This is a genomic window from Bradyrhizobium sp. 4 (assembly GCF_023100905.1).
Lineage (GTDB): Bacteria > Pseudomonadota > Alphaproteobacteria > Rhizobiales > Xanthobacteraceae > Bradyrhizobium.
The window spans coordinates 57,672-113,399 of sequence record NZ_CP064687.1 but is presented as its reverse complement, the minus strand read 5'-3'; the positions used below and the strand labels follow the sequence as shown (position 1 = coordinate 113,399).

At 60.0% G+C, this 55,728-nt stretch carries 55 protein-coding genes and 6 pseudogenes (2 of these 61 running past the window's edge); 31 read left to right on the top strand and 30 right to left on the bottom strand.

Going from position 1 to position 55,728, the window contains the following annotated elements:
• The 8 genes from IVB45_RS37935 to bioB all read right to left on the bottom strand — a co-directional run.
• Positions 1–1,743, bottom strand: the 5' portion of a protein-coding gene (locus IVB45_RS37935; RefSeq protein WP_247358136.1) for an AAA family ATPase. It extends 729 nt beyond the left edge of the window; only the first 1,743 of its 2,472 coding nucleotides appear in the window; the start codon lies at positions 1,741–1,743; its stop codon lies off the left edge, out of view.
• A complete protein-coding gene (locus tag IVB45_RS37930; protein ID WP_247282182.1) occupies positions 1,740–1,985 on the bottom strand; it encodes a hypothetical protein in 246 nt (81 codons plus the stop codon). The genes IVB45_RS37935 and IVB45_RS37930 overlap by 4 nt, the downstream gene beginning before the upstream one ends.
• 255 nt (positions 1,986–2,240) lie before the next feature.
• On the bottom strand, positions 2,241–2,435 hold the full coding sequence (locus IVB45_RS37925; protein WP_247282183.1) for a hypothetical protein: 195 nt from the start codon (positions 2,433–2,435) through the stop codon (positions 2,241–2,243).
• 654 nt (positions 2,436–3,089) lie between these two features.
• Entirely contained in the window at positions 3,090–4,352 is a 1,263-nt protein-coding gene (locus tag IVB45_RS37920; RefSeq protein WP_247282184.1) for an adenosylmethionine--8-amino-7-oxononanoate transaminase, read from the bottom strand.
• A complete protein-coding gene (bioD, locus tag IVB45_RS37915; protein WP_247282185.1) occupies positions 4,352–4,984 on the bottom strand; it encodes a dethiobiotin synthase in 633 nt (210 codons plus the stop codon). The genes IVB45_RS37920 and bioD overlap by 1 nt, the downstream gene beginning before the upstream one ends.
• The gene (locus IVB45_RS37910; RefSeq protein WP_247282186.1) at positions 4,981–6,135 is read right to left on the bottom strand and encodes an 8-amino-7-oxononanoate synthase; all 1,155 of its coding nucleotides are present in this window, start codon (positions 6,133–6,135) and stop codon (positions 4,981–4,983) included. The genes bioD and IVB45_RS37910 overlap by 4 nt, the downstream gene beginning before the upstream one ends.
• Before the next feature lie 70 nt (positions 6,136–6,205).
• Entirely contained in the window at positions 6,206–6,559 is a 354-nt protein-coding gene (gene panD, locus IVB45_RS37905) for an aspartate 1-decarboxylase (RefSeq protein WP_247358135.1), read from the bottom strand.
• 46 nt (positions 6,560–6,605) lie between these two features.
• Complete coding sequence (gene bioB / locus IVB45_RS37900; RefSeq protein WP_247282303.1) at positions 6,606–7,601, bottom strand: biotin synthase BioB; 996 nt, start codon at positions 7,599–7,601, stop codon at positions 6,606–6,608.
• 125 nt (positions 7,602–7,726) lie between these two features.
• Here bioB and IVB45_RS37895 point away from each other — a divergent pair, with 125 nt between their 5' ends.
• The 4 genes from IVB45_RS37895 (at position 7,727) to IVB45_RS37880 (ending at position 10,999) form a co-directional block, all read left to right on the top strand.
• The gene (locus tag IVB45_RS37895) at positions 7,727–8,365 is read left to right on the top strand and encodes a GntR family transcriptional regulator (protein ID WP_247282188.1); all 639 of its coding nucleotides are present in this window, start codon (positions 7,727–7,729) and stop codon (positions 8,363–8,365) included.
• A 162-nt stretch (positions 8,366–8,527) separates the two neighbouring features.
• Positions 8,528–8,887: a Dabb family protein gene (locus IVB45_RS37890; protein WP_247282189.1), complete on the top strand. Its 360-nt coding sequence runs from the start codon at positions 8,528–8,530 to the stop codon at positions 8,885–8,887.
• A gap of 115 nt (positions 8,888–9,002) precedes the next feature.
• On the top strand, positions 9,003–10,397 hold the full coding sequence (gene pabB, locus IVB45_RS37885; RefSeq protein ID WP_247358134.1) for an aminodeoxychorismate synthase component I: 1,395 nt from the start codon (positions 9,003–9,005) through the stop codon (positions 10,395–10,397).
• A complete protein-coding gene (locus tag IVB45_RS37880) occupies positions 10,394–10,999 on the top strand; it encodes an aminodeoxychorismate/anthranilate synthase component II (protein ID WP_247358133.1) in 606 nt (201 codons plus the stop codon). Before pabB ends, IVB45_RS37880 begins: the two co-directional genes overlap by 4 nt.
• A gap of 665 nt (positions 11,000–11,664) precedes the next feature.
• On the opposite strand, the pseudogene IVB45_RS37875 reads toward IVB45_RS37880, so the two are convergent.
• The 5 genes and pseudogenes from IVB45_RS37875 to IVB45_RS37860 form a co-directional block, all read right to left on the bottom strand.
• Positions 11,665–12,037 (bottom strand): annotated as a pseudogene (locus IVB45_RS37875) (pantoate--beta-alanine ligase); the annotation flags it as partial.
• 20 nt (positions 12,038–12,057) lie between these two features.
• Complete coding sequence (locus tag IVB45_RS38965) at positions 12,058–12,189, bottom strand: hypothetical protein (protein ID WP_256466594.1); 132 nt, start codon at positions 12,187–12,189, stop codon at positions 12,058–12,060.
• Between the two features lie 129 nt (positions 12,190–12,318).
• Complete coding sequence (locus IVB45_RS37870; protein ID WP_247282192.1) at positions 12,319–12,699, bottom strand: hypothetical protein; 381 nt, start codon at positions 12,697–12,699, stop codon at positions 12,319–12,321.
• Between the two features lie 60 nt (positions 12,700–12,759).
• Complete coding sequence (locus IVB45_RS37865) at positions 12,760–13,275, bottom strand: hypothetical protein (protein ID WP_247282193.1); 516 nt, start codon at positions 13,273–13,275, stop codon at positions 12,760–12,762.
• A 234-nt stretch (positions 13,276–13,509) separates the two neighbouring features.
• On the bottom strand, positions 13,510–13,752 hold the full coding sequence (locus IVB45_RS37860; protein ID WP_247358132.1) for a hypothetical protein: 243 nt from the start codon (positions 13,750–13,752) through the stop codon (positions 13,510–13,512).
• 376 nt (positions 13,753–14,128) lie between these two features.
• Between IVB45_RS37860 and IVB45_RS37855 the strand changes: the two are divergent.
• Together IVB45_RS37855 and IVB45_RS37850 are read left to right on the top strand one after the other, a co-directional pair.
• Positions 14,129–14,263, top strand: a pseudogene (locus IVB45_RS37855) (helix-turn-helix transcriptional regulator); the annotation flags it as partial.
• 453 nt (positions 14,264–14,716) lie between these two features.
• Positions 14,717–15,916, top strand: coding sequence for a type II toxin-antitoxin system HipA family toxin (locus tag IVB45_RS37850; RefSeq protein ID WP_247358143.1), 1,200 nt, complete (start codon positions 14,717–14,719; stop codon positions 15,914–15,916).
• A gap of 179 nt (positions 15,917–16,095) precedes the next feature.
• On the opposite strand, the gene IVB45_RS37845 is transcribed toward IVB45_RS37850, so the two are convergent.
• From IVB45_RS37845 to IVB45_RS37835, 3 genes and pseudogenes are all read right to left on the bottom strand, one after another.
• Entirely contained in the window at positions 16,096–16,311 is a 216-nt protein-coding gene (locus IVB45_RS37845) for a hypothetical protein (protein WP_018457438.1), read from the bottom strand.
• Positions 16,308–16,580: pseudogene (locus IVB45_RS37840) on the bottom strand (DNA ligase); the annotation flags it as partial. The pseudogene IVB45_RS37840 and the gene IVB45_RS37845, both read right to left, overlap by 4 nt.
• Positions 16,580–16,792 (bottom strand): annotated as a pseudogene (locus IVB45_RS37835) (IS3 family transposase); the annotation flags it as partial. The pseudogenes IVB45_RS37840 and IVB45_RS37835, both read right to left, overlap by 1 nt.
• A gap of 1,147 nt (positions 16,793–17,939) precedes the next feature.
• Between IVB45_RS37835 and IVB45_RS37830 the strand changes: the two are divergent.
• Complete coding sequence (locus IVB45_RS37830; protein WP_039800088.1) at positions 17,940–18,125, top strand: hypothetical protein; 186 nt, start codon at positions 17,940–17,942, stop codon at positions 18,123–18,125.
• 369 nt (positions 18,126–18,494) lie between these two features.
• Positions 18,495–18,953 carry a cupin domain-containing protein gene (locus tag IVB45_RS37825; RefSeq protein ID WP_051113032.1) on the top strand — a complete coding sequence of 153 codons (459 nt, stop codon included), beginning with the start codon at positions 18,495–18,497 and terminating at the stop codon, positions 18,951–18,953.
• Between the two features lie 69 nt (positions 18,954–19,022).
• Here IVB45_RS37825 and IVB45_RS37820 read toward each other — a convergent pair whose 3' ends face one another.
• Entirely contained in the window at positions 19,023–19,289 is a 267-nt protein-coding gene (locus IVB45_RS37820) for a hypothetical protein (protein WP_247282196.1), read from the bottom strand.
• A gap of 418 nt (positions 19,290–19,707) precedes the next feature.
• A complete protein-coding gene (locus IVB45_RS37815; protein ID WP_247358131.1) occupies positions 19,708–19,959 on the bottom strand; it encodes a hypothetical protein in 252 nt (83 codons plus the stop codon).
• A gap of 807 nt (positions 19,960–20,766) precedes the next feature.
• Between IVB45_RS37815 and IVB45_RS37810 the strand changes: the two genes are divergently transcribed.
• The 4 genes from IVB45_RS37810 (at position 20,767) to IVB45_RS37795 (ending at position 23,293) form a co-directional block, all read left to right on the top strand.
• A complete protein-coding gene (locus IVB45_RS37810; RefSeq protein ID WP_247358130.1) occupies positions 20,767–21,477 on the top strand; it encodes a hypothetical protein in 711 nt (236 codons plus the stop codon).
• A gap of 169 nt (positions 21,478–21,646) precedes the next feature.
• Positions 21,647–21,874 (top strand): hypothetical protein, encoded by a 228-nt coding sequence (locus IVB45_RS37805; protein ID WP_247282199.1) that lies wholly within the window; start codon positions 21,647–21,649, stop codon positions 21,872–21,874.
• A gap of 845 nt (positions 21,875–22,719) precedes the next feature.
• Entirely contained in the window at positions 22,720–22,926 is a 207-nt protein-coding gene (locus IVB45_RS37800) for a hypothetical protein (protein ID WP_247358129.1), read from the top strand.
• Entirely contained in the window at positions 22,880–23,293 is a 414-nt protein-coding gene (locus IVB45_RS37795; protein ID WP_345946568.1) for a GcrA family cell cycle regulator, read from the top strand. Before IVB45_RS37800 ends, IVB45_RS37795 begins: the two co-directional genes overlap by 47 nt.
• Positions 23,294–23,614: 321 nt before the next feature.
• On the opposite strand, the gene IVB45_RS37790 is transcribed toward IVB45_RS37795, so the two are convergent.
• From IVB45_RS37790 to IVB45_RS37780, 3 genes are read right to left on the bottom strand one after another with little or no spacing between them, the layout of a single operon-like run.
• The gene (locus IVB45_RS37790) at positions 23,615–25,351 is read right to left on the bottom strand and encodes an IS66 family transposase (protein WP_247360894.1); all 1,737 of its coding nucleotides are present in this window, start codon (positions 25,349–25,351) and stop codon (positions 23,615–23,617) included.
• A gap of 44 nt (positions 25,352–25,395) precedes the next feature.
• The gene (gene tnpB / locus IVB45_RS37785) at positions 25,396–25,743 is read right to left on the bottom strand and encodes an IS66 family insertion sequence element accessory protein TnpB (RefSeq protein WP_082758020.1); all 348 of its coding nucleotides are present in this window, start codon (positions 25,741–25,743) and stop codon (positions 25,396–25,398) included.
• Entirely contained in the window at positions 25,740–26,084 is a 345-nt protein-coding gene (locus IVB45_RS37780; protein WP_188106852.1) for a transposase, read from the bottom strand. Before IVB45_RS37780 ends, tnpB begins: the two co-directional genes overlap by 4 nt.
• 208 nt (positions 26,085–26,292) lie before the next feature.
• Between IVB45_RS37780 and IVB45_RS37775 the strand changes: the two genes are divergently transcribed.
• Entirely contained in the window at positions 26,293–26,604 is a 312-nt protein-coding gene (locus IVB45_RS37775) for a hypothetical protein (RefSeq protein WP_247282201.1), read from the top strand.
• A gap of 546 nt (positions 26,605–27,150) precedes the next feature.
• Here IVB45_RS37775 and IVB45_RS37770 read toward each other — a convergent pair.
• Both IVB45_RS37770 and IVB45_RS37765 read right to left on the bottom strand, forming a co-directional pair.
• Positions 27,151–27,417, bottom strand: coding sequence for a DUF3551 domain-containing protein (locus tag IVB45_RS37770; protein ID WP_083926480.1), 267 nt, complete (start codon positions 27,415–27,417; stop codon positions 27,151–27,153).
• Positions 27,418–27,792: 375 nt separating this feature from the next.
• The gene (locus IVB45_RS37765) at positions 27,793–28,065 is read right to left on the bottom strand and encodes a hypothetical protein (RefSeq protein WP_247282202.1); all 273 of its coding nucleotides are present in this window, start codon (positions 28,063–28,065) and stop codon (positions 27,793–27,795) included.
• A gap of 538 nt (positions 28,066–28,603) precedes the next feature.
• Here IVB45_RS37765 and IVB45_RS37760 point away from each other — a divergent pair.
• Positions 28,604–28,771 (top strand): hypothetical protein, encoded by a 168-nt coding sequence (locus IVB45_RS37760; protein ID WP_018460477.1) that lies wholly within the window; start codon positions 28,604–28,606, stop codon positions 28,769–28,771.
• Between the two features lie 110 nt (positions 28,772–28,881).
• Positions 28,882–29,100 carry a hypothetical protein gene (locus IVB45_RS37755; protein ID WP_247282203.1) on the top strand — a complete coding sequence of 73 codons (219 nt, stop codon included), beginning with the start codon at positions 28,882–28,884 and terminating at the stop codon, positions 29,098–29,100.
• 49 nt (positions 29,101–29,149) lie between these two features.
• Here IVB45_RS37755 and IVB45_RS37750 read toward each other — a convergent pair whose 3' ends face one another.
• Positions 29,150–29,716, bottom strand: coding sequence for a MarR family transcriptional regulator (locus tag IVB45_RS37750; protein WP_018460476.1), 567 nt, complete (start codon positions 29,714–29,716; stop codon positions 29,150–29,152).
• A 725-nt stretch (positions 29,717–30,441) separates the two neighbouring features.
• Between IVB45_RS37750 and nadA the strand changes: the two genes are divergently transcribed.
• The 3 genes from nadA to nadC are packed head-to-tail and all read left to right on the top strand — an operon-like array spanning position 30,442 to position 34,092.
• Positions 30,442–31,548 carry a quinolinate synthase NadA gene (gene nadA / locus IVB45_RS37745; protein WP_247357288.1) on the top strand — a complete coding sequence of 369 codons (1,107 nt, stop codon included), beginning with the start codon at positions 30,442–30,444 and terminating at the stop codon, positions 31,546–31,548.
• A gap of 52 nt (positions 31,549–31,600) precedes the next feature.
• Positions 31,601–33,202, top strand: a complete 1,602-nt coding sequence (locus IVB45_RS37740; RefSeq protein WP_247807640.1) for an L-aspartate oxidase — start codon at positions 31,601–31,603, stop codon at positions 33,200–33,202.
• 11 nt (positions 33,203–33,213) lie between these two features.
• A complete protein-coding gene (gene nadC, locus IVB45_RS37735) occupies positions 33,214–34,092 on the top strand; it encodes a carboxylating nicotinate-nucleotide diphosphorylase (RefSeq protein ID WP_247282206.1) in 879 nt (292 codons plus the stop codon).
• 190 nt (positions 34,093–34,282) lie between these two features.
• On the opposite strand, the pseudogene IVB45_RS37730 reads toward nadC, so the two are convergent.
• The 3 genes and pseudogenes from IVB45_RS37730 to IVB45_RS37720 all read right to left on the bottom strand — a co-directional run.
• Positions 34,283–34,513: pseudogene (locus tag IVB45_RS37730) on the bottom strand (cell wall hydrolase); the annotation flags it as partial.
• 921 nt (positions 34,514–35,434) lie between these two features.
• Entirely contained in the window at positions 35,435–36,613 is a 1,179-nt protein-coding gene (locus IVB45_RS37725) for an RHE_PE00001 family protein (RefSeq protein WP_247357291.1), read from the bottom strand.
• Between the two features lie 364 nt (positions 36,614–36,977).
• Positions 36,978–37,385 (bottom strand): hypothetical protein, encoded by a 408-nt coding sequence (locus IVB45_RS37720; protein WP_247282207.1) that lies wholly within the window; start codon positions 37,383–37,385, stop codon positions 36,978–36,980.
• 1,519 nt (positions 37,386–38,904) lie between these two features.
• Between IVB45_RS37720 and repA the strand changes: the two genes are divergently transcribed.
• From repA to repC, 3 genes are all read left to right on the top strand, one after another.
• Positions 38,905–40,107, top strand: coding sequence for a plasmid partitioning protein RepA (gene repA, locus IVB45_RS37715; RefSeq protein ID WP_247357290.1), 1,203 nt, complete (start codon positions 38,905–38,907; stop codon positions 40,105–40,107).
• The gene (gene repB, locus IVB45_RS37710; RefSeq protein ID WP_247282208.1) at positions 40,107–41,123 is read left to right on the top strand and encodes a plasmid partitioning protein RepB; all 1,017 of its coding nucleotides are present in this window, start codon (positions 40,107–40,109) and stop codon (positions 41,121–41,123) included. The genes repA and repB overlap by 1 nt, the downstream gene beginning before the upstream one ends.
• A 263-nt stretch (positions 41,124–41,386) precedes the next feature.
• Entirely contained in the window at positions 41,387–42,619 is a 1,233-nt protein-coding gene (gene repC / locus IVB45_RS37705; RefSeq protein ID WP_247282209.1) for a plasmid replication protein RepC, read from the top strand.
• Between the two features lie 26 nt (positions 42,620–42,645).
• Here repC and IVB45_RS37700 read toward each other — a convergent pair whose 3' ends face one another.
• Positions 42,646–42,816: a hypothetical protein gene (locus IVB45_RS37700; protein WP_247282210.1), complete on the bottom strand. Its 171-nt coding sequence runs from the start codon at positions 42,814–42,816 to the stop codon at positions 42,646–42,648.
• Between the two features lie 403 nt (positions 42,817–43,219).
• On the opposite strand from IVB45_RS37700, the gene IVB45_RS37695 reads away from it, so the two are divergent.
• The 5 genes and pseudogenes from IVB45_RS37695 (at position 43,220) to IVB45_RS37675 (ending at position 47,554) form a co-directional block, all read left to right on the top strand.
• Entirely contained in the window at positions 43,220–43,447 is a 228-nt protein-coding gene (locus IVB45_RS37695; RefSeq protein WP_247282211.1) for a hypothetical protein, read from the top strand.
• Positions 43,448–43,762: 315 nt separating this feature from the next.
• The gene (locus IVB45_RS37690) at positions 43,763–44,329 is read left to right on the top strand and encodes a hypothetical protein (RefSeq protein WP_247357286.1); all 567 of its coding nucleotides are present in this window, start codon (positions 43,763–43,765) and stop codon (positions 44,327–44,329) included.
• Positions 44,326–45,063, top strand: coding sequence for a hypothetical protein (locus tag IVB45_RS37685; protein ID WP_247357285.1), 738 nt, complete (start codon positions 44,326–44,328; stop codon positions 45,061–45,063). The genes IVB45_RS37690 and IVB45_RS37685 overlap by 4 nt, the downstream gene beginning before the upstream one ends.
• Before the next feature lie 266 nt (positions 45,064–45,329).
• Positions 45,330–45,731 (top strand): annotated as a pseudogene (locus IVB45_RS37680) (DNA-binding protein); the annotation flags it as partial.
• A 266-nt stretch (positions 45,732–45,997) separates the two neighbouring features.
• Positions 45,998–47,554 carry a porin gene (locus IVB45_RS37675; protein ID WP_247357284.1) on the top strand — a complete coding sequence of 519 codons (1,557 nt, stop codon included), beginning with the start codon at positions 45,998–46,000 and terminating at the stop codon, positions 47,552–47,554.
• A 270-nt stretch (positions 47,555–47,824) separates the two neighbouring features.
• Here IVB45_RS37675 and IVB45_RS37670 read toward each other — a convergent pair whose 3' ends face one another.
• Complete coding sequence (locus IVB45_RS37670) at positions 47,825–48,733, bottom strand: LysR family transcriptional regulator (RefSeq protein ID WP_247357283.1); 909 nt, start codon at positions 48,731–48,733, stop codon at positions 47,825–47,827.
• Positions 48,734–49,077: 344 nt separating this feature from the next.
• Positions 49,078–49,950: an isocitrate lyase/phosphoenolpyruvate mutase family protein gene (locus IVB45_RS37665; protein WP_247357282.1), complete on the bottom strand. Its 873-nt coding sequence runs from the start codon at positions 49,948–49,950 to the stop codon at positions 49,078–49,080.
• A 665-nt stretch (positions 49,951–50,615) separates the two neighbouring features.
• Between IVB45_RS37665 and IVB45_RS37660 the strand changes: the two genes are divergently transcribed.
• The 5 genes from IVB45_RS37660 to IVB45_RS37640 form a co-directional block, all read left to right on the top strand.
• Entirely contained in the window at positions 50,616–52,196 is a 1,581-nt protein-coding gene (locus IVB45_RS37660) for an ABC transporter substrate-binding protein (RefSeq protein WP_247357281.1), read from the top strand.
• A gap of 128 nt (positions 52,197–52,324) precedes the next feature.
• Complete coding sequence (locus IVB45_RS37655; protein ID WP_247357280.1) at positions 52,325–53,311, top strand: ABC transporter ATP-binding protein; 987 nt, start codon at positions 52,325–52,327, stop codon at positions 53,309–53,311.
• Positions 53,308–54,306 (top strand): oligopeptide/dipeptide ABC transporter ATP-binding protein, encoded by a 999-nt coding sequence (locus IVB45_RS37650; protein ID WP_247357279.1) that lies wholly within the window; start codon positions 53,308–53,310, stop codon positions 54,304–54,306. Before IVB45_RS37655 ends, IVB45_RS37650 begins: the two co-directional genes overlap by 4 nt.
• On the top strand, positions 54,306–55,241 hold the full coding sequence (locus IVB45_RS37645) for an ABC transporter permease (protein ID WP_247342512.1): 936 nt from the start codon (positions 54,306–54,308) through the stop codon (positions 55,239–55,241). Before IVB45_RS37650 ends, IVB45_RS37645 begins: the two co-directional genes overlap by 1 nt.
• A gap of 24 nt (positions 55,242–55,265) precedes the next feature.
• Positions 55,266–55,728, top strand: the 5' portion of a protein-coding gene (locus tag IVB45_RS37640; RefSeq protein WP_247357289.1) for an ABC transporter permease. Its footprint extends 395 nt past the window's final position; the window shows 463 of its 858 coding nt (coding positions 1–463); it begins with the start codon at positions 55,266–55,268; the stop codon falls past the right edge of the window.

Here is a 55,728-nt window from a genome sequence, read left to right as displayed (position 1 = left end):
GCTGATCGCAAATGCGTTGCGATTGCTCTCAGAGAGAACGGCTTGAGCTGAAATGTCTGGCAGGGTCCAGAATTGTGCGAGGGAGATAGAGAGATCCTCGCTACCGACACGCTTCTTCAGTGCTGGCACGACATCGGTGAACATGATCGCCGCGAAGATGGTCCGCGTGACCGGTTCTATGGCGATGAGCCGACGCGCGCTTGTAGCGGATTCAGAGCTGGCGAACGATGAGCTCGCGGCGTCGAGAAAGGTCTTTACCCGGGCGATACGCGCAAGCTCCGCGCCGACGGCGGAATACACCTTCATGGCGGCGCGCAAGTCCGACAGATTCGTCTGAAGACGACGTGCGGCTTCAGCCTTTTCGACAACGGCCGTGAGTTTGTCGGGCAAGCTCTTCTCCAGAGCCATCTTGCTATCCGTGAGCTCTGCGACCTTCGCGTCGGCACGATCGGTCAGCGTCTTCAGCCATTCAGTAACGGCACGTGCACGCGTGCCGTCGAGGGTTCCCTTGACGCCGATGTCCTTTGCCTCGGCAAGGTGGGCCACCTCTTCAGGTCGGCGACCTAACCGCTCCAGGTCTTCGAGTTGATTCCAGCCCCTTTCGGTCCACTCTTGAACCAGATTAGCCGAAGCCGCCTCAACCGCCTCGAAGTCGGCGAGTTTACGACGAACATGATTGAGAACCGAATTGGTGTCCAATCGGTCGCACGCCGGGCAGACGCACTTATCCGCCCAGGAGTCATCGGCAAGGATGGTTTCGCTGAGGCCGTAGAGCTGATGGAACAGATCCCCTTGGGTGACCTGCAGCGCAGTGTCGCGGGCGTCCGCTAGCTCGATCAGACGCCCAGCATCCTCTTCGCTTGGCGCGGTTTTCGCCGCGTCAATCCAACTCGTTTGATCGCGGAGGATTTTCGCGAGCTGTTCTCTTGCCTCACCACCCTCGGCGGTCTTTGCGGCATCGACGCAAGCCGACGGGTCGATCTCCTCGAACGTGCGACCCTCGCAAATCGGCCTAAGCAGCTCGACGCCATGAAGGGCGGAATGAGCCTTCGCGAGCATCGTCCTTTCGGCTTCCGCCGGATCATACTCGTCTGCGACCAGCGCCGTGTAGGCCTCCTTGATGTTGGCCCGGGCGCGCTGTGCGGTAACGGTCGCGCTGTTTTGAGTGGCCTCCTTGGCGGCCACGCCGAAGTGGTTGTTGAATGCCTTCGTGTTCGCAAGCGACGCAAGACCCTGTCGCAAGGCGGAGTAACGCTTCAGACCGAGCAGTCCGGCAAACGATCGACCGCGCTTCTGCGGTGAAAAGTCGATGAAGTCCTGAAAGGTCTTTCCGTCAAGGAGGACGAACTCGCGATTGATATCAGCGAGAATGGCGTCTCCATCTGCGCCGTTGCTCGCCGAGACAGTCCGGGCGCCTGCGGCATCGCGCTGGACGGTTATGGTGACCTCCGCGCCACCGGCGGCCGGCTCCAAGGTCAGAGCGACGGTCCCGACGCCACCACTATGGAAGCGGTTAAGATAGTAGGATGGTCCCTTTTCGGCTGCCGGTAGATCCTCCAACTTCGGAATTCGACCGGTAATCGCATAAACGATGGCGTCGAAGATTGATGTCTTTCCGACCCCGTTGGGCGCGGAAATCGAGTTGACGCAATCCGGCTTGAGTTTGAGTACGAGCGGTGCGCCCTCGTTGTTGATGCCGCGAAACCCTTCGATGGAGACCCTTTGAAGATACCAACCGCTCATTGTGCGGCGCCATGGCTGGAGAAAGGTTGTTCGGGCTCGACGGGCGCGGTCGCCGCGTACAATGCGTCAAGCAGTTCGCCTTGATCGAATGGGATTTCTAGGCTGATCTTGGAGAGCGACGCAGACAAAACTCTTGCGATAGCATCATCGACTGTCTTGAGTTCGCTCGTGAATGCAGAAATATTTTGATCGACTGTTTGAGTGTCATCGATCTCAAACGCAGTTAGCCTGTCCTTAGCCATTGTAGCCCCCCGGCGTCTATCCACTTTGGATATCTACTCGATTCCGGCATTCAGCCGCGTGATAGGTCGGTTCTGAGGCGCGCTGCCGGCGCAGCGCCGCTATTCCACCCGATTATGATTGCTCGCGGTCAGTCCACCGAGCTCAGAATGCGCAGCATCTCACGGCGAAGGATGAGCGGCTGGCGCAAATTGCTCAATCGACATATCGTGCGTGACCGCCTCCGCCTACCGGATCTGTGCAGTGCAAAGCGCTCGCTATAGTTCGCAGGCGTCAACCTCCTCGTCCGAGAACTTCTCGGACTCCAGCTCCAGCCTGTTCTTCGCCCCTTCCAGCTCCCCGATTATGAGGACGTAGTCTTCGAACGTGCTCGACGGGCCGATGTGCGTCTCGATCAACTGCCGCAGCTCGCCCGCGAACTGATACTTGCTGACGGTCATTCGCTCGACCATGCTGCAATCCCCGCCGCGCTTAAGCCCATCAGAGACGCAACAATAAGCACTAGACTAAGGTAAAGCAGAAGCTGAAAGATCAAGTCACCGTCGCGGTCCAACATCATATCTCCCAGCGGCGTTGCCCCATGTTCTGGCTGTGGCACGCTGACTTTGCCAGATCTTGCGCCTTTGTTCCCCAGACATTGTACGCAACGAACAGTCTCGATCAAATGAGAGTGTTGTCTCGGCTTCACATTTGCGTCGTTTCAGCATTACATTGGAGCACTTCAGACAATCGATCAATCCAATAAGTCCCGTGATCGCGCCCAAATGCTGTTGGATCTCCGGCTTCTTCGGTGGATTTCAACGCCTCTGCTGTTGGAGACCTGCGGTCAGCACTGGTCCTGCTTCGTGATCGTGCCGGAAGCCCCGCGGCGGCAGCAAGATCAAAAATCTGATGCGGACTGACATCAGGAACTGCGAGCCATCAAGCCGGCTTGCGCCACCGACATGGTCCGTCACTCCCAAGCTTCATTGGTCAATTCCCGGGAAGTCACGGACTTCATTAACGCAAGCGTGCTTTGTACCGGAGACCGTCTTTCGGCCTTCTTTCTGAGATGATGAGAATCGCTACGGAGGAGGAGCGCGAGTCCGAACTCGAAAAGCGCGCCTTCAAGCCAGCGCATCGGCTGCATCGCTGATGCCAGCGTAGATTTCGTCGAGATCTGCCGCGGTGACGCAATAGGGCGGCATCACGTAGATGGTATTGCCGAGCGGGCGCAGCAGCAGATTTCGGTCGTTAAAGAAAGCCTGAAGCTTCGGACCGATGTCCGCCAAATAGCCGCCATCGCCCGTTTTCAAATCAAGCGCTGTGATGGTCCCGGAACGGCGAACGTTTTCAAAGCGCGCGTCGGCGCGGAATGGCTCAATTGCCCGTTCTTGCATGGCGGCGAGCGAAGCGGCGCGCTCGCGGGAGTCCCGATGCCACCAAAGATCCAAGTTCGCTTTTGCAGCGGCACAGGCTACCGGATTCGCCGTATATGAACTCGAATGATAGAACGTACGCATACGATCTTTCGAATAATGCGCGTCGAAAATGTGCGCACGGCAGAGCGTAACCGCGAGTGGGAGCGCCCCTCCCGTGAGACCTTTCGAATAGCAAGCGATATCGGGCGTGACATTGGCCTGCTCGCAAGCAAATAGCGATCCGGTGCGGCCCCAGCCGGTCATGACCTCGTCGGCAATGAACAGCACGTCCGACGCCTCACAGATCCGCTTCATCACTGTTAGCACCCAGGCTGGGTACATCAGCATCCCGCCCGCCCCCAATATCAGAGGTTCCACAATAAAGGCGGCTGGCATTTCGTTTCGGCATGCCGACTCGAGCGCAGCGAGTGTCGCCTGCTCACGACCTCTCGCGGGGAACGGGATCGAGGTAACATCGAACAGCAGCGGACCGTACGCCGCGTTGAACACGCCTCTGGCACCAACGGACATCGCCCCAACCGTATCGCCGTGGTAGGAATGTTGCATTACGACAATGCGTCTTCGCTGCTGACCGATATTATGCCAATACCCGAGTGCCATTTTCAAGGCGACTTCGACACTGGTAGAGCCACTGTCGGAGAAGAAGACATAGTCGAGACCACGGGGTGCGAGCTTCAACAGTTGCGCAGCAAGCTCCTCAGCCGCATCGTGGGTATAGCCGGCAAAGATGATCTGATTGAGCTTACCGGCTTGTTCCTGAATGGCGCTTACGATATGTGGATGGCAGTGACCGTGCGTTACCACCCACCAGGATGAGATTGCATCGATAATACGGCGTCCATCTGCTGTGTGCAGATAAGCACCATCAGCACGTACAACCGTTGTCATTTCGCCTTGAAGCGCGTGTTGCGTGAACGGATGCCAGATCGGCGACTTTGTCTTCGGCATCACGGATTGAAATCATCAGCACGGAATGAGGCTTGGAATGCGGCCTGCAGCGTGTCTGCCGTGAGGGGAGAAAGCCATGGCAATCGCCCTAGCCAGCGCACCCGCCCCATCTCGCGAATCGCAACCTGAGTCTCAGCATTTCTTTCGCCAATGAAGGCCATCCCAAGAATGCGGATCTCACGTTTTCGGAGAGCCTCTATCGACAGCAGCGAGTGATTGATGGTCCCCAGCGCTGTGCTTGCGCAAAGCACCACTGGAAGCTTCCATCGCTCGAAGACATCAATGTAGAGTGTGTCTCCGCTCAGCGGCACCATCAGGCCGCCCGCGCCCTCGATCACCAATGGCCGCTCCCCGGTATCGGGCACATCGAGCAAATCCGCCTCGATGCGAACTCCGTCAAGTTCGGCAGAATGATGGGGCGAAGCGGGGGTCTGAAGGCGGTAACGCTCCGGCAGGATGCGATCGGCTGAGAGGCCGCCAAGACAAGCGACGACCTCGGTATCGGTCTCTCCTTCGAGACCAGCCTGAATCGGCTTCCAATAGTCCGCTCCGAGGAGATTGGCGAGCCCCGCGGAAAACACCGTCTTTCCAATTCCGGTACCTGTGCCCGTCACGACGATTTTGACACTCATTGAAGCTCGCCTTTCGTCTCCTCGATCAAGGCATCGAGCATTGCACGCACGCCGTCCTCCCCCACGTTAAGCGTCAGTGAAATTCGCAACCGGGCCGTGCCCGCCGGCACGGTTGGCGGCCGGATTCCGCGGATATCGAACCCGCGCGCCTGCAATGCAGAGGCGAGCCGCATCGTGCGCGCATTGTCGCCTACGATGCATGGTACGATCTGCGAATCCGAAGGACTTTTCCAGCCGCGCTCTCTCATCTCCCGATGCGAGAACGCGACCAGCTTGGTGAGACGCTGCTGTCGCTCGGGTTCCTGCTGCAGGATCAGAATCGCCTCCCTCACGGCGACAGCCATCAGCGGCGATGGCGCGGTCGCGAAGATGAATGGACGGCAACGATTGACCATAAAGTCTCGCAGCACGCCGGACGCAGTGACGAGCGCGCCGGCCGCGCCCAGCGCCTTGCCGCAGGTATGAACGACCAGCAGATTTTCGCGTCCCTCATAGGGCGCGGTGAGTCCTCGTCCCTGCTCGCCGTAAACGCCTGTTGCGTGGGCCTCGTCTACCATCAGGAACGCATCATGCCGGTCGGCGAGCGCGACCATATCCGTGAGAGGCGCAAAGTCGCCGTCCATGCTGTAGAGACTTTCGACCACGATCCAGATCCGGCCCATTCCGCCACCGGCCCGCCAGTCACGAATCGCGCTTTCGACCGACTCCGGATCGTTATGCGAGCTTGTCCGAAAGTCGGCCCGGCCAGCTCGCGCGCCTTCATGAATACTCGCGTGCACCAGAGCATCAAGAACGAGAAAATCGCCTCGCTGCGGCAGCGTTGTCAGGACAGCGAAATTTGCGACATAACCGCCGCCAAAAAAAAGCGCTGTCTCCGCCCCAAAGAAACTTGCAGCGTCTGCTTCGAGACGTTCGTGCTCCTCGCAATTGCCGCGCAAAAGCCGCGACCCGCCGGCACCGATCGGTGTACCGGCCTCGATCGCGTCCAAGACAGCCTTTTTCATGCGCGGCGCGCTCGCCAGCGCGAGATAGTCGTTCGACGCGAAATCGATCCCCGCGCGCGGCTTGAGGCCGCGCAGCCGGTCGTCTTCTTTCAGGGCATGCAAGGCTGCGACATAATCGGCAACTTTGGTCGCATGGATTGGATTCATTCTTCACTCGGACAGTATGATTGGTGTCTCAAGGGTTCTGATGGCAGGGAAGAACTTCGGGCCCGCGGCTTCAGCCTGGCAAGATGCGATTGTCTCGGTCGACCAGCACAACGTGCGGCTTGAACGTTTTTGCGTCGGCTTCGTCAAAGGAGGCATATGCAACGATAATAACTTTGTCTCCGGGCATGGCGAGACGGGCAGCCGCACCATTCAGACCTATGATACCTGACCCTGTAGGCGCTTCGATCACATAGGTGGCAAACCGCGCTCCAGTGTCGATGTTGTAGATTTCAACGCGTTCGTTGATCAAGAATCCCGCAGCATTCAGCAGCGCACGGTCAATCGAAATCGAACCTTCATAGTGCAGGTCGGCTTCGGTGACCGAGGCGCGATGGATTTTGCCTTTCATCAACGTAATCTGCATTTCTCGCCCAAGCTGGATTTGTGCGCGGCGCGCTGCTCTGATTGATTCAGGCCAGGCTGGACGCGATGCCGAGCCGGTCCAGCAAGTTCGTGTCGCGATCGCGCTGCGGGTTCTTCGTGGTCAAGAGCGTGTCGCCGATGAAGATTGAATTTGCGCCGGCAAAAAAGCACAGCGCCTGCAGTTCATCGGTCATATACTGCCGTCCAGCGGACAACCGGACGACGCTCTTCGGCATCATGATCCGAGCGGTCGCCACCAGGCGGACCAGCGCAAAGGGTTCGGGACGCTCCGCGGTGTCGTTCACGGGCACGCCCTCGACCTCGTTCCACATGTTGATTGGAACACTCTCTGGATGGCTGGGGAGATTGGCGAGCAGCACGAGCATGCCAAGGCGGTCCTCGACGCGCTCGCCCATGCCGACAATGCCGCCGCTGCACACCTTGATACCGGCCTCTCGAACATGTGCGAGTGTGTCGATGCGATCCTGCAAAGTACGGGTGCTGATGATCTTGCCGTAGAACTCCGGCGAGGTGTCGACGTTGTGATTGTAGAAGTCGAGTCCAGACTCAAAGAGCTGTATGGCCTGGTTCGGGGTCAGCATGCCGAGCGTGACGCAGGTTTCCATTCCAAGACCTTTGACCGCGCTAACCATATCGCAGACCTGATCGAGATCGCGGTCTTTTGGACTGCGCCAGGCCGCGGCCATGCAGAAGCGGCTCGCGCCGGAATCTTTGGCGCGCTGTGCGCTGGCGACCACATCGGCGCAATCCATCAGGCGGGTCGCTTTCAGACCGGTCTGGTAATGCGCGCTCTGGGAGCAGTAGCCGCAATCTTCCGGACAGCCGCCCGTCTTGATGCTGAGCAGGCTTGCGGTTTGGACGTGGTTTGGATCGAAGTTGTCGCGGTGAACGCTTTGCGCCCGAAACATCAGGTCGGCAAACGGCAGGCTGTAGAGCGCTTGGGCCTCGGCGCGCTCCCAGTTACTGCGGAGCTGTGCGCCGATTCTACTGTCGTTCCGTTCTACTCTCCCAGAGGCAATCATTAAGACTTGCGTTCCCATCAATGATTGATCATAGATAACACTGGCGATTATCTATGATCGTTGACCTTCGCTTGATGCTAATCCACACCGCCTGCGAACGCACCCGTTTTTTCGATAGATAATCTATGATGACCGACAGCGAGAGTACGACCGTTGCCTGGCGCATTGCCGAGTCAATCGGAGAGCGCATCATCAGCGGCGCCATCCAGCCAGATGCCCCGCTGCGGCAGGATCATGTCGCGCGGGAGTTCAACTCGAGCCACGTCCCGGTACGCGAGGCTTTTCGGCAATTGGAGGCGCAACATCTTGTCGTCGCTGTGCCCCGTCGCGGCGTTCGGGTTGCCCCGCTTGATACCAATTCAGTGAAAGAGATCGCCGAGATGCGTGCCGCGCTCGAAGTGGTCGCATTGCGCAATGCGGCGCCAAAGTTCACGTCCACCCATTTGGCACGAATTGAGCTTGCCCTGATTGAAGGAGACAATGCCCAGACGATTCAGGATTTTGAGATGGCCAACCGCGCCTTTCACCAGGCGCTGGTGGCGCCGTGCGCGATGCCGCGCCTGCTCGCCAGTCTCGACGGACTACAGCTTGCAAATTCGCGATTGGTGTTCGCGATGGCGCGCAATGCTGGGGGGCGACCGCGATCCAATCAGGATCACCGCCTGATTCTGCAGGCACTGCGAGCGCGCAACGTCGATCAAGCCTGCAACCTGCTCGCACGCCACATTCAGACGATTGAGCGCCTTGCCCTTCCCGTGTCCTGACCAGAATGAGATTGGCGGGCTCCGCTTCAGGCCGCAGGCCATCGCAAGAGTGTCAAACCCTGTCTGTTTGCCGCGCGAGGCGGCATGTGGCACTAGCGTTGCAGCAGGCTCGATTCCAAGATAGCTATGCGATCTGCTCGCGATTTTAACCTATGGCCATCCATGATCCGTCACATCGTCTTGTTTACCGCCAAAGATAAGGCCCATATCGACCAAATGATCGAAGGCCTCTCGCTTCTCACCAGGATCTCGCATGCCCGGCGGCTCGAGATTGCTCGCAATCGCAAGGCCGACCAGTTCGGCAACGATATCGACGTCGTAGTCTATGGTGAGTTCGACAACGAGACGGAACTCGCAGCCTACAAAGCGCATGAGCTCTACCAGGAATCGATCAGGCGAGCACGACCACTGCGCGAGCTGCGCCTCGCGGCCGACTATGACTTATCAACAGATGCGCGTTTCGTCTCAGCGGCAGGCGTAGTCCAACTTAGTCCGCGCATCGCATCCACCGACGGGGCTTAGCCTGACACTCAATCTCGAGAGCTTGCGGCGCTCCGACCAGCGTCGCTCTCGTTGTGGTCGGGATCATATTCGAAGCGTGTCTCACAGCACGCCAGTCGCCGGTGACTCATAGCCGATGCACGTCCGTGAACTACAGTGGATTGAGCCTATCACAGCGGTGCAATGTCTCGCGCATCGACCGCACCTCTCGTTTCTCGATAGCGCAGCAACGCATGAGTTGCTCGGGCGTTACTCATATGTGACCTGCGATCCATTCAGCACCTACATAGTCGCGGGGGGACGGGCGAGTTGCAACGGCGAAGATATCGATGGCGATCCATGGGGAGTTCTTCGCACTCTTCTCGCCAACTATCCGCAAGAGCATCGTCCCGATCTCCCGCCATTTCAGGCAGGCGCGGCTGGCTTCTTCGCTTACGATTTGAACAGGACGCTGGAGCGATTGCCGGCGCCGGCAATTCCCGGTCAGCGTTTACCCCATTCCATTCTGCATCTTTACGACGTGGTCGTCAGCTACGACCACCGGAACAACAGATGCTGGATCGTCTCGACCGGATGGCCGGAGCAGGATCCCGCACGTCGCGGCGAGCGCGCACGTCGTCGAGCCGATGAGTTCGCAGCCCTGCTTGCCAACCCAAAGTCGCCGCGGATCGTGCTCCCCGGCACAGCGGGCGCATGGAATTCAAACTTCAGCCGAGAAGCATACATTACGGCGGTACAGCGCGTCATCGACTTGATTCTGGCCGGAGACCTCTTCCAAGCCAACATTGCGCAGCGCTTCACGGCCAGGCTGTCGACTATATTCGATCCGCTCACCTTCTATCGTCAACTGCGGTCATTGAACCCGGCACCCTTTGGGGCCCTCCTACGGTACGGAAAGCTGACCATCGCATCGAGCTCACCTGAGCGATTCCTGAAGCTCGACGGAACAAAGGTCGAAACACGGCCGATCAAAGGCACGATCGCGCGTTCGGCTGATTTCAACGAAGACCAGCGCCGCGCTAACGTGCTCGTTGCGTCCGAAAAGGATCGTGCCGAGAACATTATGATCGTCGACCTCCTGCGCAACGATCTATCACGTGTTTGCACTCCACATTCAGTCGACGTTCCAGCCCTGTGCGATCTCGAGTCCTATGCCTCAGTGCATCACCTCGTCTCCGTCGTTACGGGTACACTCGCGGGAGACGAAGATGCGGTTACGCTACTGCGAGCTTGCTTTCCTGGTGGCTCCATTACGGGGGCGCCCAAGGTGCGAGCGATGCAGATAATTACGGAAATCGAGCGTGTGGCGCGAGAGGTCTATTGCGGGGCGATCGGTTTCATCGGCTTCAACGGGGAGATGGACACGAACATCGCGATCCGCACTGTAACGATCGACGATGATATGGCTGTGTTTCATGCAGGTAGCGGTATAACGGCGATGTCGGACCCGGCGGCAGAATACGAGGAGACGCTTGCCAAGGCGCAGCGAATCTTTGACGCATTTCGTGCTGAAACATCCGGTGCGCTTTGATTGTCATCATCGACAACTACGACTCCTTCGTCTTCAACATTGCCCGCTATTTCCATAAGCTTGGTGAAGCAACGGAAGTATTCCGGAACGACGCGATGAGCGTGAGCGAGCTTGTTGACCTCAAGCCGCGCGCAGTGGTCATCTCCCCCGGTCCGTGCACTCCAATTGAGGCCGGAGTATCTACGGCCGTCGTCCGCGAACTTTCGGGTCGCGTTCCAATTCTCGGCATCTGCCTCGGACACCAGTGTATTGGGAGCGTATTCGGCGGACGGGTGGCGCGTGCACGTCGCCCTATGCACGGTCGGTCCTCGTATGTAACGCATGACGGCCGAGGGCTATTCAGGGAGCTACCGTCGCCACTTTGCGTTGGTCGCTACCATTCTCTTGTTGTTGAGCTCGATGAGTCATGCGCACCGAATCTTACGGTGAGAGCGCGTTCCGACGAGGGCGAGATCATGGCCCTCGCACATCGCTATCAACCAACTTTTGGTGTGCAGTTCCACCCGGAATCGATACTTACCCAAGACGGGCACGTGGTGCTTAAAAACTTCTTGCGACTCGCAGAGACTTATCGCTCGCAGCAGGATAAGACAGCAACGTGAGGTACGTGGGTTGGAGTGGGGCTGCTATCTCGCGAAGCCAACTATTACCCGGCGGCCAGTGCGAGGGCGCTCCGCAGCCCGGAAGGTGGGTGCCGCGCTGCGGAGAACAGCGCGCTACTACGTTCGTTTCCGCCGGCCGGCGGGGGGCGCTCAGCGACTCATGGGGCTGGGCTTCGTGCCTCTGCGCTATTTACAACGTTGCGTAGAACAATTTCAGACAGCTGCACAACCAACTGTTTAAGACGCGTAATCTCTTGCTTGCAGCGTTCAAGCTCGCACTGTTCGTCGGTCATGAGCGACATTTCGCGGCGATCTCTATTTGCGGTAACATGATTCATCTAGATGCACCGGAGTTGACGCTGGTAGTCGAGCATGCCCCAAGAGATCGTATGCATTTTCGCAATGAGTGGCGAGCTCACGCCTAAATCCTGCGTTTGACTGCTATCTTCAGGGATTTCATCGCCTCCATCAGAAGCGGCGGGAGACCGATCGATCTGCAACCAACTTGTTCGGTAGTCGCGGTCTGACCGTGCCCCGCGGATTTAATCCAGTTTGAAGTTCGTACTGGCCCACGACACGGACTGGAGCATGAAGCGCAGCCGCTTTTCGGAACAGCGGATCATAGGGATCTGAAGGAGCATGAGACGGGCGTATCGGGGCAGAGCTCATAGGCAGCTTGGCGCCGCTACGGGGCAGATACGGTCGAGCAATACGTTGTCGATGAGGTGCGTCGAGCCGATGTAGGCTGCCGCGCACAAGGTGGCAGGCCGATGTAGCGGGCTCTCAACTGGCTCGAGCGTATCGGCGTCGAAAAGCTCGAGATATTGCAGGCGGTCGACGGTCTCCAGATATTGTTCGGCGATAACCAGCAGCTCTTTCCCGTCGCGCTCTCCTGCCTGAAACTCAGCGCGCGCCGCGAAGAGGCCACCTCTGATGGCGCCGGCGCGCCGACGTTCTTCCTGGATGAGATACCGGTTGCGACTGCTCATCGCGAGTCCCGTCGGTTTTGCGGATTGTGGGGACCGTGACGATCTCAATTGTGTTTCATTAGTTATTCGTCACCCGCCCTGATGCCGTAGTTGCTTTCCCGTCATGTTCCGAAACATTTCGACGTTGCGCAGCGTGTAGATCAGAATGGCATAGGATTCGGTTTTGGCCTTCTTCTGTTTGCTGCGTGTCGGCAGATTCATGCTCGTCTCCAGCGTCGAAGGCGGCGTTCAACATAGACGACAGGGTCGGCGGTGGACAACCGACGACCCGATCTGCCTTGTTCTGACCCATAATTCCTCCGGGATCCTCTTTCACAACGGGATCCTCTTTCACAATTCAACCCTGAAGAGATCGTGCGCGACCCGCTCCGAGGCCGTACCTCGGATGCGTGTCTTGGCCTCCGCACTGCCGGCGCGCAGCTTGCCACCGACGGCGAGATCGGCAAGTCCGCGAACCGAGAAGGATGTCGCGCCACAGCGGCGGCCGAGCGACTTGATCGACGTCGTCGGCCACCGGATCCACCAATACTCGAGGCAGGCGGGCCTCCCGTCGATATCAGCTGCCACGTACACTTTGCCCGAGAGGTTCACCTCCCAATAGACGTCGACGCTCTGCGACGGTTCGACCCAGACCGTGACCACATCGCTTGCCCGCGATCCAGTCAGCGGCAACATCAAGAGCACGACCAGGCCAAGGATGCTTCGCTTCATAGATTCCACTCCTGTCTCAAGGCGATGCGAGGGGCTGATGGCCCCTCGAACGCGCGGTCGTTAGAGGTCCCGCGGAGGGCGCGGTCTGAAAATCAGCGACCGTCCTTCGGATTTGACATCGAAGAACCGGTCGGATCCCGCGCCGGTGAACACCCGGGATCGCCGGTCGAACGTTGTGACGTCGATGTGGACCGACCGCAGGTTGGGCGGCAGTTCGAAAGTTTCGTCGCGATTCCAGCTCAACTCGCCGGTCCGGGTCGGCCCGTCTTCCTCTCGGGTCTCCATCCTGTAGACAGGCAGGCTGATCGAGCAATCGACCCAGGCGTCGTGGGTGCCTAGCCAATTGTCGCGGTTATCGACCCGAGCGAACATTGTGAGCCCATTCTCGGTAATCGACGCGTCTTCAATACCTTCGCAGCGGCCGTGATCGCCACCGCCAGGCAGCAGATGGATGTCCTCGCGCCGCGTAAGGTCGAGACGCCAACCGAGGGCGGCATCGGGTGCTGCAACGGCCCGCGGGACCCGCGAATTCCGTCTGCGGAACTGGCCCAGATTGATGGTACGCGTGTCGGTCATCTCGTTCTTGAGGACGAGTTCGACCTCCGCATAAAAGTCGAATGCCTTCTCTGCGACGTCGCGACGGTCATGATTTCCTCGATGCCCAGAAATTCGAAGCCCAGCTGGCCCTCGGCGCCTACATTGAGCTTGTTCATCAGGCTCGCGGCTTCGTTCCAGATATCGACGAGAGTCTGCAGAGCGGCCGCGGCGCAATACAGATTGCAGTTTTCTTCGGCGGTCAGGGTCTCCTTCTCATGGGCCGTGAGCGCCTTCCCGAATGTAGACGAGGTACAAATCGCCAATCAGAGAAGCATTCGTCGTGAAGCGGAACTGGAGCTCTTCGGCCGCGTCGTTCTTGTCGAATGTGGAAGGATCGAACTCCGAAATGTTCGCGCGTGCTCGCTCCTCCTGCTCCCGAAGCTGCCGCATCAAGGGCATGATGCGACGCGGGTACGAATGAAGGGGCACTTCGTCGTGAAGGGTATAGGCCGTCACGAATGCATCCCATTCGAGCTTTGGTGAGAGCCGGATTCCCTCGCGGCGAAGACGCTCGATCTTGTCCTGAAAGTTCGTGATATCTCGACCCGAAGCTCGTGGAGCCGACTGTAGGGGATCCCGCTTGCCTGCCCGAAATAGCCTTCCGTGTCGGCGTACATCGTTCTACCTCCGTGTTCTGCCCGCCGCAGTTTGGCTGGGCTCGCGGAGGCCAATCGGGGTTTTCGCGCGAAAATCCCAAAGTGAGTGTTCCGGTGGGATCGACGGCCGGGAACCGACATGTGGGGGCTTCAGAGCCGGCTCACCATGGCGTTCGAGAAATGGAGCGTGATATATCATTCTTATCGAAACGATCCTTTGATTAGGATTATATATCATGTCGTATCCGAGCGAAGAGCTTGTCCGGACTGTCCAGGCGAAACGCACGCAAGAGCGCATAAGCCAGCGTGCGTTGGCGGTCCGATCGGGTCTGACCCAGGCGCACATCTCCCAGATAGAGACCGGCCGGGTCGAACCGGGCCTGTCCAGCTTCATCCAGATGGTCCGGGCACTCGACCTCGAGGTCGTACTCGTGCCCAAGAAGCTGCTTCCCGCGGTGGAGGGCATCCTGCGCTCAAACCTCAACGAATTCTCCTTTGAGGAAGGACCCTCAAACCTCTTCGTGAAGGCCGAACGCATCGTTTCCGGACAAAGGAAGCGCCACGGTAGCTCCGCTGCGCTCGACCGCATCGCCGAATACTTGCGCTTTCTGAAGCAGGTCCATCTTTCGAAAACTGACCTGAACCTTGTCCAAGACGTCGTCGATACGCTGCGAGGCTATCGCGCCGAACCTATCCCCAACCCAGTGCTGGAAAATTCGGCAGGCGTGTTGCAAGGTCTACGCAACCGGATCGCGCATCCCGTAGAAGCCCCCCGCCCGGCCTACGCTCTCGACGAAGAGGATGACGATGCTGACGTATCGGTCCTGGACGTACGCCTGCACGACAACCCGATCGCGACCCTCACGCTCATACAGGGCGACCGGTCGCTGCTCGCCTTCAACCAGAGCTACATCGACGACGCCGCACGCCCAACATTGAGCCTGTCCTTCAAGGACACGTTCGGAAATCTGCTCACCTCATTCAAACCGTATCAGCAGGTCGTTCCGCCCTTCTTCTCCAATCTTCTGCCGGAGGGACCGCTGCGTCGCTACCTCGCGGAACGCGCGGGCGTGAAGGAAAAGCGCGAATTCTTTCTTCTCTGGATGCTGGGCCGGGACCTCCCGGGCGCCCTGTCAGTCCATCCGGCGGAAGGAGAAGCGTTGCCTTCCCAAGTCGAGGAGGATCTCACACCGGACGAGCGGCAGAACTTGCTGCGCTTCTCGCTCGCGGGCGTGCAGCTGAAGTTCTCCGCGCTCAAGAACGATCCTGCCGAGCTGACCATTCCCGTCCAGGGCGTCGGCGGTTCGTGGATAGTCAAGCTTCCGTCCCATCAGTACCCGGGCGTGCCGGAAAACGAATTCTCCATGATCACCCTGGCGAAGGAGATGGGCATGGAAGTGCCCGAGCTCCAACTGATCGACGTCGAGTCGATCAAGGGGCTTCCGGAAGGAATCGGCGAGCTGAAGGGACGTGCGCTCGCCGTCAAGCGGTTCGACCGCTCCGCCGACGGACCGGTCCACATGGAGGACTTCGCGCAGGTATTCGGCGTGTTTCCGGACGAGAAGTACGAGAAGGCCAACTACCGGAGCATCGCGCGCGTTCTCGGCATCGAGACCGGCGAAGCCGGCGTCGCCGAGTTTGTCCGACGCCTCGTGTTCAGCACCCTGATCGGCAACGCCGACATGCATCTGAAGAATTGGTCGTTGATCTACCCCGACCGCCGCACGCCCGTCCTGTCCCCCGCCTACGATTTGCTATCTACGATACCGTACATCGCGGACGACAAGATGGCGCTGAACTACTCGCGCACGAAGAAGATGACCGAATTCTCCAAGGACGAGCTCACGCATCTGGCGGCGAAGGCGAAGATCTCGGAAAAGCTGGCCGTCGACACGGCCGCGGAAATCGTCCAGCGCTTCAAGAAGATATGGTCGGAACGCAAGGGCGATCTCCCGCTGGAAAAGAAAGTCGTCGAAATCGTCGACGCACATGCCGCTTCGATCCCGATCTACAGCGAATTCTGAGCCGTGGCTTACTTAGCCGGATCGAAGGGCGGCAGCGCTGACATACAACCCCACGCTGGTCATCACTGTCTCTCCCGTTCAATCGGATGGGCCACGCCACGCCTTCCAGGATCGTTTTAGGCAAGCCATGCGCTTGCGGCCTCCTAGGCCGCTTGCGGCCTCCTAGGTGGCAAAGACCTTTACCCAACCCACATCGCCAGCGCGCTTATGACCATGCTCGTAAATCCAGACAGACTCTTGTCGTTGTTGAGCGCCGCCTCGTTGACCTTCTCACGGTCAAACCGATCCTCAGGCGGAAGGTCCATGACAGCGTGGTACGGTTCAGCCGGGGTCGTGCGCCGATCACCCGGAGGCTTTCCCGCCCATTCTCTCCATTGGTCGAACGCATCAGTCATCCCAAAATTTTCCTCAATCCCTTGAAGAACGGATGCCGCACTTTTCCTTCGGCGCTCTTGGTCCTGTACTCGATCTCCGCCAGCAATTGCGGTTCACCCCAAATGCCTCGATGCGCGATGCGCTTCGTGTAGGGTTGTGTCTTGCGCATCAGCGGGTTGAGTTTCTTCTGAAGCTCCTTCGCGTCGGCTGGCGAAAAGCCGTGATCAACTTTGCCCGCGTAGATCAGGTCCTCGCCCTTGCGGCGACCAAGGTAGAGGCCATCCCATTCTTGTGGTTAATCAGATAGCCCTCCCGCTTGAGCAGAGCATGCAGCCGCCGATAACCGAAGCGGCGATGCTCCTGGGCGATCGCCAGCATGCGCTGGCGAAGGCTGGTATCGTCAGCGCGGGTGGTTTGGTATCTCACGGTCATGCGGCAACAGCCGATGGCTTTACACGCCTGCCGTTGGCTCATCCCGAATGCCTCTCGCAGATGGACGACAGGTTCCGCTCCCCCGCGGGCGTTGCGCGCCGTTTACGGAGTCGAGATCAATCCACTAGCTGTCGCTACAATCCACCGGTTGCCCCAACGCACGATCGAATCGATTCGCCCGATGCCGGGAACTGTATCGCCGCGCATTGCCATCCGAACCCCATCGGGCCCTCCGAGAACCGCCGTTCCGCCGCGAACGTCAAGAACGGTCCAACCCTCAATGGTTGCTGGTCTTGTCTCCGGGGCAGGCATGAGAGGTCCGCTGGGCGCTATCGAGCCGGTCGCCGTCATATCTGCTTCGATCGCCTGAGAAACGGTGCTCGATACGTCCACGGATTGATGAGGCCTGTCGGACCATGTGGCTGTAGGTTCGGCGGAAATGCTCGCTCCATCCGCGGAGAATTGACTTACGCCTGGCGGTGTTCGCAAAGCCAAAGTCGATACCGTCTTTCGCGGGCCTCCGGTCCTGCGGCCTGACTTCGTTTCGGCGCTTCGAGGCGAAGGCGTTTCTGTCTGAGTGGTTGAATTGAGCGACGCGAAAGTTATAGGACCGTACCGACCAAAACCGGCAGCCCATCCCAACGCAAAACCAGCGATCACCGCGCCTGCGACCAGCCAATTGGTGCGCTTTCGATCGCCGTCTGCTTTCAATAATGCAAGAACCTCTTCTCGGCTGGCACTCGAGAAATCCCGCGCGCTCAGCCTCACACGCGCCATTGGGTCTTCGCTCGCTTCAGCGACCCTCGCCTCGATCTCTTCCAAGGTATTCGCCTGGCGCAATCGCATGATCGCATCCCTTGTCGCTCCCCAATGATCATGCTGCAAACTGAATCAATCATTAACGGCGAATGAGCCGCCAGATCAATATTGATTAGAACCATTGCGCAGCGGGCGACTAGAGGTGGGGTCATGAATCGCACGGCGGCGATAAGTTCAGCTTTCTTAACAGGGGATCCAGCCCGTCCGAACGGCACCGCTTAGCCTCAGCCTGCTTTAGAGGCTGATCAGCCGCGCCCTTTCTTGGTCCTTTCGCGGCGTCGGCTCTTTTGTTTGCGGCCCTGGCGTTCAGGTCATGGGGATCGTGCCAATGACGAGGCGTAAAGTCGCGACGCGGTGGAAGAGCGACTTGCTTTGGTGCGGATGGCGGTAAATCAGCTTGCTCTTCTTCGCCAGGCTGGACGTACGTAACATCCGCGCGCTCACCGGCAGCTGGCATATCCAGTTTGATTGTGAATGGCAGGCGATCAGCCTTGTTACCGGCTACTATTGGCATGACCACATCGGCAGCGGGCGGCGGCCCGGATTTCTTCGCGGCTGCAGCAATAGCGCCCAGTCCAACTAGGCAAGCCACTCCAAGCACGACGATTCTAATCACGTGGCGGCTCCCGGTGCAGAGCGGCCCAACGGTCATGATCAGTTGGTCCAAAATGAGGCTGCTCGCTTGGTGTGGTTAACCCACGCAGCGTTAAGCTGAAACATGGGCTCCTGGCTTGGAGCAGTAGCTGAGTAAGCTTCGAGCGAGAAAAAGCAAAGGGCCGAGTTCTTCGATGTTTCGTCCGAGCGTTGGCAAGCCAAGGTCAGCGGAGCTGTCACTCTTGATCATAAATCTGCTAAGGCCTCCAATCGTTAGAATGCGGCAGCGGCAGGCTAACTTTCAGTTGACTTGCTTCACCGCTGGCACACGATGGTCGCTCACCAAAAGGAGGAGATCATGCTCAGTCGCTTGCTCGCTTCGGCTTTCGTCCTGGCAGGTGTGAACACAGCCATTGCCGATGATATGAAAATGCCGATTAACTCTGGTGAGCTTAAATGGGAGGCAGCACCACCCACCTTGCCGAAGGGGGCCGACATCGCGGTACTCTCGGGCGACCCGTCCAAAGAAGGGCTGTTCGTTCTCCGCCTAAGAATGCCAAGCGGTTATAAAATTCCCGCCCATAATCATCCAACAGATGAAGGCGCTACCGTCATATCGGGCAACTTTCACATCGGAATGGGCGACAAACTCGATGAGAAGAAAGCGATCGAGCTAACAGCGGGCGGATACGCCGAAGCGCCTGCCAAAATGAACCACTATGGTTGGACAAGTAGTCCTTCCGTTGTTCAAATTCATGGCCAAGGGCCACTCGGGATAACTTACGTCAATCCCGCAGACGATCCGAGTAAGAAGTAGCGAAGCAAACGAATCGTCTCTGTGTCGCAAGGCAAAAGAAAAGCCCGGACGGTGGTCCGGGCACATTTGTTAGTCGTTGTCGTGATGAATGACGGTTTTCTCTCGGCTGCCGTCCTCATTCTCTTTCTTAATGACCGTCGTCCTGTCACTTTCCGTGTGCTCAGGCTCCCTGATGACCGTTGTGCGGTCCCGATCAACGGGTCGGTGCTCGTGAGACTCTCCGACTGTGACGCCTCCGCCGACCGGACCGGCCTCAACGCCGACACCGACTTCATCCGCGATTGCGGGTGTCGCGATTGCACTCACGATCGCCGCAGCAAACAAGTACTTGCGCATCCTATTCTCCTTCACTTCGTGAGTTAGAGAATGTCTGCGTGCGACAGTTCGTTCCAGAACAAGGGGTGTCAAGCTGCTCATTGTTCACGCAAGTTCCCGTTCCGGGTGAGGCCTTGGATTGGGCGGAACGATTGAGGTTTATCAAACCGCAGGTCTCTTCCGAGCATTGGTTGCGCCGTCTCTCGGAGTGGCTGAGTGGCATCGGATCTGAAGTTCTGGATGGGCGGGGCAGCATCGCGATGATGGCCGCCGACGCCGACTTTCGCAACGCATGGACGGATGCCAACGAAGCAGGCTCACGGGGCACGCGTTTCGTCGCTAAGCGGATCGCCCAAAGGGCCTCCGGGTCGGGCCGAAGCTGCTGGCCGAGGTCGAGTACCGCGCGAAGTCGGCGGAGAAAAGTCCGGCCACCCGATCTTCAAGGCTTGCGGAAACGACGGGGGCCTATGATCGCGGCAGGAAGCAAGCCCGACGTTAGCGCTCGTTGCGCATGTAGGACTACGCTCGCAGATCTCCCGGTGGGCGGGATCATCATATAGATCGAGGCCTGCGGATGCCCTTGCTTGGCAAACGTATCGAAGCCGGCGCGCTGCTCCCGAATGGCCAGCATGGAGAAGAACACAAACGCCGCCCCAGCGACGGCGATCAACATCCACCAGCTGCGCTTCATGTGCGCCTCCGTCGGAGCTCGCAACACCGATACCGCACTGGCGATCAGCTTGCGATGCTCGTTACGCTCAGGCCTTTCGTAGGATCAGGTTCCCCCCAGAACCGGTTGCGACACCGCAAACGCAGGCCCCTCGGCTGCCCGTGGGCGGCGGTCCTGCGGTTCATGTTTCAATTTTACCTTTTGAAACAAGCGACCAGCGCGGCCGTTTACGGTGCGTAAGAAGAAGGTGGAGGACGGCTTCTTATGCAACAAGCACCGCTGCCGGTCTGCTGGCCCTCTCCGCTGCGAGTGCCTCGGCCGCCATCGCATGTCAGGGGGCTTTTGCTGCGCGTTCATTCCCGCTAATCCCTACTCCCCGTCCCCGGCCATCGTCATCAATCCTGATTATTGCAGGCCGCCGACAGCAACCATAGTCATTCACGAGCGCTGGCGTCCGGTCGAGCGCTTCACCCGGGAGTACGTCGTTCGAGACTATGGCGGCTTCGACGATCCAGAATGGTAGCCAAGTCGCACATGGAAATGCGATGGCCCCAGCACGCAAACACTGAGGCCGGTTTAATGATGGGCGACGGAACAGCTTCCGCATTCGCGGCCGATCCGAGTTCCCGGCTTGTGCCGCTCCCTCGGGCGGGAGCAAAACCTCCCCAACGGTTGGCGAACTCGGCTGCAGCACTGGTTTTCAATTCGGACCCGAATCTCGTTTCAGACCCACAATGAATCCATGGCGCCGCCAGAGTTGAGCCGCATGGCAGCCTAAGTGGCCGCGAAGGGTGGTCCCGGTGAGGGGCGCAACACCGGGAGTTTTCGATGTCCGGTTATTTGCGAGTTTGCTTCGCCGGTTTGGTTCTTGTTGGAGGTCTTGCGGCGACACCTGCGGTCTCCGACCCTTTTGCCGACTTGTTCAATGCCGCTCCGCGCGAGCCCGCAGCAACCTCTTTGGCGCAAGCGCAATGCTTGCCGCGACCCGGCAACACGACCGCGGACGGGGCGCATTGGGTCTATCGGTTCGACGGTCACCGTAAATGCTGGTTCCTGACCGAGGGTATGGCGAAGGTGAAGAAGACAGTTCGTCATCGCGGTGCCCAAGATCGCACCGCCAGTTTGGACGAGAACGGGAGTGCGCGGCCCAGGAAGAGCGCGGTGGTTAATGCGCGCGCGGAGTTGCTGCGCTCCGCACCGGCCGAGCCCTCCCAGCCGCCTGCAGCCGAAATCAAGGTGGCTGATGCCGCTTCCGTGCTCGATATGGGCACCACCATGACCTCAGCGGTACCCACCGATCTTCACAGCCGGCCGCCTACGCCTGAGCACTCCGTGCCCGGCCAAATTGACGTTGAGCAGCTCCTCGCGCCCGCCGGCTCACCTCCAGCTATGCCAATGGGCGCGCACCTTGCAGAGGCGCACGACGAGGCACGCAGCTGGACGGCAACTTGGTCAGGTGTGCTGCTGATGATGCTTGGTGGCTTCTCAATCCTAAGCTCGAACCGCACGCTTCGGCACGCAGTGAGATTACGCCAGTGAGGTAGCGCAATAGCCTAGGCACGTACGCGCGCCGCTGCGCGATCGATGAATTTCAAGTATAGCCGAATTGCCACACGTACAAAGGTTCCGCCCGCCCACACTTAGTTTGCCCGCCGCCTTAGACGAACATTCGATTACAATGACGGTCCCGTTGGGATCGGATTGCGGAATGCGGTACAAAGCATTCGTGGTGGACAGCAGCCGGCAAGTGATCTGCGTGGCGAAGCTCGACTGCATTGACGAGCAGGCGGCGCGGCGTCGAGCCGAGCAAATGCATGCCGAGCACGACGTTGAGCTTTGGCAAGGCGATCGATTTGTTGCTGTGTTCCGAGGTGCAACGACGAACGACAATGAGCGCGCGATCCTGAATAGACGGCCGGTCTCGCCGCCGAGTTGACATTCGAATATTGTGAGTCATGCCTGCCTGGCAGGCTGCCGACATGTCGCAGGGCCAAAGTCGCCGAGCATGCCCATAACACACCCCGCGTCTTCGGAACCGGGGTGCAGCTCGGGAATGGGTTTCGCGCTGAAAAACATTGAAGCGGTTGAACTTCGCGCAGCTGGATTGGTCGAGAAGTGGCTCCAGACTCAGATATTGGACGATACCAGCATGACTTGGTCTGGGCGAGCTTGAAGTCTCGCGCGAGAGCGCCGTCAGCCGCATGGCGGCAAGAGCGAGTTCCTGATGTACTCGGAGGAAGCGGACACCTTCTACGAAGAAGAGGTAATGCTGGGAGCGTTGGACGAGAGTCACATTATCCGCACCATCGAATATTGGGGTGTTGAGCGGCAGCGTCGTCCCGGGTCAGAACACAGAGCCGTAATTGTCGCAGAGTGAATCACGAGCCGTTTTTCAACGTGCTAGGGGTCCTCAATCGTTCAGTGCCGATGATCGCAGTGCAGCTCGGAGCTTTTAAGCTGGACGAAAGCAACGTGGTTCTTCATGGCGTCACTGTGTTGGATGTTACCGAATAGACGCCTGAAGTAAATACTTCGGAGGAGGCTGAACGAACGGATACGGAAGTATTGGGAGAAGAAGCGCGACTTTGCTTCATTGGCCGTCCTGGACAAGATTCCAACCGCCCTGAAGGCGGCTGGGCTCGAGGAACGCCTGTCATACAACAAGCATCACGTAGCACTTGGATAAACGGGTAATAACTTCTGTTGGTTTCACCCTCGCAGACGCGCGTGCCGTCCGCCATGAATATGCGACTACGCGTGTTTTCGAGGAGTAGCAGCCACATGAAGCAACATACCTTCGAAGCATTTTCCACCACCGCGATCTACTGGACACCGCTTGTGCTTATGGGCACCGCAATGCCGCCAAGAGATCCCGATGAAGACGAGGAGGACGAAGACGACGAAGAGGAAGACGACGAAGAGGAAGACGACGAAGAGGAAGATGACGCTGACGAACCGCCGGTCGTGCGCGAGCCGGACGACGACTAGACTAGCGTGTTCGGCAGCCAGGGGTATAATATTTGTCATGGGCTGGCATGCGAATGACATAGCGCTCCTCAATAGGCTCTGGTCCGCAGGACAGAGCGCGGCGCAGATAGCGCGTCGTCTCGGGTGCAGTCGTAACGCGGTCTGCGGCATGCTGACCCGTCTGGGCCTGAAGCGCGGCCACAAGCCGCCCACAGCAACGCCCAAGATAAGGCCGTCCCCGAAGCTGAGGCCGACGTCGTCGGCAGCCTGCGCTCGTCCAGTCGCACGGAAGGTGTCGCGGAACACAGCGGAGAGGCAACAGCCCAAGGAATTCAGCAAGCAGCAGCTCTACTCCATGCTGGCTGAGGCCGTCAGAAACACTGACTAGGAGCTCACCACCAACGTCGTTGCGCTCCTCGCTTCAGCTATCGTACACGAACCGACGCACGCAAGTCCGTCCGACGAACTGCGTCCATAAAGACCATAGCCTTGTTGCAGCTGCACAGATCGGCAGCTAGTTGGCTTCTTGTTTCGCCATTCCGCTCAACGCCAGGTTTCTATTGTTCTGGAAGCTCAGGGTGCCAGATATTCGGACCTTGTGCTGAAGCAGTGCCTTCGCCGCCGCGATCTGCGTACGCATACGACGAGGACCGCCTGATTGACGCATGCGCGCGGGCACGGCGAGCTCTATGATGGCGTTGCGTGAAGGTCAGGCGGCCTGCTGACCGGCGGGCTTGTCGGCTTGGCGCAGGAGCTTCCATTCCCAGGGCAGCAGTTCGTGCAGACGCGACGCGGGAAGATCGGCGATACGGGCGAGGACGTCGGCGAGCCAGGCCTTGGGATCGACGTCGTTGAGGCGACAGGTCGTGATCATCGTCAGCATGATGGCGGCACGGTCGGCGCCACGCTGGCTGCCGGCGAAGGTCCAGTTGCGCCTTCCCAATGCGATGCCCCTCAATGCGCGCTCAGCGCAATTGTTGGTCAAGCAGATCCTGCCATCGTCGAGGAAGCGGGCGAAGTCGTCCCAGCGCCTGAGCATGTAGTTCATAGGCTTCAGGACCTCGGAGGAGCGCGAGAGGGTTTCGCGCTCACGCAGCAACCAGGCGTGCATGTCCTCGAGAAGCGGCTTGCTCTTTTCCTGGCGCACGGCGCGCCGCTCGTCGGCGCCGCAGCCATTGATAGCGCGCTCGATCTCGAACAACGCATCGAGGCGTCTGACCGCCTCCAGCGCGATCGGAGAGACCGGTTTGCCCTTCTTACCTTCCCGAGCATTTTTCTCGATGTCAGCCAGCTCGAAGAAGCCCCGCCGCGCATGGGCCAGGCAAAACGCCGGTGTGATCGGCATCGCTTTCTTTTGCGGGTCGAACAGCGGCTCGAAGCCGTTGTAGCAATCGGCTTGCAGGATACCGGCGAAGGCGGCCAGATGCTTCTGGGGGTGCTCGCCTCGTCGGTCGCTCGAGGCGTAATAGACCGCCGCCGGCGGCGCAGGCCCGGCAAAGGGCCGGTCATCCCGCACATAAGTCCAGATCCGCCCGGTCGTGCACTTGCCCTTCGCCAGGATACGGATGGTGGTGTCGTCGCCATGCAGGCGCTCGGCCGCGAGTACATGGCGTTCGATCAGGTGGAAGAGCGCCATGACGGCAAAGGTCCCGTGGCCGACCTGGTCGGCCAGTGTCGACAACGGCAGGTCGATCCCCTCGGCCTTAAAGCGCGCGCTCTGGCGGTTGAGCGGGATATGCATGCCGAACTTGTCGAACAGGATCGTCGCCAGCAATTGTGGGCCGATGAAGCCGCGCGGCGTGGCATGGAACGGCGCGGGCGGCTGGCTGATCTTCTCGCAATCGCGGCAGGTGAACTTCTCGCGTACCGTCTCGATCAGCTTGAAGCGGCGCGGGATCTCCTCCAGCGTCTTGGTCACATCCTCACCGATCTTCGCCAGCCGCGATCCACCGCAGCAGGCGCAGGTCGTTGGAGCCTCAATGACGACGCGCTCGCGTTCGATGTCATCCGGCCATGGCTTGCGCACCGGCCGCTTGCGCGTGAAGGCGCGTACGCTCTGCGCCTTTGCCGCCGCGGCCTGCGCGGCGAGCTCATCCTCGCTCGCCGTGGTGACGAGTTCTTCAAGTTCCAATTCCAACTGCTCGATCAGCCGCGCCGTGCGCTCGGAACGCGGCCCGTACAGTTCGCGTTTGAGCTTCTCGATCCGCAGCTCGAGATGCGCGATCAGCGCCTCATTGTCCGACAGCTTCGCCCGCGCGTTCGCCGCTTCGGCTTGCCAATTGATGGCTTCGGCCTGTATCCGGCTGACCTTCGCCGCGGCCGCATCGCGTTCGACCTCGACCCTCAGCCGCGCGTCGCGTTCAGCCCGCAACGCCTCACGTTCGATCAACAGCGCCGCCTGGGCGCTGGCGAGATCCGAAGGAAGGTCATCCGGCTTCAAACTCATGAAGCCAGTGAATCAGATTTCCCGGTAGGTTCAATCGCAGAATGCTATCCAACTCGCGTTGGACGCAAAGTTTCTTGAGGATTCCGCCAGTCGATCCCAGATAGCAGGTAAGAAAGCTGCGCCGGAGAGATCGTCACGGCTTCACCGGCAGCCGAAGGCCAGATGAATCTTCCTCTTTCGAGTCTTTTTGTAAACAGGCACGCTCCCTGAGAATCGTGCCAGATGATTTTTATCAGATCTGAACGGCGCCCCCTGAAGCAAAACAAATGACCCCCCAGTGGGTCATGCTTCAAGACCTCCTGCACCTGCAAAGCCAGGCTCGGAAAGCCGCGCCGCATATCGGTATGGCCCGTCGCCAGCCATACCCGCACGCCAGAGGGGATCGGAATCATCGCAGCGCCTTCAACACCGCCGACACCAGCAAGGGCGGCGCCGACCCGCAAATCCTGATCCGTCCGCTCCCCGTCAATTCCACCACGATCACTTCACCGGACGGTGCCGCTTCCTTGATCGGCTCCGCTTCCATCGCCGCTTCCACAAAGCCCTGGTCAGCAAGGTCCTGGCGAAGCCGACGCCGCCAGGTGTAAATCAGCCCCGTTGAAATATCGTGATCCCGCGCAACCTGCGCCACACACGATCCCGGCGCAAAGGCCTCCGCAACGATCCGGCACCGCTCATCCTCGCTCCAACGCCGCCGGCGTTCCGGCCCCGTCAGCACCGAAATCTGACCCATCAATCGCTCTTAAGCTCGCTCTTAAACACGTGCTTATGAGTGCTCAATCCGCCTCTCAGAACAAGGCGGCCTTCATCGTGGGCGTACCGATCTGCTCCCGAGTACGGCGGAGCATCTCTCGTGTCATTTGGCTTGCCTCGTTAACATGGCCTGTGCACTTCTATTGCGACTGTACCGAAAGACTGCCTCGATTTAGGAGCCGAGTTTAGTGGGTTGGATCGCGAATTTGCTCCGTCGGCCGGATGTCGGCCTGCGGCCTGGGAACGGCGCACAAGTAGACCTAGAACCGCTATCCGAGCACGGCGGCCGATGGCTGAAGTACAACCTGTTTCGCTTCCCGGGCGCGGTGTGGTCTGGCAAGCGCGGTTGCGTGGAGCTGGCCGAGGGCGACGTGATCGCACTGCATCTCGTGGTCGAGCGGTTGAAAGAGGCCGGGGTTCGAGTGAGGTTCTACGGGCGGCTTCGGCGCTGGGACGGCACGTCACCGGTCTGGACGTTGCTGGCACGCGGGAAGCAATGATCCGGCGACTGTCGCAGCGACACCGGCACCGCGCACGCTGCGGCCGGCCCCGCTCTTGGGCATTTTCTGCGTAATAAACAAGGCAGGTTTTAACTCGTCCCGCACTGCCCAATGCTGCTACCCTCAAACGTTTCCCAGTGTCACTTCATCTAGCTTGTTGTCGTCTACATGGGGCGCGAGGGCCCAGTCGCCTGCGGCCGCGCGCTACACCATCGGTTTCGGCGGCGAGCTTCATCGCCGGCACTGCCTCGCTCACGTCGTACTCGATGTCCATCGCACGCAATTATGGTCTCGGGTCGTAAACGATCACGCGTCGATGCAGAAATATGGAGCCCGGCCACGCACAGGTTTGACGCTGGTCTAAGGGTCGGGAAATCGCTCCTCTCTCATCGAGATAAGGTTACGCACTGAAGTCTTTTGGATATGTCTTGGGCAACTTGAAAACAAAGGTCTTGGCCTTGGGAAGAATATTGGTCGGTGTTGTCGAGGTCCGCAAAAGGGACAATCTCGACCAGGAATTGACAACGATCTCGTGGCGATCGCAGATCAGCGTGATTGTCCTGCCTGTCGCTGGAACGCGTAGATGGGATTCAGACCGCAATATGCGAGGGTGCCGGATGCGGTGGCCATGCATTGATCGTAGGTTGAGAACTGGCAGTTGCCAGGATATCCCCAGGTACGTCCCTGCAGGCAATAAACGTCCTGCCGAGCTGGGGGGATGTACGAACGAGCCCGCGGAGCGGCGGTCGAAGGTGATCCAAAGCAGACGAGCATGGGAAGTGCAAGCACAGCAATATAAAGAAGGTTGCGCATGATCTAGCCTCCGTGAAGTCTTGAGAGGATAGAGAGTGTAGAATTGACGCTTTGATCTTGGTCAATGGCAAAACGCTTAGTAGACGGTTTGACCGATCGGTTTCAAAGTAAGTCTAAGCGTCAGGCGCTCGGGTTTTGGAGCAGCTTTCCTGCGAGTTTTGCGGATGGAATGCATTTTTCAAGCGCGGTGGGGGTTCGTGCGTTTGAAAAACCTAGGAGAATAGGCAATCCGAGCTTGAGAACTCCGCGCACGGCAATATGCCGATTTGGGACAGCCGCAAACCCGCGCGCTTATCAAGCACAAATCGCCGCACTACTGTCACCTCAATTTGTGCCGCTGAGCGTGCAGGGAAGCTTCGGCGGGCTCAAGCTCGTCTAGGCTCTCGTGATCGGCCTGATCCGGCGCAGCTGGGAATTGGCATATTCCTCGCGCTCACGCGTGAAGTGCTCTTGGTGCGCTTTGAAGCTCTCGACCCGCTTCTTGATCTCTTCGCGTTCGCTGCCGTCATACTCTGACGCGCTGAGGTCACCCCGCTCGACGGCTTCCTTCGGCAGAGACCGGGGCAGCTGGATCTCTAGCTTCAGCGATTTGGTGAATGCCATCGTTTCAGCGACCAGTGCGTCAAGTTCGTTCTTCCAATCGTGCATTAACGCCCCCATGCGGCACTGCTGTGCTGGCCAGCTAATTCATAATAATCTGAGCTGCGGCTATAAGCACCGAAGCCGTCGCATGTAGGCCAGTCCCAAATCGTGTTATTGCTGAAAAAGGCCGCCGACAATATTGCCGGCGGCCTTCCCGGGTTCAAAATGCCTATCGTGAAAAAATGCGGTCCAGCCCCGGTGCGAGCGATCCTACACACAAAACGTCTCTCTTCATAGTTTTGCCGTTCAGAAACCTTAACGCGGGGCGATCCGGGTTTGCTCGAAAGGGGGGAGGCGTCCGGAAGAGATCACTGCCGCCTTGTTTCCAATTATGTGCAATCGGTCCGGACCTGTTTCGGCGTGGCTTGCATCAAAGCGCGTAATGGTGTTGCCTCGACGAGGTCAGCTATATCACGAGGACTGCAAGAGCCATGGTCTGGATGAATGGCGCTGTGAGCCCGGCCGTACATCGTGAACTGGACATTCGGGTTAGCGAGGGTTCTAAATGCCAGATTGTGTGATCGTTCGGGCCCATGGGAGGCAATTGGATGTCTTGCGCGAAGAGGCATCGCGCATTGCACGGGCTGCCAAAATCGACTGGTCGATTGAGCGCGCCGATGAGGGGGCACATTTTTGCTTCGAGAATGCCGAGGCGAAAAAGGCGTTCGTCACCAGCTGCAAGCGCTTTGATATGCCGCACCGAGACGCTTAGAAACCAAGTTCGCGTGCGATGAGTCAAGCCAGTCCAGAACTCTGCGCCGCACGCGTAGAGCTCGGGCCGCATACCGAATCTATCTTGAACGGGACTTCCAGAAAAGCGGCATGAGCCCAGGATCGACCATCGTATGGGCCGGGATGGCAAATCTGCTCATTGACTTTGACATGAGCCAGCCAGGTTCGCCCTTACTTGCTGCTGCAACGTCTCACGAAGCGGATGTGACCGTGTTGTCGCAAGAAGTTGTTGGACCCGAGCACCTGATAGATCGGCGCTGGTCGAACGCTGAGGCGGAATTGCAATGCGATGAGCCGATGGGCGCTTGATGATGACGGTGCCTGGACGTGCGTGGTACCCTCGCATTCAAGGCAACCATCAGCGATCCAACGAGCTTCCCTTCGTCGACTGAAGTCGTCCCCTGCCTCGGGTTGTCACCGCGCCAATATCCATGGCGGCTTTTAAACGAGCCCCGTCCAGCCGTCGCCTGAGCGCTGCAAATCGGCTAGACAGTTTGGTCAATTCCTCAACGCCAAGCTCACCGAACACAAATTGATCGAGTTCCTTCTGTTGTGCAGCGACGTTCGCGAGGCGCTTACAAGCCTTGTCGGTCAGTGACATGTGGACGACCCGACCATCCCTGATACAGGGCTTGCGCCGCAGAAATCCGGCCTTCTCCAGCGCCTTGGAATTTATTGTAATGAAGGACGGGTCAACTTTCAGCAATTTTGCCACCGTGCTGACTGCAACATCCCCCTCGCTCGTTAGGTCTGTCACTGCCATCAAGATTGTCAATTGTGGTCCAGTGATGCCGAGTGCCTTGGCCCGGACTTGAAGAAAATCCTCCAGACAGATGTTGAGGGATCGGACCTCCAACGTTAATCGCCGCACCAGCAGCTGAGTGTCAGCAGAGTCGTTCCCGACTTGCGTTGCTGGCTTGGTCAAATGCGGCGCCACCGGATGTTAGGTCCTATCCTCAGAGCTCGTTCGCACTGACAAGATTTCAACAGAGGATCTCTGCTCGTTGCAGCGATCCTGTGCAAGCATCACGCGCTCACCTGCGCCCACGATTTAAGAACGATTATTAGTGATTCGGATTACTGGCTTTTCGACGAGAATCTCGGGCCGCCGTTGGCGGACGCGCCTAACTGAGTTGCGAATGCTAGTAATCTCACCGAAATGCACGTTCAAAGGAAGATCTCGATCCGTAGTCTCGCGCAGCGGCGCGGCGTTTCGCCCGCTTCTATAGCGCCAATTCGAAGGTCTGTTGCCGGATCCCGGGCAACGGCTTCGAAATGGCTTCCATACTGAGCAGCTTTGGGGCGCAACCTCGCACAGGCGCTGCGGTGAAATTCATCGAAATTGATGGCCTGAACGCGGGATTCAATCGCATTGCGTTGTCGCGTCTCTGTCGTAGTTGCCGTCCACGAGCGCGTGTTACTCGACGGGTTATGCGACTTCACACTTTGCAGCCTGGTCGCCCCTTATAGGTTCAGTCGAGATCCAAAAATTCGACCGTGGAGCTCTTGGAGTAGTGTTAGTTGTCCTGGTCTAATTTACTCATTGAGCATATTTGAGCGCTGCTGAAATCGAACCCGGCCTCTCGGCCGGGTTTCTCAGGCTCCATATGTACTCAAATTGAGCCTATTTAACATTTGCGGGAGGCTTCAATGCCGATCTCTGGACTTTACGGCCCCGACGACTTTGCCAACCGACCGCAGCGCCAGACCACCGCTGCGCCGCGTCCCGTTCCAGTGGGCTCGAGGCCCGCACTGCCAATGCCTTCGCTGCAATGGACGCCGGAGGTCGAGCGCGCCACCGCGCCGCTTTACGAGCGCGTGAAACATGTGATCCCGCCGATCGAATGGCCGCTGATGGCGCCGACCATCAAGGCGATCAACGAGCTGAAGCAGGCGCGGGGCGCGGTGATCCTCGCGCACAATTACCAGGCGCCGGAGATCTTCCACTGCGTCGCCGACATCGGCGGCGATTCGCTTCAGCTCGCAGTCGAAGCCACCAAGGTGAAGGCCGACATCATCGTGCAGTGCGGCGTGCACTTCATGGCGGAGACGTCAAAGCTGCTCAATCCGGACAAGACGGTGCTGATCCCCGATACGCGCGCCGGCTGTTCGCTCGCGGCCAGCATCACCGGCGCCGACGTTCGCCTGCTTCGCGAAAAATTTCCCGGCGTGCCTGTCGTTGCCTATGTCAACACCTCCGCGGAGGTGAAGGCCGAGGTCGATATCTGCTGCACCTCGTCGAACGCGGTTCAGGTGGTCGAGAGCCTCGGCGCACCAAGCGTGATCTTCCTGCCCGACCGCTATCTCGCCACTTACGTGGCCTCGAAGACCGACGTGAAGATCATCGCATGGAAGGGCGCCTGCGAGGTGCACGAGCGCTTCACCGGGGCCGAGCTGCGCAGCTACCGCGAGGCCGATCCCTCCGTGCAGATCATCGCCCATCCCGAATGCCCACCTGACGTGCTGGCCGAGGCCGACTTCACGGGTTCGACCGCGCACATGATCAACTGGGTACGCGAGCGGCGGCCGCGGCGGCTGGTGATGATCACGGAATGCTCGATGGCCGACAATGTGCGGGCCGAGCTGCCTGACGTCGAAATGCTGCGCCCCTGCAACATCTGCCCGCACATGAAGCGCATCACGCTCGCCAACGTTCTGGAGAGCCTGCTGATGCTTCGTGAAGAGGTCACGATCGATCCCGCGCTTGCGCAACGCGCACGGCGCTCGGTCGAGCGGATGATTAATTTGAAGAACTAGCGACAGACACAGCGGCCGTGCCGGGACGACGGCGGAGTAAATGGAGACAGCCATGCACAACACCATCCACACCCTCACCCGCTCCGACGACGTCGTCATCGTCGGCGGCGGACTTGCCGGATTGTTCTGCGCGCTCAAACTCGCGCCGCGGCCCGTGACATTGATCTCGGCCGCGCCGCTCGGACTGGGCGCGTCGTCCGCATGGGCGCAAGGCGGCATCGCCGCGGCGGTGGCTGAAGGCGATACGCCGGAAGCGCACGCCGCGGACACGGTTGCCGTCGGCGGCGGCATCGTCGACCAGGCGGTCGCACTGGGCATCGCGCGCGAGGCCGCGCCGCGGATTCACGACCTGCTCGCCTATGGCGTGCCGTTCGACCGCGATCTCGAAGGCAGGCTCGCAGTCGGGCGCGAAGCCGCACACTCGGCGCGGCGTATCGTGCATGTGCGTGGCGATGGCGCGGGCGCCGCCATCATCGCGGCGCTGAGCGATGCGGTGCGGCGCACGCCCTCGATCCGAGTGATCGAAGGCCTCGTCGCCGAAGCGCTGTTGACCGAGGACGGCGCCGTCACCGGTCTTCAATTGCGCGAAGCGGGCAATTTCGCCGCACATCCGATCCTGCTCGCCGCGCGCACGGTGGTGCTCGCCACCGGTGGCATCGGCCATCTCTATGCCGTCACCACCAATCCGCGCGAGGCTAGCGGATCCGGCCTTGCGATTGCTGCACGCGCAGGCGCGGTCATCGCGGATTCCGAGTTCGTGCAGTTTCACCCGACCGCCATCATGGTCGGCCGCGATCCCGCGCCGCTCGCCACGGAAGCGCTGCGCGGCGAAGGCGCGACACTAATCAACGGCCGTGGCGAGCGTTTCATGGCGGCGCGTCATCCGCTCGCCGAGCTTGCACCGCGCGACATCGTGGCCCGCGGCGTGTTCGCGGAGATCTCGGCCGGGCGCGGCGCCTTCCTCGATGCGCGGCAAGCGCTGGGCGCACGTTTTGCCGACAGATTCCCGACCGTTCATGCAAGCTGCATCGCCGCCGGCATCGATCCCGCCACGCAGGTCATCCCGATCGCACCGGCGGCGCACTATCACATGGGCGGCATCGCGGTCGACCATCGCGGACGCAGCTCGATCGAAGGGCTCTGGGCCGGCGGCGAAGTGTCGTCCACCGGCGCGCATGGCGCCAATCGCCTCGCCTCGAATTCTCTGCTGGAGGCCGTGGTCTACGCCGCGCGCATCGCCGACGACATCGCCGGCCGCGCGATTCCCTCGCCCGCCCACCTTTCGGACGTGGCGACGCCGCGGGGCGGCGCGCCGGATGCTGCGGCCGTGAAGCGGCTGCGGACGCTGATGAGCGCGCATGTCGGCGTGATCCGCGATGGTGACGGGCTCGCGGAAGCCGTTCGCAGCTTCGCCGCGCTCGAACGTGAGGCCACGAGCATCGCGGTCCGCAACATGGCAACGGCAGCCCTGCTCGTGGCGGCGTCGGCCTGGAGCCGATGCGAGAGCCGCGGCGCGCATTTCCGCTCCGACCATTCCGCGGACGTTCCCGCACTCGCGCAACGCACCATGACTACGCTCACAGTAGTGCGCGAATTCGCGGACGGTCTGACCGAACGCCCGACACCGCGAGCCGCGCAACCCATGATCGCCTGACGGAGTCTGCCATGATCACCCCGACCTCTCTGCTCTATCCCGACGCCTTTCTCTCCCCGCTCGCGCTCGACGAGGCCGTGCTACGCGCGCTCGATGAGGATCTCGGCCGTGCCGGCGACATCACCTCGCTTGCGACGATCCCCGAAGCAACGAAGGCGCAAGCAATCCTGGTCGCACGGCAGTCCGGCGTGATCGCCGGCTTGCCGCTGGCGCTCGCCACCTTGCAAAAGCTTTCGCCCGACATCGAGATACGCGCACATGTTCGCGACGCCGCGCGCGTCGCCCGCGGGCAGCAGGTGCTGACGATCTCGGGGCCGGCACGTGCCATCCTTACGGCGGAGCGGACCGCGCTGAATTTCGTCGGCCGCCTGTCGGGCGTTGCAACACTCACCGCAGACTACGTTGCGCGCACCGAAGGCACCAGGATGCGGGTCTGCTGCACGCGAAAAACCACCCCTGGACTGCGCGCCTTGGAGAAATACGCGGTACGCTGCGGCGGCGGCTTCAATCACCGCTTCGGCCTCGACGACGCGATCCTGATCAAGGACAACCACATCGCGGTCGCCGGCGGCATCCGCCCCGTGCTGGAGCGCGCCCGCGCCCATGCCGGCCATCTCGTCAAGATCGAGATCGAGGTCGACACGCTCACGCAATTGCGCGAGGTGCTCGACACCGGCCTTGCCGACGCCGTGCTGCTCGACAACATGGACATTGCGACGCTGCGCGAAGCCGTCAGGCTCAACGAGGGACGCCTCAAACTGGAGGCATCCGGCGGTGTCACCCTGGATTCGATCGCAGCCATCGCGGCCACCGGCGTCGACTACGCCTCAGCCGGCGCACTGACGCATTCAGCGCCGAATTTCGACTGTGCGCTGGATATCGAGGCCTGAGGAGGTCTACTCCCTCTCCCCGTTCCTACGGGGCCGCAACGAGATTTGCTCGCGCCGAGAGGACTGGGGTGAGGGGCATCTCTCCACGTATTCGGCTGTCGAAAGACCTGTACCCCCTCGCCCGCATCGCAAGAGCGATCTTACGTCTCCCCGCAAGCGGGGAGACGTAAGAAAGGTTACCGCGGTTCGCTCACGCCATCTCGGCCGAGCTCTTCGCTTCCTCGGCGAGTTCGGGGGGGAGAGTGCGGCGGTCTGCGCGGGATGCCCCAGTTTGGTTCCTCGCTGGCGTCGCCCCAGGCGCAAGGCCGGTAGAAGGTGTGGACGGCGCTCGTGTCATCTTCTTCATCTCGGCCAGCCAGGACGGACGCACCCACTAGGCGTGGTAGTGCGTCGACTTGCCGACCTCGGGCAGCCAGATCTGGTCACCAGCATCGCCTTCCAGAGTTTCTGGCGTGCTTCCGCCTGCTTCAGCGGTTCGAGCGGCTGAATCGTCAGCGAGCGCGCAGCGTCTCGGGCCTGGGACCGATTGGGGATTGCGAGCGGCGGCGCGCGAACGGCTGAGGCGCCAGCGGAGAGGCGGTGTGCTACTGCCGGTCTCTGGCGTTGATGCGAAGATGCAGAGACCAGTGCCGAAGGACGCGAACCGCGCGCCCTTCGGACGGGTATGCAAATACACAAGTCGCTACGCGCACGCTACGCGCACGCTACGCTTACGCTAGAAAAATCGAACCGCAGTACATCCGTGCGATTCGAGTCTTCTCGTGAGTATCTAATTTAGGTTGCTGGGGCGTTAATCGGCGTTGCGCGTGCAGCGCACGCAAGCGAACACAGGTGGTTCCACGCAGTGACCGCGTGCACTGGTAAACGCCGCTCATGGTAACGATAAACATCCGGTCAACGTGAGTGGTCAGAAGCCCTGCACGCCCGTATCATAAGGGGACTCGCTGTGTTTCCCACTGTCTCACCATTGTGGTGCGGCCACTCCCTCGACCTCGCATCGGTGTTCGCCAGGAATTTATGAAGGGTACCCGGAAGCCCGATCGTGACCGGCAGGCCCTTCATGATCTCGAAGAAGCACCACGAAGTCGGCATGTGCCGCCGCGGGTCCGAAGCATCTATAGCTTGCCTGCTCGACCGTAAACTCGGTGTCCTGCATGTCGCGCTAGTGCTTCTCGAGCTCGTGTGGATCCGCGTCAACTCTTTCAATAGCCTGCGGCAGCGGCGATCCATCGACGCGTTGTGGGATCCCGTTTTCCGTGCTGCCTCACTGATGTTCTGCGGCGCACGAACGCTCGCCCATTACGCTCTTTGCACGGAATTCACGTTGCTTGCGGCTCGCGCTCTACAGGATGCCCCACGCGCGATAGCGTCCCCGGCCAGTCGTCTCGCGAAGGTCGAGTTCGGCGACGAGGTTTTGGGCCGCACGGGCCGTGATCCCAAGCTCCGCCGCGATCATGCCGGCCGAGACGATCGGCCGGGTCAGCACGTAGTCGAGGAGCGCCGGCAGTTTCGAAGTGGCGCGCCGGCCGGCGAGTTTTCGGGCGAGGAGGTTTCTGGTCATCAGCCAGCGGTCGTGGTCCTTTAGGCCGGCCTCGGCGGCGGCCGTCATCGCCTCGAGCTGCACAACCAGCCGCGCTGCGACGTCGCGTGCCCGCCGACGCTCACGCGAGATGCTTTTCAGCCCTCCATGCAGGCACAACAGATAGCAGCGTGTCTTGCCGCGGTCGCGCAACACGCTAGCTGCGAGCAGGCACCCTAGCCAAGGCGTGTGCTCGAGCGGTTCAATCGCGTCCCAGGCATCCGCGGCGATTGCAGCCGCCAGAGTCGGCGGCAAATTGCGGGTCTCATCGACGACGGCGCGCCAGTCGTCGAGGCGGCCGTCCTCGTCCCAGTCCGGATCGTAGACGAGCGAGTCCCGCTCTGGCCACGACCGAAGCTCGTCGGCGAGTCTGCGCTCCGCCTTGGCGTTGGCGGCGTCGACCGCGGCGAAGGCTGCGGCCAGATGGAGATCGGTGTTCATGACGCCAAGCGGTCCGTCGAAACCCACCGCGTCCCGCTCTGCGTCCTCGTTGAGCCCGAGACGTTCCTCGACCTCCTCTCGCTCGCGCCGGCCCCGAAGGTCAGCCAGTCCGGAAACCGACAGCGCCCAATTGGGCTTCGCGTCGGCAATGCGCCGACGGGCACGCAGCACGGCGTGAGCCCGGGTCAGCTCGTGGGTGGGGGCGCGGACGTCCATGCCGGCGTCGTGGAGCACGAGGTCATCGAGGTGGACAAGTTCGCCGTCAAGCCACAGAGTGGCGCAAGCCTCGGCGAAGTGCATTCGGCTGATCGCACCGTCACGGATTGGGCTTTTGGCCAGTCGCTCGTCGAGGCGGGCGACAGCATCCTCGGCCGCGGCAAGCGGCCCCGCGAGCTGAGCCCAAGGCAGTGGATCGGCGATTTTGTAGCCGGAAGACAAGGCCTTGATAACCTTAAGAGGAAATGGCGAAACGGAACCTAACACACCTTTATGTTCCGTCATAGCGAGGCCTGTTCCCGCTCTCCTCTTGCTATCGATAAGCACGCCTTATCGATGGGGTGCCGCCGCAGTGCGATCAGCACGCGCAGCGCTGCAAATCACCAGCGCCAAGCTTCAGATCAACCACAAATCGCCACTCGTGCCAACCCTGCCCTGTTCCGGACCAGCCGCTCCGGTGACTGTCCCCTCCCCGGCAAAGCAGGCGCCCTCGAAAATCAGGCTGCGCGGAATGCAAGGTGAAGCGTAGGTAAAAACAGGTCCGGAAATTGACGCCCGCCGGACCGCCCTTGCCCAAAGCGAGAAAGGCGTCGAGCGAGCCGTGCGGTCTCAAGCTGCACCGGCACTGCGGCAATGAGGATCAGGCTACCTAATCTTCGAGCGCCTCCGCGGTGGCGCTGACCGAAAGATTTGTGCTGCCACGGCAACCGCCCTCCCCAGGGCCTGCGGCGACGTCAGACGCGTTCCGATTTCCTGCAGGCGAGCCAAAAGCTCGCGTGCCTCGTCTCAGTCGCTGATGAGCGCGATGAAGGGCGATGCGCCGATGAATCTCGTCATACGGGCCGTCGCGAAATCGTTTGGTGGGCTGTCCGCCGAGGAGTTGCCCCCTATGGCGCAGATCCGGGCAGAACTGGACGCCGCGGTCGAGGAAAAACGATGTCGGCTCGATCTCGAGCTCATGAGCGCGTGCCGATGCACTGTTCGGGTGAGGCGGACCTTTTTCCACCACCGTCAATTCCCGCGCCATCGCCTCGGTCTGTGAATTCTCGATATGCACGGCTATGGCATGCTCCTCTAGACGCAACTATCCCTAGGTGATTTCGATACAGGGAATACGGGAGCAGGCCGCGTTAGTAGGACCGCCAAGGTCGCTGGCCTTCCAGTGACGGGCGGCCTCAGGTCGACGTGCGGCTCTTTATGGTGCTGACTGGAACTTTATGGTTAACGGCTGATAAACGCCTCCCCTATTCCTCCGTCCTTTCCGCTCCCCTACCCTGCCCTTTCCGTCTCCGGACACGAGGCGCGCTTTGTTTCCATTGTTGCCGCCCTAGCTGACCTCGATCCGTCCCGGACGACCACAACCTCGTCGATGCCCTCGCCCGCGCTTGCGTGGTTTCAAGACAACCGATCCGAGACCCGCTCGGGTAAACCCTCGGCGCGGTGCGACCTGGATGCTGGAAGGCGCCAAGGAGGCGGAGCTGAGGAAGCCTCCGCCGACTACATCTGCATTCGCCCTCGGCTGCGAGCGGGAAATGGGCTGCACCGCCGTTGATCCGCATTGTGGCCCGTTCCGCGAAGATGAAGAGATGCCGTTCCTTCCGAACTGGATTGGCCGAGACCGGTTTCGGCGACACTGATCGCCCGACCGGCTCCGGTCTACCTCTTGCCCGTCGCGCCGCCATCCCTGCTGCTTTCTTAGTCCCGCCAGTCGCGTGGAGCGTGGGACCCAGCAACCCGGGATGGCACGGCGGGTGATCCGCATAGGACACCCGCGAGGGATAACAGGTCCTCAACCCCGTGCCTAAGCTCGAACGCCTGCCGCGCGAGGTCCACTGCTTCCGGGGTGTTGTGCCGCTTGGGAGCCGACCGTCCGCCAAAGCCCTTGATCGTCACGCTATGCGGGCTGACGTCGCGGTCGTGCTGTGCGAGCGCGACATGTTCGCAGCCGATGATCATGCGGCTTCGAGGGTGGAACGGCGGCTGGGAGCGCGCCGGCTTTAGCGGTGAAAGAGGGCACTTTCCCTCGCTGCAGCGCTGGCCGAGTCGGCTCGCCATTCCAAGCCGGCACGTGACGAATCGGTGCAAACGCAAGCGCCCGCATCTGGTGATCCGCTGGACGACTTGCTCGTGACGGGTCGCGGGACTCTCGACCTGCCATCCTTCCGACCTGCCATCCTTCGCGTCTGCACGGTCTCGGCGCGGGCGCCGCGCAGCGGATGTTGCGGTTGCGGCTGAGCGGAGCGCGCCAGGGCTCAACGCTGAATTTTGATCCGAATGGGGCGGTGATAGAGTTCGAGCGCGAGTCGATTGTGGGAACTGCGTCGGAGAAAGTTGACCGCGGTCAACTTCTGTTTAGAGCGGCGCCTTCGCAGCAGCCGCGCAGGCTACGTGCCGAGAGTTGACCGCGGTCAACTTTAGACCACCCGTGGGCCGATTCGGACCGTTAAGGATTGGTTTACCCTTTAACTGTTGCGAGACCGGCCAGAATCGGGCGTAATAGCCACGCTTTGCGCATGCCGTGTACCCGAAATTCGTAACTACGCGAGAAAGCCGTGGCCCTGAACGACCAACAAGCGATGGCGTCAATCACGCCTGGCGCGCCGCAGGCGATCCACGACACGATCGCGGCAGACGCGCGGGAACTGTCGGCGAAGCTGCACGCCCACCGAACGAAGCTGTTCCCGCCGAAAGCACGCAAGCATCTGCGCCGCTTTACGTCTGGCGAAGTCGCTAAGCTCGTCGGCATTAATGACGGCTACCTCCGCCAATTGTCGCTGGAGGGCAGGGGCCCTCAGCCGGACACCAGCCCATCGGGTCGAAGGTCGTACACATTCGACGATATTCAAAGTCTTCGTACTTATCTCGATGAATCCGGCAAGGGTGCGCGCCGATACCGACCGTATCGCGTCGCGGGCGAACAGTTGCAAGTCATTGGCGTCGTTAATTTCAAGGGAGGGTCGGGGAAGACCACCACGGCCGCGCATCTCGCCCAACATCTCACCTTGCAGGGCTATCGAGTGCTTGCGATCGATCTGGATCCGCAGGCCTCGCTCTCCGCGCTGCACGGCTACCAGCCAGAGTTTGACGTCGAGGAAAACGGAACTCTGTACGGCGCCATCCGCTACGACGACGCGCGTCGCGAACTGAATGAGATCATTCGGCAGACTTACTTTTCGGGGCTCGACATCGTTCCCGGCAACATCGAACTGATGGAATTCGAACATGAAACCCCGAAAGCGCTCGCTGCGCGCCAGTCGGGTGACCCGCTGTTCTTCGCCCGCGTTGCCCGTGCCCTCGCCACGGTTCAGGACCGCTACGATATTGTCGTGATCGATTGTCCGCCTCAACTCGGATTTCTCACGCTTTCTGCGCTCTGCGCAGCAACGGCAATTCTGATCCCTGTGCATCCGCAGATGCTCGATGTCATGTCGATGTGCCAATTTCTAATCATGACATCCGACCTCCTTGCCGTCGTGGCTAAAGCAGGCGGCAACATGAATTACGATTGGATGCGCTATCTCGTCACGCGTTATGAGCCCGGCGATGGACCGCAGGCCCAAATGGTCGGCTTTATGCGCTCGCTGTTTGGCGACCGCATGGTCACGAACATGATGCTGAAAAGTACGGCGATCTCGGACGCGGGCATCACGAAGCAAACGCTCTATGAGGTCAGCCGCGATCAGTTCACACGGGCTACCTACGACCGCGCCATGGAATCGCTGGACAGCGTCAATGGTGAAATCCAAAGCCTCATCCAGGCTGCGTGGGGGAGGGCCTAATGGGTCGAAAAAACCTGCTTGCGGACCTCATTGATGACAAGTTGACCGCGGTCAACGAACAACCGTCAGGTGAGCCCAGCGACAATCGCAGACCAACCCAGCCAACACTTGGGTCGCGCGGAGCGGTCGGCGCCATGAGCCGTTCACTCGAGATGCTGTCCGCGGAGCGCGATGCCGCCAAGGCCTTGACCGAGCAACTCACCACCGGTCAAACCGTCGTCGAGATCGCCCCAGATTTGATCGACGCCTCGATCGTTCCCGATCGTATGACGAGCGTGGACGAGAAGCACTCTGCCCTCGTTGAATCGATCCGCGCCAATGGGCAGTTGGTTCCCATCCTCCTTCGCCCGCATCCGTCCAGCCCGGGCCGGTTTCAGATTGCCTATGGCCATCGTCGCGTTCGTGCGCTCGCCGAACTTGGCCGCCCTGCGCGGGCCGTGGTCCGCGACCTTAGCGACGAAGACCTGGTGGTGGCACAAGGCAAGGAGAATGGTGAGCGGGAGGATCTGTCCTTTATTGAGCGGGCAACTTACGCCGCCGCGCTCGAGGATCGTGGATTCAAGCGCGAGATCATCATGGCGGCGCTCAGCGTCGACAAGACGGAGCTCTCCCGCCTCATCACGGTCGCGCGGGCCCTTCCCCGGAGCCTACTCGATGCAATCGGACCAGCGCCAAAAACCGGCCGCCGGCGCTGGATGGAGTTGGCGGAGCGGCTTGTAGGCCGCCACGACCAAAAGGTATTGGCCGACAGCGTTGCCAGCGATCGGTTTGTGCGCGCTACTTCCGATGAACGGTTCGCGATAACTATGGCCGCGCTGGCGCCCCGCAAGCCCAAAGTTGCACGGCCGACAACCTGGGCGGACGACGGAGGCAAAAAGATCGTGAAGATTGAACGTCGCGCAGATCGCATCACGCTAGCTGTAGATGAAAAGGCCGCGCCTGCGTTTGGAGACTTTGTTATTTCGCGGCTGCCGGAACTCTACCGGGCATTTCTCGATGGAGGCACCGATGAGTGACATCGGGCGTCTTGCCGCTTTGGATATGGCGCTGCCTGGACCTCACACGGTCGGGCGGCGCGATGCGTACCCGCGTTTCCGTCCTCTCACCGTAGGAGCATAGCGGAAAAGAAAAAAGGCCCCCGGAACGTCTCCGTCCGAAAGCCTTCTCTCGTCACGTTTGGCGACTGACAGAGAATCACTTTCACGAATCGCAGTCAAGCGTCTTTAGCGACGGCACCGTTTTGGTGAGCGGATTTTCTTTGCCCGCATGAGGCAAAGACATGCAGTCACACTCCCCAACGACGCCCTTTGGGCGGCGATCGCTGACGCTTGCCCATGTGGCAAGCCAGATGGTCGCAACCGAACGTCCGCCCGAAAAGATCGTCCATAAGTGGAAGATCTTCCACGCCATCTGCACGGCACGGCCGCGCCTTGGAGTGTCGGAGCGCTCGCTCTCGGTCTTGAACGCGCTCTTAACGTTCCATCCCGAGACCGCACTGACGGGGGCAGGCGATCTGATTGTCTTCCCGTCCAATCATCAACTCAGTCGGCGGGCGCACGGCATGCCAGCGTCAACGCTGCGACGTCACCTCTCTGTGCTGGTCGACGCGGGCCTGATCGTTCGGCGCGACAGTCCCAATGGCAAGCGGTATGCGCGGAAGGACAATGCCGGCGACATCGAGCTCGCGTTCGGCTTCGATCTGTCGCCGCTGGTCGTGCGCTCGGAGGAGTTCGAGAGCCTGGCGGCCGATATCGAAGCCGAGGCCCGCGCACTCAAGCTCGTACGAGAGCGCATCACCCTGTGCCGGCGCGACATCGCGAAGATGATTGCAACTGGCATCGAAGAAGCCGTTCCGACGCGAAGGGGAGGGCAGGGGCCTGCCGATTGGCAGGTTGTGCACGCTGCCTTCCGCGCGATCGTCGATCAGATTCCGCGCACGGCTACGCGCCAGGAGCTCGAGCCGATCGCCGACGAGTTGTCTCAGCTTGCCGATGACGTGCTCAATCTTCTGGAAGAACACATCAAATCCAAGAATCCGGGCGCCAATGAGTCCCACTCTGAGCGCCACATACAGACTTCAAATCCAGATACCCCAATTGATCTTGAACCTGTCTTCCGAGAAGGCAGGGCGGCGGGAGCTGAGCCCAAACCTCAACCGTCGCGAGTCGGGGAGGGGGCTTATCCGTTGGGAATGGTCCTGAGTGCGTGTCCCGACATCGTCGATTATGCGAAGGGTGGGGTTTCGAACTGGCGCGATTTCCTCGCTACCGCGGCCGTTGTGCGATCGATGCTGGGGATCAGTCCGAGCGCCTGGGAGGAGGCTCAAAAGGTTATGGGCGAGGTGCCCGCGGCCATCGTCGTCGCGTGTATCCTGCAGCGCGGGACGGCGATCAATTCCGCCGGCGGCTATCTGCGCGGTCTGACGCGAAAAGCCGAGGTCGGCGAGTTTTCGCTTGGCCCGATCCTGATGGCGCAGATCAATTCTCGCCGCCGAGACAAGCAGCGGGCGTGAGGCGATGAGGCGCCGCCCCCAAACCTTTACGTTTCTCGTGGATCGAAGAGGCCAGTCCAACCGGCTGCGGCGGTGTCGACGCAAAGCTGTTCGCAGAGATCGTCATGGCAAAACACCACCCGATCCTCACTCTGTTTTTCCAGCCTCGTCATGGAGGCGCCGCTGAGCAGCGGATGAACGCGGCGCGGTTCGCGCACGGGGGCCGATCCTTGGGGGCGCTAATCCCGTTGGATGGGAGATGGTCGAGCACGCCGTTCCGGGACAACAGACTTTCGCGTCTGGTGCAACTTAGACGGTCGCCTCCAACCGCAGCCGAGCAGCGACAGTCTTTTTGAGGAGCTTCTGGAGAGAGGCTAATGAAGAGACGAGATCGGTGCCGCGATCCATGGACCGTTCCGCTCGATGCGAGTGGGTGCGGTTTTCCTTCGACGGCCGGCAGTCAGGCCGGCAACGTTCTCAACCTCCTCCGGAGCACCAGTAGTATCGATCTACGTATAGCCTCGCAGAAGATCTCCAAGGCGAGGCAAGTACCTGCCTATCTTAAGCGGAACGATACGACGCCTCAAGGAACGCACTTTCTCTCCATCGGATAGGGCGGGATTGACCAGCAGCATCGTGCTTGGAATGACAGCCCTTTTTCAAATGGACATGTTCGAGGGAGGAGTGATCGATGCTGCGCCGCTGCACCAGGGCGCTGACCTCTTCCTGCCGCTGCTGGAGAAGTGGACAGCCATTGAAGACTATGAACCGGTCGACGGGCTAAACTTTGCCGAGGGATTGCGCGATTTGGATCCCAGGACGCGTTGTCGGCGATCGAGCGGAGATTGAAGCAGGTGCTTGGTTCGAATGATATCGATCTTCTAGATTCTGACACGGCAGCACACGTTGGGCATGCACGACGACGTTACGTGAAAGACAGCATCTTCTGCCGCTTTCATTTCTCGAGAGAGTGGTCGCCCGATGTTCCTACAACGGGGCATCCGGAGCCGTCTCTATGATAGCCGCGCACGGCACGCAAACCGCGCTAGATGTATTGCTGGAAATCCACACGGGCGCCACAACGCGGTACGTTCGATCTTGATCCGAAGACCCCTTGTGGTCTACTGTCCTTTGTCCTAGGACAGCGGACGAGAGCGAATCTGCATGAAAAGTCAAGACGTTGTTATATTGCTGAAGCTCGTGAGCCTTGAGCAGGCCAAAAATGAGGGCGACGCGCATCTTGTGGAGGCTGCGCATAACGATGACCCGTACTCAGTACGCAGCCTGGAGTTAGCCCTTGGTATCAGCAAGACAGAGGTCAATGCGTCGATCAACCGGAGCGTTTCGTCGGGACTTGCGGTCAAAGATCGGGAAACCGGCCAGGCAAAGCCCAACCGCCGCAATCTCTATAATTTCGTGGTGCACGGATTGAAGTTCGTTTTCCCGGCTAAACCGGGTGCGATGACCCGGGGCATCCCCACCGCCTTTGCGGCCGCCCCGCTTAAAAATCTTCTGATCAGCGCAGGAGAGTACATTTACGTCTGGCCGTACGCCAAAGGCAAGGACATGGGGCAGGCGGTAGACCCGCTGTTTAAAAGCGTACCCCAGGCCATTCAAAAAGACGATCGCCTGTACGAGTATCTGGCCCTTATCGATGGTGTCAGGCTTGGACATCAAAGGGAGGCTGGGCTCGCGGCCGAGCGTTTATCGGAAAGGCTTCTCAGAAAATGACCACCGTTAAAGGCCAATTGCTTCATATGTTGCAAACGGTCGCGCAGTCTTTGGGAGATGAACTGCGCGAGCGGCTGGTGTTTGTTGGCGGTTGCACAACAGCCCTTTTCATTACGGACGAGATCGTGCTCGAAGGCGTTCGGGCAACCGATGACGTGGATCTGATCGTTGATCTCGTCGGGCATGCGCAATGGGCTCAACGGCAAGACCAGTTGCGTCAGAAGGGGTTCGTGGAATCTCCGGAAGACGAGGTCATTTGCCGCATGCGGCTCGGCGACCTCAAAGTCGATTTCATGCCGGATGATGAAAGCATTCTCGGCTTTAGCAATCGCTGGTACGCCAAAGGCATCGAGACGCCGGTCACGTGTCACCTGAACGAGACATTGAACATCAAGCGCCTCACGCCGGAACTGTTCGTGGCGACAAAGTTGGAAGCATATCTCGGCCGCGGCAACGACGATCTCCTAGGCAGCAGTGACATCGAGGACATCCTTCTCGTCGTTGATGGGCGAGAGGAACTCGTGGCTGAAATCCAAAACGCAGACGATGATGTTCGCTGCTACATTGCAGAGAAGTTCAAAGCGCTCTTAGGTCATGAGGATTTTGATCATTTTCTCGACGGCAATATCAAGGGACCTGAAGGCCGGGTCGATATTGTACGAGAGCGCTTTGTCGCCATAAGCCAGAGCGATGCTGGCGAGCGAGAGGGGAATGGAGATCAATCGGCGCAGTGAGCAATGAAAGAGGACGCGCGATAACCGGGATTGCGGGGGATTCGGAGTGCGCGCCGATGCCGTGTTATGTCTCCTTCTCGACGGATCAACCTCTGCCCCAACAAGCGGTGACCTTGCCCGCCAGATTATCCGCGATGTCGTAGACTGGTGCGTCGCCACAGACGAAGCCGCAATGGCAGAAAGCCTCAGCCGGCAATTGCGCCGCACTCATCGCAGTTTATCTCGGCTATTTCCGCGGGACAGCGTGAGCTACGTGCTCGCCCAACGTGGTGAACCAACGCCTGCGACTCGCCTCGGTTTCGCCCGCGCTGCTCGAGGTCTATGCCGACGAGGGCATGTCGCTCGAGCAGTTGATGGCCTTCGCCGTCACCGCGGATCACGGCCGCCAGGAGCAGGTCTGGCAGACCATCTCCGGCTCTTGGCAGAAAGAGCCTTATCTGATCCGCCGCATGTTGACGGAGAAGTCGGCGCGCGCCTCCGACCGTCGCGCCATGTTTGTTGGCCTAGATGCCTACGAGGCGGCCGGTGGCGTGGTGCTGCGCAACCCGTTCCAGTCCGACGACGGCGGCTGGCTCGAGGACGTCGCTCTGCTCGACGGTCTGGTCGCTGAGAAGCGAAAGGCAGAGGCGGAAACGATCGCCACCGAAGGCTGGAAGTGGATCGAGCTCCCAGGGTGCGAAGCTCATCGGCCAGTACGACAGCTCAGCGCTTCGTCGCTGGGTGGCATCCGACCGCTCGCCTGGACCTGCGCAGCAACACGCGCTTAGCCCTACGTATCTTGCGGCCGAGAAGTCGATTGGATGACTCCAGTTCTCATGTGATCCATCGTGAAATCCGAACCTGCCATCGGATTACTTGATCTCCGTCACCAAACGATTGCGTCCCAACGATACTGCGTCGGCCGCACAAATCTGACCTCCAGTGGATAGGGACAATGACACTCTCAGAAACGAACTTTCGCTTACTTCGAACAATCAAGAATGTTGTTTTGACTCTTGCGTCGGCGTCTCTCGCGTCGAGTGGGGCACAAGCTGCTGACCTGCCAGTCAAAGCCAGAGCAGTGGAGTACGTGAAGGTTTGCTCACTGTACGGCGCTGGCTTCTACTACATCCCTGGCTCGGACACTTGCATCAAGCTTGGCGGATATCTGCGCGCTGACGTTGTCGCGAATAGCAACAGCGATTTTGACCCGGCCGCCAATGGCGTAGCGGGAGCACGCAACCGTCTAGGCAACAGCTACACTTGGCGCGCTCGTGAAGGACTGAGCATCGACACGCGCACCGCGACTGAGTACGGCCTCGTTCGCACCTATTTCTCGGGCGTGTTCACCTGGACGTCAGGCGGCTATACTGGCGCCGGCACGAGCGCCGTCAATGGGGCGACCGCTTACACAACGTCGACCGCTTCACAGGTCGCTGGTGGTTCGCTCGGCGTCTACTCCGCCTTCATTCAGTTCGCAGGCTTTACGATGGGTAAGGCCGTCTCACAGTTCTCGGCGCCCTGGACCAACTATCCAGGCAACGACTTCGATGATCTTCCGGGCGGCGGCGGATGGGTCACCGGCGTGAACCAGTTCACCTATACCGCTGACTTCGGACAAGGCATCACAGCCGCTTTCTCAGCCCAGGATCAGGTCGCCTACGGCACGACCAATATCTGGAATGTAAGTGGAGCAACGGCGGCCGCTCTCGCCACCGGTGCGTACGGTACTAACAACATCGGCGGTTCATCGTCTCCAGACCTCATCGCGATGGTTCGTATTGACCAGGCGTGGGGTCTCTTCCAGGCGTCGTTCGCGGCGCACGACAACCATGCTGGGTACTACGGTGGCGACGAAGCGACCGGGCATCCGGACGACAAGTGGGGCTGGGCTGCTGCTTTGGCCTTGTCAATCAAGAACATCCCGACCGGAGCCGGTGACACGATCAACGTGTCAGGCGCTTATACCAACGGCGCGACCCGCTACAACTTCAACGATTTGATGCCAACCACCTACGCGATGTACGGCGGCACGGGGCTGGCAGGTGCTTATCAGAGCGTCGGCCTGGCGGGCTTGTCTGACTCCGTGTTCGTTGCCGGTGCGGGCCAGGAGCTAACCAAGACGTACGGCTTCCATGCTGGTTACACCCACAACTGGGATCCTCATTGGAATAGTGCCATCTACGGCGGCTGGGGCGCCGTTCGGTATAACAGCGCAGCGAAGGGCTACATCTGCGGTGCATTCGTAGCCAACCTTGCGCTGTCGAGCGGCAATGCTGGCTGTAATCCTGATTTCAACTATGGGGTTGTCGGCGTCGTCACGCGCTGGACACCGGTCAAGAACCTGACCTTCACGGCAGATCTAGCCTACACCATGCTCGACCAAAAGTACACGAGCGGAAGTACAGTGACACTGCCTGTGCAGTCTGCGGTCGCCAAGCCGGCGGCTCTTTACGAATTGAAAGATCAGAGCACGCTGACCCTGCTCTTGCGGGCTCAGCGGAACTGGTGAGGCTCTGTCTAAACCAGCGGAAGGAGAAAAGAGGGCTCAAAAAACGAAGTTAACCTCCAAGGAGGCCTCCGGCATGCCCGCCGGGGGCCTTCTGCAAAATAGTATCTAAATCAGAGCTGAGCATACGGCGGCTTCAAACGGCGTTGAAGGACCCTTTTTCTTGGTCCAGACGAAGGGCCGAGCGTCGTCGTTGTGGGCTTTGCTCTCACGTTCAAGAAAAGCGGGTGCTAGGTGAGATATTCAGCAAGCTGGAATGCTGCTACGACAATCTTATGCCGTCTCCGCAAGGGCGGTCTTCTTACAAAGACGAACGAGCCACCGGCAAAAAGCGCGAGACATTTCGGGATTATCGCCTCGGTCGACAGCATAGGCGCGATACTGCATGCCGCTCGGAGTGCGCGATCGTGGAATCACATTGAGAGCTCCACCACGTACCAGGTCACTTACAATGATTTCGGGCGCGACGAGAAGACATTTGCCCGTCATCACCGCCGGCAGGGCCAGGTAATTGTGATCATATCGCGCTCCCGATTTTATATCCTTTGGGGTCAGGTTCATGGCCCGCAGCCATGTCGGCATTATGTCAGGCCGGGATGTGATGTTCAGGATGGGTACTGTGCGAACAACCGGGAGGCTCTTGCCATCGACGTGATTTGGTGAGCCCACACATACGAGTTGCTCGTTGTAGAGTTCCCAATCATCTGCCGGCTCGATGACGGAAAGATCCCGTGTGATCAAAATGTCGTAATCGTCGGACGACGTCGGTTGCGAAAGTGAGCTAATCACATCCACAACTACGCCGCCCATTTCATTAGAAAAAGCTTGGAGATTTGGAATCAGAAAGGCGTAAGCGAAAGTCGAGAGTGACGTGCGGACTACAATCCGATTGGTGTCTCGACGATTCCGGCGGCGCATTCTCTTAGCGGTGAAGCAAACGGTATCTAGCGGTTCTGCAACCGTGTTCGCAAAAAGCCGTCCGAATTCCGTCAATTCGCTACGCCGGCCGCGACGCTGCATGAGGTCACTGCCCAGATACTCCTGCAGCACGGCGAGGTAGCGGCTGACCGAACTCTGGGTCATTCGCAAGGCGCTAGCCGCGCGGGTTACGCTTCCCTCGCGCGCAATTGTGACGAATACCCGGATCGCATTGAGTGGCACTTCATCCGTTTCGGTAGCCATTTTGTGCTCCGGAATTTCGGGCATGCCCGTCAGTTCTCGCAGGAGGGCATTGCCAGAAATCAATCGTCCATCACATTATTCGATGATCGTAGCCGGGTTACTAGATACCAACTGCAGGTCGCGCGCGAAAGCGATTTCGCTCAGACGCGGTGCAATCCGTGCGAACGAGCTCACTTCTAGGTGCGCACATTGGTTTCCAAAGGCGCGACGAAATAGTGCCGTTAAATCGGCTGGCGTGATCGCTCTTTGCGCGGTAGGAGAGGGGCGTTTACAGCAATTGTCGAACAGCAAAAACTGCGCCCGAGCAGAGTTCAGACGCAATGACGCCGTCTTGGACAAGAGATCTAGCGAAGGAAGCGAGCTTCGGCCGCCTTGACGCTATCCACGTTCTGGAGGTCGAAAATCTCTTCGACCGGCAGAATATCCTTGTGGACGTTCTGGACGCCGCCATCGGCAATGATTCGGCGGAAGGTCTCTCTCATCGCAGTTGCAGCAGCGCGGATACCGTAATTGCCGTAGATTATTACGCGGATATTCCCGAGTGCTTTGACCCGCTCGGCGTCGAGATCCGGGTACGCGTTCGGAACGATCGCTAGCGGCACCGATCCGCCCCAGGCGCGCGAAAAGCTTTCGATCTCTGATGCATCCTTCTTTTTCGAATGGATTAGCACCATTTCGGCGCCGGCCTCTTCGTAAGCTTTTGCTCGTTGCAGAGCTTCCGTTTCGCCGAGACCCGCAATCAGGGCTTCGGTGCGGGCGATTACGAGAAAATTGGGGTCTCGTCTTGTCGCAACAGCGGCCTCGATCTTGCCCTGGAACTCCTCGATGCGGAGCAGTTCCTGGCGTCCGCCAGCCATAAGGCTTGTCACTTTCGGAAAGGTTTTGTCTTCGATTACCACAGCGCTGGCGCCAGCTCGCTCGTATTCGTGAACGGCGTGGATCACGTTGATTGCATTGCCATAACCGGTGTCAATGTCAGCGATGATCGGCAGCGTCGTGCGTCCAGCGATCGAGCGCAGCATGTCGAGATGCTGGGTCATCGAGATCAGGCTCATATCCGGCAGACCGTAAAGCGCGGAGAGTTCGAAGCCCGATGCCCATAAAGCATCGAACCCGGCCTCTTCGGCCAGCAGAGCCGAAAGAGGGCTATGGGCGGCCATGACATGGATGAGACCGGTCTCGTCCAGGCGAGTACGAAGGCGTTTGACGGAGGACATCGGAAAATCCTTCTTTCGCGGATACGGCTCGCCATCACTGGGCGCGGTCACCTCAGGCACTCTGATCGCGCAATTGGGCCGCGCCAGCGGTCATGATCTTAGCTTTTTGGGGGCCGGACGACATCTGAGTCGGTCTTAAACGAGAGACAAGAGTCAGCACCTAAGTGAAAAGCGGAAATCTTGCCGGTTTCTAATTGCTCTTAAGCGGGCCGACCAATGGTGTGATCGCATTCTTGCGATCTAATGATCAACCATCTCGATGATGGCGTCGTGTCTCGTTGCACCTCAGAGCTGGTCAAGAAGCTAGGGGGGACATCGTTTCCGCGCGACACTTGATCACTCGAGACCATGTTGGTTGCGCTAACAGTGAGAGCGCTGATGACGTTTTAGTTGGGCAGCGTCCTCAGCCCAACCGGGAGCGACCCAGTTCCGAGGAGGCACCGTTCTCTGCCCGGAAGCCTCATGTCATCTCATCTGCGCACGTGAACATCGACTTAGTCGATGAATGTCATCGCAGCGTAGCATTTCGCGGCTCTAACGTCGGACAGGTTTGGCAAACACGAGATCAGCGATCTTAGTTTTCGACCGCTGCGAGGATCTGTTGATCGCCGCAAGGTCAAGGCTATGCGTTCCGTACTGATTGAAGCGAATTCCGGGAGACGGTGATGACCCGCAGCCATCTGACACGGCGAGAGGCTTTGACTGGTGCGATCGCAGCAGGTTTGTTGCCGACCGCGAGCACCGCCTGGGCTGAGAGCGACGGCAAGAAACCAGCCCGGCGGCGATTAAGAGTTGGCATGTCGGGCTTTCCCCGCACGTTTGACCCAGTCATCGCAACCGACACCGCCATTCGGCGGATCATGCCACAGCTGTTTGAGAGCCTCATTGGCTTTGACCACGCCAATGGGATGGTGCTGCGGCCGGCATTGGCCGAACGTTGGGAGCGAGTTGATGCGCAGTCGCTGCGGCTGTTCCTGCGCAAAGGCGTGGCGTTCCACGACGGAAGCCCGCTGACTGCCGAAGATGTCGCCTTTAGCCTCGGGCCCGACCATCTCTTAGGACCGGGCCGCAGCGGAATGTCCGATGCGCTGCAGTCGCTGGACCGGATCGACAAAGTGGATGTCGTCGATCCCTATACGGTCATTGTCCACGCCAAAGGGAACGACGCACTGCTTGAGCAGCGTCTGGCTTCCTGGGGAGCGGAGATCGTCTGTAAGCGCGCGTTCACCGCCGCGGGCTCGTGGGAGCGCTGGACGGCAGCTCCAGTAGGGAGCGGCCCGTACAAGATCGTCAATCACAAGCTCGACATCCATGTCACGTTGACTGCGCACGATGCATATTGGGGCGGACGGCCACCATTTGAGGGCGTCGAATATCGCATTATTCCCGAGCTTTCCGCGCGCGTGAACGGCCTTCTTGCGAACGAGCTCGACCTCATCACTGACATCCCACCGGATCAATTCGAGCGTATCGAGAAGCGCGCCGATCTCCAGATCTCGGGCGGGCCAGTACAGAATATCCGCTCGCTCGTGCTCGACCAGAACGATCCAGTGCTGAAAGATGTGCGGATCCGCCGTGCGATGAGCCTTGCGCTCGATCGCAAGCTCTTGATCGAGAGCCTGTGGGCGAACCGTCTGCCGATTCCGAATGGCTATCAACTCGCGAGTTATGGCCAGGGCTACATCGAGGATTTCCCCGCGCTGCTTTATGATCCTGATAAGGCCAAGGAGCTGGTCGCTGCGGCGGGCTACAAAGGAGAGCCGATCATTTATCGGCTCCTCAACAACTACTACCCCAATCAGATCTCTGGCGCGCAAACCATGATCGAGATGTGGCGTGCAGTCGGCCTGAACGTCAAAATCGAGATGATGGAAAACTTTGCCCAAGTTCAGCGCCAGCCGGTGCGGGCGATCTTCGACACCTCCAACACGGCGTTGTTTCTGGATCATCTTGGCCATCCCTGGCGTGAATACGGCCCCAGCGGCGCCCTGCCGAAGTCGGTTGGGGTCTGGAAGAACGAGGAGTATTTCGCCTTGGGCGCGCAGCTCCAGGAGACCGCTGAGCCCGAGCAGCGCCGTCCAATCGTCCGCCGCATGCTCGAGATTATCAATGACGTCGATCCACCCTGTGTGATTTTGCATGTGTCCGGCCAGTTCTATGGCAAGCGGCGCGACGTACCCTGGTTGCCGGGGCTGACGCTCGATCTCAATTTCGGCCCATTCAACAGCGCCTTGATCCGGACCTGATTCAGGATGAATGACGCGTTCCTCCGCTTGCGCGCAGATCCACCACGTGGGCTGCCCGGCTCCCGCAATTCCTACGACGCCGCCCGCGAGGAGCAGCCGCGTCGACGCTGGCAGGACAGGGAGCTCAGATGACACCACTTCTTGAGATCACAGGGCTGCAGGTCGCTTTCGACCAGGTGCCGGTGCTGCGTGGAATAAATCTTAGTCTCCGCCGTGGCGAAGCGCTGGGCATGGTCGGCGAAAGTGGTTGCGGAAAGTCGGTGACCTGGCTTGCGGCGCTTGACCTCTTGGGGGCACGCGCCCGGACGGCAGGCAGCGTACGCTTTGCTGGCGAAGAGCTTCTCCATGCTCCCGCCCGTCATCTGGAACAGGTGCGTGGTCGCCGAATTGCAATGATCTTTCAGGATCCGACCAGCGCGCTCAATCCCGTGCGTACCGTGGGCGATCAGATCGGCGAAGCTCTGCAGCTCCATCGTGGGATGGACAGGCGCAGCGCGCTGAATGAAGCGCGTCGTCTGCTGGATCAGGTCGGCATTCCCGATGCGGCGCGACGGCTTGGCGGCTATCCGCACGAGTTTTCCGGTGGGCAGAATCAGCGGGTCATGATTGCCATGGCGCTTGCGGGACAGCCCGACATCCTCATCGCCGATGAACCCACCACCGCTTTGGACGTCACTATTCAGGCGCAGATCCTTGAGCTTCTGCAAGAGATCCAACGCGAAAGAGGCATGGCGCTGGTCCTGATCTCACATGATCTGGGCGTTGTCGCCGAGATCTGCGAGCGCGTGCTGGTGCTTTACGCCGGGCACATCATTGAAGAAGCACCCGCCGTGCGTCCGTTCGACCATCCCACTCATCCATATACACGCGGGCTTGTTGGGGCCCTCCCGAATCTGGACGGGCCTCGGCAGCGCCTCGCCGCCATTCCCGGTGTCGTTCCGAGCCCGGCGGACCTTCCGCCAGGATGTCCCTTCGCGCCACGCTGCGACCTGCGCACGGACCGGTGTGGCGAATGCACTGTCGAATTGACGTCTGTGGAGGATAATGCCGACCACAGAATTGCCTGCCTGCATGTCACCGGCCAGCGGTGCCAGGACGAGACCGTCGCCGCATGACGATGACGGTCGCACCGCTTCTTCAAGCCGATGGGCTTGTCCGACGATATTCCTTGCGCCAGGGCCTGTTTCGGGGCCACTCGACGGTCCACGCCGTCAATGGACTGTCGCTGTCTCTGGCCAGCGGCAAGACGCTCGGACTTGTTGGCGAATCGGGCTGCGGAAAATCCACCGCGGGCCGGCTTCTCATTGGCCTGGAACGACCGGATGCGGGCACCGTCAGCTTCGGCGGAGAAGAGTTGCCGCCGATGGGCGATATCCGTTGGCGGCATCTCAGGATGCGAATCCAAATGGTATTTCAGGACCCGCTGGGGGCGCTCGATCGCCGGCTGACGATCGGGGCGCAAATCGCAGAACCGCTCGAAATTCATCGGATCGGCAGCAAGTCCGAAAGAGCGGACCTGATCAATAGGCTCCTCGCTGACGTTGGCCTCAGAACCGATCACGGGGCGCGCTATCCTCATGAACTCTCAGGTGGCCAACGCCAGCGTGCGGTGTTGGCACGAGCACTCGCGACCGATCCGGACCTCATCGTGTGCGACGAGCCGGTGTCCGCGCTCGACGTCTCGATCCAGGCTCAAGTCGTCAATCTTCTGCGTGACCTGCAGGAGCGGCGGCACATGGCGATGATCTTCATCAGCCATGACCTGCGCGTCGTTCGGCAGATCAGTGATCGCATCGCCGTGATGTATCTCGGCTCGATCGTCGAAGAAGGCTCGCCCGATGCAGTTCTGCGCGCCCCCTTGCATCCGTATTCAAAAGCGCTGGTTTCTGCCGTACCCAGGCCTGGACGGCGTAGCGAGCGGACGATCCTGCAAGGTGATCCGCCCAATCCATCGGCGCGGCTCGCCGGCTGCGCCTTCCATCCACGTTGTCCGGCGGCTCTTCCGGCCTGCGCACGGATTGTGCCCGAGCTCACATCCGTAGGCGCAGGACGCAGGGTCGCTTGCCATTTGATCAACAGGGATGGTCTCCAAGTTGGGAGCGTCGCCTGATGACCCGCTTCATCATGACTCGGGTGGCTCGCGCCGTGCTCACCATAGCGATGGTAGTCACATTCGCCTTCGTGGTTCTGCGAGCCTCTGGCGATCCCGCTCGCGCGATGCTGTCGCCTGAAACGTCGGCCGATGCGGTCGAGGCGTTTCGCAAGGCTTGGGGGCTCGATGCACCACTCTGGGTCCAATACGTAAAATATCTTCTTGCGGTCGTCCACGGAGATCTCGGCCAATCCATGCGGGACGGGCGTACTGCCGCCACGGTTGTTGCCGAACGCATCCCGGTCACGCTGATGCTCACTGCTCCGGCACTCGCCCTCAATCTTCTCCTAGGCATTCCGGCCGGCATCTATGCAGCCCTCAAGCGCGACAGTTTCACGGACCGTCTGGTGATGATGGTGACGGTAGCGGGCTTCACCGTGCCATCATTCGTGCTCGGGCTCGTACTCGTGCTCGCCTTTGCGGTCGAGCTTCCCTGGTTTCCTTCAGGGGGCGCCGGCAGCGTGCGCCATATGGTCCTGCCGGTGGTCACGCTTGGCCTGGGCGGCGCGGCCGTTCTGGCTCGTTTCACCCGCAGCGCCATGCTCGAGGTGCTCGGGCAAGCCTATATCCGCACGGCGAGTGCCAAGGGTGTGCCATGGCGCAGAGTCGTGACGGGTCATGCCCTGCCCAATGCCGCCATACCAGTGTTGACCATCGTGGGTTTGATGGTAGGCAACTTAATCGCGGGGACGGTGCTCGTCGAAAGCGTCTTTTCCTGGCCGGGAATCGGCAGTCTGCTCGTCGTCTCCGTCGTAAGTCGCGATCTGGCTGTGGTCCAATGCATCTTGCTGCTGGTGGCAGCCGCCATGATCGCGACGAACCTCGCAGTCGATCTCCTTTACGGTATGTTCGATCCGCGTCTGCGCGATACGCGCTCTGCTGGAGGAGCGTAGATGGCGGAAATGTCTGCCGGACAGATGCCGTTTGCTCACGTTAAGAAGAAGAGAGTACTTCGTTGGCGCAATGTTGCTGTGCAAGGCGCCATCGCTTGGCTCGCGCTCATGCTCGTCATCGCGATCCTGGCAGATCGTCTCGCTCCCTATGATTATGCCGCACTTGATCTTCGGCATCGTCTCGCCGCGCCTATTGGCTTCGGGGGGCACGTATCGCATCTGTTCGGCACCGACGAGCTTGGCAGGGATCTGCTGGCGCGCTTACTTATATCGATCCGGATGAGCCTTTTCATTGCTTTTGGAGCCACGTTGATAGGCGCATGCCTGGGTACCACGCTCGGCTTTCTCGCCGCCCATTTCCGCGGCTGGGTCGAACAGGTCATCCTCGCATGTGTCGATTTCCAGGCCAGCATGCCGTTTCTCGTTCTAGCGCTCGCGGTACTTGCATTCGTGGGTAACTCTCTGCTGCTCTTCGTGGCCCTCCTTG

Excerpts from the sequence above, each read along its gene's own strand:
- IVB45_RS37930 (WP_247282182.1), bottom strand. The coding sequence starts at position 1,985 with ATGGCTAAGGACAGGCTAACTGCGTTTGAGATCGATGACACTCAAACA.
- IVB45_RS37925 (WP_247282183.1), bottom strand. The coding sequence starts at position 2,435 with ATGGTCGAGCGAATGACCGTCAGCAAGTATCAGTTCGCGGGCGAGCTG.
- IVB45_RS37920 (WP_247282184.1), bottom strand. The coding sequence starts at position 4,352 with ATGCCGAAGACAAAGTCGCCGATCTGGCATCCGTTCACGCAACACGCG.
- bioD (WP_247282185.1), bottom strand. The coding sequence starts at position 4,984 with ATGAGTGTCAAAATCGTCGTGACGGGCACAGGTACCGGAATTGGAAAG.
- IVB45_RS37910 (WP_247282186.1), bottom strand. The coding sequence starts at position 6,135 with ATGAATCCAATCCATGCGACCAAAGTTGCCGATTATGTCGCAGCCTTG.
- panD (WP_247358135.1), bottom strand. The coding sequence starts at position 6,559 with ATGCAGATTACGTTGATGAAAGGCAAAATCCATCGCGCCTCGGTCACC.
- bioB (WP_247282303.1), bottom strand. The coding sequence starts at position 7,601 with ATGATTGCCTCTGGGAGAGTAGAACGGAACGACAGTAGAATCGGCGCA.
- IVB45_RS37895 (WP_247282188.1), top strand. The coding sequence starts at position 7,727 with ATGATGACCGACAGCGAGAGTACGACCGTTGCCTGGCGCATTGCCGAG.
- IVB45_RS37890 (WP_247282189.1), top strand. The coding sequence starts at position 8,528 with ATGATCCGTCACATCGTCTTGTTTACCGCCAAAGATAAGGCCCATATC.
- pabB (WP_247358134.1), top strand. The coding sequence starts at position 9,003 with ATGCACGTCCGTGAACTACAGTGGATTGAGCCTATCACAGCGGTGCAA.
- IVB45_RS38965 (WP_256466594.1), bottom strand. The coding sequence starts at position 12,189 with ATGAATCTGCCGACACGCAGCAAACAGAAGAAGGCCAAAACCGAATCC.
- IVB45_RS37870 (WP_247282192.1), bottom strand. The coding sequence starts at position 12,699 with ATGAAGCGAAGCATCCTTGGCCTGGTCGTGCTCTTGATGTTGCCGCTG.
- IVB45_RS37865 (WP_247282193.1), bottom strand. The coding sequence starts at position 13,275 with ATGACCGACACGCGTACCATCAATCTGGGCCAGTTCCGCAGACGGAAT.
- IVB45_RS37845 (WP_018457438.1), bottom strand. The coding sequence starts at position 16,311 with ATGACTGATGCGTTCGACCAATGGAGAGAATGGGCGGGAAAGCCTCCG.
- IVB45_RS37825 (WP_051113032.1), top strand. The coding sequence starts at position 18,495 with ATGCTCAGTCGCTTGCTCGCTTCGGCTTTCGTCCTGGCAGGTGTGAAC.
- IVB45_RS37820 (WP_247282196.1), bottom strand. The coding sequence starts at position 19,289 with ATGCGCAAGTACTTGTTTGCTGCGGCGATCGTGAGTGCAATCGCGACA.
- IVB45_RS37815 (WP_247358131.1), bottom strand. The coding sequence starts at position 19,959 with ATGAAGCGCAGCTGGTGGATGTTGATCGCCGTCGCTGGGGCGGCGTTT.
- IVB45_RS37810 (WP_247358130.1), top strand. The coding sequence starts at position 20,767 with ATGTCCGGTTATTTGCGAGTTTGCTTCGCCGGTTTGGTTCTTGTTGGA.
- IVB45_RS37805 (WP_247282199.1), top strand. The coding sequence starts at position 21,647 with ATGCGGTACAAAGCATTCGTGGTGGACAGCAGCCGGCAAGTGATCTGC.
- IVB45_RS37800 (WP_247358129.1), top strand. The coding sequence starts at position 22,720 with ATGAAGCAACATACCTTCGAAGCATTTTCCACCACCGCGATCTACTGG.
- IVB45_RS37795 (WP_345946568.1), top strand. The coding sequence starts at position 22,880 with ATGACGCTGACGAACCGCCGGTCGTGCGCGAGCCGGACGACGACTAGA.
- IVB45_RS37790 (WP_247360894.1), bottom strand. The coding sequence starts at position 25,351 with ATGAGTTTGAAGCCGGATGACCTTCCTTCGGATCTCGCCAGCGCCCAG.
- tnpB (WP_082758020.1), bottom strand. The coding sequence starts at position 25,743 with ATGATTCCGATCCCCTCTGGCGTGCGGGTATGGCTGGCGACGGGCCAT.
- IVB45_RS37780 (WP_188106852.1), bottom strand. The coding sequence starts at position 26,084 with ATGGGTCAGATTTCGGTGCTGACGGGGCCGGAACGCCGGCGGCGTTGG.
- IVB45_RS37770 (WP_083926480.1), bottom strand. The coding sequence starts at position 27,417 with ATGCGCAACCTTCTTTATATTGCTGTGCTTGCACTTCCCATGCTCGTC.
- IVB45_RS37765 (WP_247282202.1), bottom strand. The coding sequence starts at position 28,065 with ATGCACGATTGGAAGAACGAACTTGACGCACTGGTCGCTGAAACGATG.
- IVB45_RS37755 (WP_247282203.1), top strand. The coding sequence starts at position 28,882 with ATGAGCCCAGGATCGACCATCGTATGGGCCGGGATGGCAAATCTGCTC.
- nadA (WP_247357288.1), top strand. The coding sequence starts at position 30,442 with ATGCCGATCTCTGGACTTTACGGCCCCGACGACTTTGCCAACCGACCG.
- IVB45_RS37740 (WP_247807640.1), top strand. The coding sequence starts at position 31,601 with ATGCACAACACCATCCACACCCTCACCCGCTCCGACGACGTCGTCATC.
- nadC (WP_247282206.1), top strand. The coding sequence starts at position 33,214 with ATGATCACCCCGACCTCTCTGCTCTATCCCGACGCCTTTCTCTCCCCG.
- IVB45_RS37725 (WP_247357291.1), bottom strand. The coding sequence starts at position 36,613 with ATGACGGAACATAAAGGTGTGTTAGGTTCCGTTTCGCCATTTCCTCTT.
- repA (WP_247357290.1), top strand. The coding sequence starts at position 38,905 with ATGGCGTCAATCACGCCTGGCGCGCCGCAGGCGATCCACGACACGATC.
- repB (WP_247282208.1), top strand. The coding sequence starts at position 40,107 with ATGGGTCGAAAAAACCTGCTTGCGGACCTCATTGATGACAAGTTGACC.
- repC (WP_247282209.1), top strand. The coding sequence starts at position 41,387 with ATGCAGTCACACTCCCCAACGACGCCCTTTGGGCGGCGATCGCTGACG.
- IVB45_RS37690 (WP_247357286.1), top strand. The coding sequence starts at position 43,763 with ATGAAAAGTCAAGACGTTGTTATATTGCTGAAGCTCGTGAGCCTTGAG.
- IVB45_RS37685 (WP_247357285.1), top strand. The coding sequence starts at position 44,326 with ATGACCACCGTTAAAGGCCAATTGCTTCATATGTTGCAAACGGTCGCG.
- IVB45_RS37675 (WP_247357284.1), top strand. The coding sequence starts at position 45,998 with ATGACACTCTCAGAAACGAACTTTCGCTTACTTCGAACAATCAAGAAT.
- IVB45_RS37670 (WP_247357283.1), bottom strand. The coding sequence starts at position 48,733 with ATGGCTACCGAAACGGATGAAGTGCCACTCAATGCGATCCGGGTATTC.
- IVB45_RS37665 (WP_247357282.1), bottom strand. The coding sequence starts at position 49,950 with ATGTCCTCCGTCAAACGCCTTCGTACTCGCCTGGACGAGACCGGTCTC.
- IVB45_RS37660 (WP_247357281.1), top strand. The coding sequence starts at position 50,616 with ATGACCCGCAGCCATCTGACACGGCGAGAGGCTTTGACTGGTGCGATC.
- IVB45_RS37655 (WP_247357280.1), top strand. The coding sequence starts at position 52,325 with ATGACACCACTTCTTGAGATCACAGGGCTGCAGGTCGCTTTCGACCAG.
- IVB45_RS37650 (WP_247357279.1), top strand. The coding sequence starts at position 53,308 with ATGACGATGACGGTCGCACCGCTTCTTCAAGCCGATGGGCTTGTCCGA.
- IVB45_RS37645 (WP_247342512.1), top strand. The coding sequence starts at position 54,306 with ATGACCCGCTTCATCATGACTCGGGTGGCTCGCGCCGTGCTCACCATA.